The following is a 56636-nucleotide window of genomic DNA, read 5'->3' on the forward strand; positions in this document are numbered from 1 at the left end:
AAGTTAGTTTGTCTAGCATCTAAAATAAAAATTGACGTTTCACGTTGTTTGTTTCGTTCAGTTTTCAAAGAACTACTTGGTCGCTCATTTGCGACTTCCTTATGTTAACATCTTCGTTTTTCAATGTCAACTAAGTTTTTCAATTTCTTTTTTGTCGTTTTTTGCGTTTCCGCATCAGCGACGGTTATTAATTTATCATATAATATCTACCAACGTCAACACTTTTTAATAAAAAGTTCTTTTTCTTACATAACGAATACATTCCTCTGCATTAGCGACTCTTCGAAACAAACAAAAAATGATTTTATATCTTTCTTCCATTGCCTTTTTTACAACGTCATGAATACGTTCATCTTCAAAATCAAATAAAAGTTCTTCTAACTCTCTCTTCAATATGTATTCCATTTCTTTTTTCTCTTCTTTCGTTAACATAAACCCAAGCAAATCATCACCTCAATCATTTCTTCCAGAGCAATAAACATTAAGCCCATTTTCATTTAACAAAATCCTACCATCCATTATATCCACTACTTACGATATTAATCCCTTGTTCTCTTTTTTATATTTACAGCATATATGTAACTGAAAAGGATTGGACAAAGGGGCGTAATATTATGTTTTTCTTTTTTATTACGAGTAAAAGAAACTTTAAACACATTAGCTTAATAGTGATACTTTCCTTATTTACAGCATGGCTACTCTTTTTGAAAACATATTCACACGAGTCTGCTTTTTCAACCGCTACAGGACCTAAAGTTATTTACAAAGGCGACACCTCTAAAAAACAAGTTGCATTCACGTTTGATATTAGTTGGGGAGACAAAAAAGCAATTCCAATCCTTGATACACTTAAAGAAAGAGATATTAAGAATGCAACCTTCTTCCTTTCTGCTGCATGGGCAGAAAGACACCCTGATGTTGTTGAACGCATCATAAAAGATGGACATGAAATCGGTAGTATGGGTTATAATTACACGTCCTACACTTCTCTAGAGGCAAATGAAATACGAAGAGATCTTCTGCGAGCACAAGATGTTTTTACAAAACTCGGCGTGAAACAAATTAAACTATTGCGTCCACCTAGTGGAGACTTTAACAAGGCAACACTTAAAATAGCAGAATCACTCGGATACACTGTCGTTCATTGGAGTAATAACTCAAACGATTGGAAAAACCCTGGCGTAAACAATATCGTTTCCACCGTCTCTAATAATCTAAAAGGTGGAGATATCGTCTTATTACATGCATCCGATTCTGCTCTTCAAACAAATAAAGCTTTACCACTGCTTCTACAGAAATTAAAGAGTGACGGCTATGAACAAATATCCGTATCACAACTTATTTCCAACACAAGTACGAAAAGTAAAGATGTCCAATAATTTTTCACACATAAAAAGCTCTACTACCTTTCGTTCAGGTAATAGAGCTTTTTTTATCCCGATATTTTCATTCGTACAACTACCCTGCGTAAAAACTCTCTTAATTAGGCCGACTTACTCGCCTTTCCAATTAAACGATGTAATATAAGTAACTGATATGCATTACATAATAAAAGTGGTATCACCATTAAATATAACCAATCTGTATCATTAATTCGAAGTGCTGGTACCCACTCAAGAATTGTTACAACGACCATAAAGAACAAAGCTGGCACAAATGCCTTTTTATTCGTTTCCTTACTTTTTATATAAGCAACGATGGCACCAAACATAAATAACACACCAGCAACAAGTATGTTATTCCCTAATGAAACTTCCCCATTTGCAATCAATACCGATCTTAAATACACAAAATCAAATAAAACGAATGCAATAAAGAAGAGCTGGACTATATTCCATAAAGAAGACGATCGAAACATTCCCAGTCCAAAACGGTGGATTGTTAAATAAGCAAAGAACCCCATTTGACTTATCACACTAAAAATAAATCCTACACCCATCAACCAGAAGGAGACTGCCAAAATTTCCTTTCCGTCGAAATTTTGAAAAAATTTAGCGTACTTGTCCCACTCTAAAACAAATCCAATAATGACTGTACTAACCCCACCAAGAAACAACGTCGTAAAAAATAGTCGTACCCACTTGCGGCTATTCACAACACATCCCCCATTATCCTTATATTTCTAATTAAATTGTATCAATGACAATTTCAAAAAGCTAGCCATGTTCATGTATAAATTCCTTAAAGATATTTATATTAAAAAGAGAGAACTGTGCTGAAAGGAGTTCCAACTTATGAAACGGATGCTGCTCGTTTTGACTTCTTCTTTTCTATTTCTTGTACTTGTAGCATGTGCACAAGAAAAAGAAGCAAAGTCCGAACTTGATTATGATCAAACGAAGAAAATGATTGTTGATATTTTAAAAACCGATCAAGGTAAGAAAGCCATTCAAGATGTGTTAACTGATGAAAAAATGAAACAAGCACTCATACTAGATGAAACAGTAGTAAAGAAAACGATTGAAGATGCAATGGTATCCGATAAAGGGCAACAATTCTGGGAAAAGCTCTTTAAAGACCCTGAGTTCTCATCGAAATTCGCTAAAAGTATGGGAAAAGAACAAACAGCCTTAATGAAAACATTACTAAAAGACCCTGAATACCAAGCAGGCGTCATGGAAATTATGAAAAACCCTGAAGTAGAAAAAATGATGTTACAAACGATGAAGAGCAAAGAATACCGTCAATATTTACAACAAGTACTAACAGAAACTGCTGAAAGCCCACTCTTCCAAGCTAAGATGATTGATATTATTAGTAAAGGTGTCCAAAAAGCCGAAAAAAGTGGTTCTGATAAAAAGGAAGCCGGCGGTGAAGGTGGTTCCCAAGAAGGTAAAAAGGAACAGCAGTAAAAATAATAACGATAATAATGAGTGGACAATATATGTATCATCCACTCATTATTATTTTATTTTTGCGCAACAGTTGTTTTATCAATTACCGTTTCAGCTATTGTGCGATAAATAAGACCTGTCGTATGCGTATCTTCATATACTGACGGCGCAAAATCTTCTTTATTCCAATCAGGTTGTTGAAGCGGGATTCGGCCAAGTACTTCTGTTTGAAGTTCTGTAGCTAGTTTATCTCCTCCACCTCTTCCAAACACATATTCTTTTTCGCCAGTTGTTTTACTTTCAAAATAAGCCATATTCTCAACAACACCAAGAATACTATGTTCTGTACGTAAAGCCATTGCTCCAGCACGTGCTGCTACAAATGCCGCTGTTGGATGCGGCGTTGTGACAATAATCTCTTTACAAGCTGGTAGCATCGAATGTAAGTCTAGCGCAACATCACCTGTACCTGGTGGTAAATCTAAAACTAAATAATCTAAATCGCCCCATTCTACTTCTGTAAAGAAATGATTTAACATTTTCCCAAGCATAGGTCCTCTCCAAATAACCGGTGCATTATCTTCTACAAAGAACCCCATTGAGATTACCTTTACACCTAGACGCTCCACTGGAATGATTTTATCTCCTCTTACTACAGGGCGTTTTTCTATCCCCATCATATCAGGTACGCTAAAACCATAAATATCGGCATCAATGATACCAACTTTTTTCCCTAGACGAGCTAGAGCAATAGCAAGATTAACAGAAACTGTTGATTTCCCTACTCCACCTTTTCCACTCGCCACTGCTAAAAATGTCGTTTTCGAATTTGGTGACAATAAAGATTCAGTTTGCTCTTCTTCTTGTTCTGGTGCAAACTGAGCTAATTCCTCTTCTGTAAATTCTGCAAAGCGAAGCCCTACTGTTGCTGCTCCTAGTTCTTTCACTAACTTTACAATTCCAGATTGCAATTGCATTTGTTCCGCTGTACCGGTTTTTACGATTGCAATTTTAACACTTACATGTTCCTTCTCAGGCTTGACTGTCACCTCTTTAATTGCCCCTGTTTCTTTTAACGTTTTATGTAAAAACGGATCTACAATCCCTTCTAACGCTTCCACTACTTGCTCTTTCGTTACCATAATTAGCCCAGCCCCCTGTATGAAAAATAACATAATGTTAATTAAATATATCTCTCTTTACTTTTGAAATAAATGCGTTTACATTTCCAGTATAACATATTTTCGGAAAACTTCGTTAACGAGAGAAACGCAAAAAAATCCTCCTTATTCTGGAGGATTTCCTTTTTCCGTGAAATAACGTAATATACCACGATATACTGCAGCTGCTACCTTTTGCTGATATTTCTCCGAATTTAACATATACCTTTCATTTACATTCGATAAAAAGCCAGCTTCAATTAAAGCGCCTGGTGTTTTCGCATACTTTAATAAATACACATGAGAAATTGTTTTAGCAGAACGATTTGTATTCTCTAAACTCGTTCTCAACTCAGCTTGTATAAATTTCGCAGCACGTTCATTTTCAATTGAAGAACGGTAATAGAACGTTTGTGCGCCCTTCGATCCACTACTAGTTAAAGCATTTAAATGGATACTTGCAAAAAAGTCTACATCGGGTTTATTAATAATCTCTACACGTTTTTTTAAATCTTCTGCTTTACGTCTACTATATGACTTTGTATCTTTCTGGGCTAAATCATAATCTCCCTCACGCGTTAAAATAACTAGTGCACCTTGCTCTTGTAAATAATCTTGCACCTTCTTTGTGATCTCAAGCGTAATATCTTTTTCTACAATATCCTTGCCACCAACAGCCCCTCCGTCTGGTCCACCATGCCCAGCATCTAATACGATTACTTTCCCTGATAAGGGTAAATTCCAAGCTCGCCACGATTTTGTAATTTGAAATTCTTGTTTGACTAAAAAAAACAAAATAACCGCAGCGAGTGCAAAAGAGATAATTCGAATTCTCTTCATACCTTTCCTCCTCCAGCTAGTCCCTCTAATTACTTATATGGGACAAGAGGAAAGTTTATGCTTGTCTTAATGAAGCTTTAATCGATATCTTCTTTCACCTTTTTCATATCCTTCCTGCCACCATAAGCCGATAAACTGCTGGCAAGATTCAAAAAGTAATTCCTCATCTTGTAATTTAATTTCCCGCATAGTCATGCTCGTTAAAAATTGAAATAGTGTTTCCGTTAATTGTTGCTCTTCTTCTAAGGCCCTATATTTCACATCAAAGAACGATTCGCCATAATAGCCAAATTTACTATATCTCGCTCCTAATAAATACGATTCTATCCCTAATTCAATGCAGTAATCTTCATACTGACGATGAAGTTCCTGCATCTGAAAGGCATCTCTAATATTTGAACGTAATGTTTTTAATGATAATTCCCGCAGCATCTTCCGCTCATATTTCAACTGCTTTTCTTTTTGTTTTTCTTGTAAGCTGACAATGACATTCATAGTACTTATAAACCTCCCTAATACGTATTAGTCTAAACTTCTAAAGAAGAAGCATACGCGAGAGGATAGCACTAAAATATTCCAAACTACAAAAATTACAAAAGAGGAATGAAACATAAAAAAACCCCAACCAAAATGGTTGGGGTTTGTAGTTCGCAAAAATTAACGTTTTGAGAACTGAGGTGCACGACGTGCGCCTTTAAGACCGTATTTTTTACGCTCTTTCATACGTGCGTCACGAGTTAATAGACCTGCACGTTTTAGTGTTAGACGGTATTCTGGATCAGCTTTTAATAAAGCGCGAGAAATACCGTGACGAATAGCACCAGCTTGACCAGTGTATCCACCACCATTTACGTTTACAAGTACATCGTAGTTACCTAAAGTTTCTGTTGCAACTAGAGGTTGTTTCACTACTTCACGTAATGCAGCAAATGGGATATAGTTTTCAAAATCACGACCGTTAATGATAACGCGTCCTTCGCCTGGAACTAGGCGTACGCGCGCTACTGAACTCTTACGACGTCCAGTGCCATAGTATTGAACCTGTGCCAAAGTAAGCCCTCCTTTAATTGATTATCCGCGAAGTTCGTAAACTTCTGGTTTTTGTGCTTGGTGTGGATGCTCTGCTCCAGCATACACGTTTAGTTTCTTAGAAACTTGACGGCCTAAGCGTCCTTTTGGAAGCATGCCTTTAATTGCAAGCTCTAACATTTGTACAGGGTAGTTTGTACGCATTTCAAGAGCTGTTCTTTGTTTAAGTCCACCTGGGTGGTTAGTGTGACGGTAGTAAATTTTATCGTTTAATTTATTACCTGTTAAATGAATTTTCTCAGCGTTAATAATAATTACATGATCACCCGTGTCAACGTGTGGTGTAAATGTAGGTTTGTTTTTACCACGTAAAATGGATGCTACTTCACTAGCAAGGCGACCTAAAGTTTGACCTTCAGCATCAACCACATACCATTTACGCTCAACTTCGTTAGCTTTTGCCATAAAAGTCGTACGCATGTGTTTCCCTCCTCGTTATCTTTTCCATAGAAAAAATCTATTGTTTATCTTAAACACGATTTCCTTCCGGGGCTAATCGTGGTTTTAGAAACAATACCATATGTTATGATATACTTTTGAGTTTCTAATGTCAAGCAAATGTTACACCAGGATTAGTTGTTATAGTTTACCTGCCATAAATAAAGCCCATGACCAGGAGCCATCTTTCCAGCAAACTGACGATTTTGTTTCGCTAAAATCTCTGGAATGCTATCCGGATCAAGCTTTCCTTGCCCTACGCTCAGTAACGTACCAACAATAATCCTGACCATATTATATAAAAATCCATTACCTACAAAACGAAAAATTAATTCGTCGTCCTGCTCAATTAGCTCGATTTCATAAATTGTTCTCACTTTATCTTTTTTGTCAGTTTTTGCCGAACAAAAAGAAGTGAAATCATGCGTTCCAATAAAATAAGGGATCGCTTTTCTTATAGCGTTTATTTCGAGCGGATATGGATATTGATATACGTAATTTCTACGGAATACATCCGCAGTCTTTGATAATAATACACGATAACGATATTCTTTTCTCTCGACACCGTAACGTGCGTGAAATTCTTCTGTTTTTTTCTCTACCTGTGTGATAACAATATCATCTGGTAACATTGTGTTTAATGCATTGTTCCATTGCCACTCTTCAAGAGACAACGGTGTATCAAAGTGTATCACTTGTCCTTTAGCATGAACAGTAGAATCTGTTCTGCCCGATGCCTGAACACGGACAAGTTCCCCTTTATGCAATTTCTGTAAAGCTTTCTCTATTTCTTGTTGAACAGTACGATGCTGCGGTTGAATTTGATAACCACAAAAATGCATGCCATCATATGCAACCGTACATTTTATTCTATCCATTTCTTTATTCTCCATTACGATCGCACCCATGCCAAAATACAAGCTAAACAAAGTAAGCTTATAATTGTTACTGTATCGCTTGTTTTCCAGCGTAGTTGCCTGAATTTAGTACGTCCTTCGCCACTTTGATATCCACGGGCTTCCATAGCAATTGCTAAGTCCTCTGCACGCTTAAAAGCACTGATGAATAGAGGAACGAGTAGTGAAATGATAGCTTTCATCCTATCTTTTATCGGTCCCCCTGCAAAATCAATACCACGTGACGATTGTGCCTTCATTATTTTACTCGTTTCATCCATTAATGTCGGGATAAAACGAAGAGAAATTGACATCATTAATGCGATTTCATGAACAGGAACTTTTATACGCTTCAACGGCTTTAATAACGTCTCCAAACCATCTGTAATCTCAATAGGTGTCGTCGTTAACGTTAATAATGTCGTCATTAAAATAATAACGAAGAATCGTATAGAAATGTATATTCCTTGCTCTAATCCTTTTTCATGTATCGAAAACCAACCAAGCTGGAATAGTACTTCCCCTTCTTTATTTGTTAAAATATGCAGGAAAAATGTAAAAAGAAAAATCCATAGAATTGGTTTTAAGCCCGAAAGTACATAACGAATCGGCACTTTTGCAAAAAATAAAGCAATGAGTGCATATAAAAATAAAAATCCATATGAAATCGCATTATTTGCTAAGAAAACAACAAATACATATAAAAAGACAATCAGCAGCTTCGTACGTGGATCAAGTTGATGAATAAGAGAATTCCCTGGAATATATCTTCCAATAATCAACTGCTGCATGATTCATGACCACCTTTTCGTAACACCTGCACAACTTCATGAGTAAGATCCTCTAAAGATAAGGTAGCCTTTGGGATTGAAATGCCAAACTTCTCTTCAATTGCACGTTTATACTTTAAAGACATAGGAAGATCCACGCCAATTTTCTCTAGTTCATCAGCATGTGAAAATACTTCCTCTGCACTTCCTTGCAAAAAGACCGTTCCTTTATGCATGACTACAATCTGCTCGGCATATTTAGCAGCATCCTCCATATTATGCGTTACAAGGATAACTGTAAGGCCTTTCTCCTTATGTAGCTTATAAAACATCTCCATAAGTTCATTTTGCCCTTTTGGATCTAGTCCTGCTGTAGGTTCATCTAATACAAGCACTTCGGGTTCCATCGCTAATACGCCTGCTATCGCAACACGCCTCATTTGCCCACCACTTAACTCAAATGGTGAACGTGCTAACAGTTCTGGTTCTAACCCTACAAGTTCAATTGCCTCTCTTGCCTTTTGCTTCGCTTCTTTTACAGATACACCAAAATTAGTAGGTCCGAAGCAAATATCTTTCTCTACAGTCTCTTCAAACAACTGATGTTCTGGGAATTGAAAGACAACCCCTACCTTTTTACGTAGTGGCTTTAGCTTTTTTTCTTTCTTTCCTGCCGAAATGAAATGTTCACCAATTTGAACTGTGCCATTTGTCGGCTGCAATAAACCATTTAAATGTTGAATCATCGTCGACTTACCTGAACCAGTATGACCGATAATGGCATAATAGCCCCCACTTGGAAACGACACGTCTACATCATAAAGTGCGCGTCTTTCAAATGGAGTTTTATGTTGATAACGATGTTCTACTTTTTGGAATGTAATCTCCAAAGTTCGTTCACCAAGCTTTCCATTGTAAGATGCGTATTTTGCAAGAGAATTTCATTTCTTTTTAATAATTCTGCTATTTTCACTGAAAATGGTACATCTAATCCAATTTCTTGGAGCATATGAGAGGACTTGAAAATTTGTTCTGGAGTCCCTTCCTCTAATATCTCTCCCTTATTTAAAATAATGACACGGTCTGACTGTGCCGCTTCTTCTAAATCATGCGTAATTGATAACACGGTAATACCTTTTTCATTAACAAGTTGTCTAACCGTTTCTACCACTTCACGTCTCCCTTGAGGGTCTAGCATTGACGTTGCTTCATCTAATATCAAAATAGATGGCTGAAGTGCTAAAACGCCTGCTATTGCTACTCGCTGCTTTTGCCCACCAGATAACGAATGTGGCTCATCATTAAGAAAATCTTCCATACGGACTAGTCGTAAGGCCTGATCTAATCTTTCTACCATTTGCTCTCTTGGCATTCCGATATTCTCTAAACCAAAGACAACGTCATCTTGCACTGTTGTTCCAACAAATTGATTATCTGGATTTTGAAATACCATCCCAATTTGTTTTCGAACATCCCATACCGTTTCCTCTGACAAAACCATTGTATCATTTACTGTAATTGTCCCTGCTTCTGGCAAAAACAAACCATTCAATAATTTTGCAAGTGTAGACTTCCCAGAACCGTTTTGTCCAATAACAGATACCCATTCACCTTCATATAAGGAGAATGAAACATCTTTTAATGCATAAGTGGCTGCACCAGGATATTGAAATGATATATTTTCTGTCCGAAGTTTCTCTTTTTTCAATACAAGGCACCCTTTCCTTCGCCAAGTAAGCCTATTTTTATATTTAAAAAAAAGGGCCATGACCAGTTTCTTGAAAAGAACTGTCCTGCCCTTTTAATTATCATTATACTAACTCGATAATTACCATTGGTGCTGCGTCTCCGCGACGTGGACCAATTTTTGCAATACGAGTGTATCCGCCTTGGCGCTCAGCATAGCGTGGAGCTACATCAGCGAATAGTTTTTGAAGTGCATCTTGACCAGTCTCAGCGTTAGCTACTTCATTGCGAATGAAAGCTGCTGCTTGACGACGAGCATGAAGATCTCCGCGTTTACCTAAAGTGATCATTTTTTCCACTACAGAACGAAGTTCTTTTGCACGAGTTTCTGTCGTTTGGATGCGCTCGTTGATAATTAAATCAGTAGCTAAGTCACGTAACATAGCTTTACGTTGCGCACTTGTACGGCCTAATTTTCTGTATGCCATTCGTAGTTCCCTCCTTTGTTGATGGGTTTAAATCCTCAGTCGTCTTTACGTAAACCTAAACCTAATTCCTCAAGTTTATGTTTAACTTCTTCTAAGGATTTACGTCCTAAGTTACGAACTTTCATCATATCTTCTTCTGTTTTGTTCGCAAGCTCTTGTACAGTATTAATTCCTGCACGTTTTAGGCAATTATAAGAACGAACAGAAAGGTCTAGTTCTTCGATAGTCATCTCAAGAACTTTCTCTTTTTGATCTTCTTCCTTCTCGACCATAATCTCAGCATTTTGTGCTTCATCAGTTAAACCAACAAAGATATTTAAATGCTCAGTTAAGATTTTGGCACCTAAAGAGATAGCTTCTTTTGGCCCGATGCTTCCATCCGTCCATACATCAAGCGTAAGCTTATCATAATTAGCCACTTGTCCGACACGTGTCTTTTCCACTTGGTAAGTCACACGTGATACTGGAGTATAAATAGAATCAATAGGAATTACTCCTATTGGTTGATCTTCGCTTTTATTTGCATCAGCTGGCGTATACCCACGGCCACGCTTTGCAGTTAAACGCACGCGGAAATGCGCATCTTTTGCTAACGTTGCAATGTGTAAATCTGGATTTAAGATTTCTACATCACTATCGTGAGTAATATCAGCAGCTGTGACAATACCTTCGCCCTGCACATCAATTTCCAACGTCTTCTCTTCTTCAGAGTAGATTTTAAGAGCTAACTTTTTCAAGTTTAAGATGATCGTTGTAACGTCTTCTACTACGCCCTCAACTGTTGAAAATTCATGTAATACGCCATCGATTTGGATAGCAGTAACAGCGGCACCAGGGAGTGAAGATAAAAGAATACGACGTAAGGAGTTACCCAACGTAGTACCATATCCACGCTCAAGCGGTTCAATTACGAATTTACCATATTTAGCATCTTCGTTAAGTTCAACCGTTTCGATTTTCGGCTTTTCGATTTCAATCATTAACTAAACCCTCCTTCAAAACGTCGAAACCCCGGTTAAACAAAGGTATAACCCCTGTCTAACCGAAAGTCCCCCTTAGGCAGTTCCCGATTGTGCACAACAAGCGATGTTTCTGTACGAAATTTCTCGATAATGCATCATATCCATTATAGACAAAAGGGAAAATTCTATACAGAAAAATTACACACGACGACGTTTTGGTGGACGACATCCATTATGAGGAACTGGAGTAACATCTCTAATTGCTGTTACTTCTAGACCTGCAGCTTGAAGAGCACGAATTGCAGCTTCACGACCAGCACCAGGACCTTTAACAGTAACCTCTAAAGTTTTTAAACCGTGCTCCATTGCAGCTTTAGCAGCAGTTTCAGCAGCCATTTGCGCAGCGAATGGAGTAGATTTACGAGATCCACGGAAACCAAGTGCACCAGCACTAGACCAAGAAAGCGCGTTACCGTGAGTATCTGTAAGTGTTACGATTGTGTTGTTGAAAGTAGAACGAATATGAGCTACACCAGCTTCAATATTCTTTTTCACACGTTTTTTACGAGTGTTTGTTTTACGTGCCATTGTTAGTTCAACCTCCTTTACTTATTATTTCTTTTTATTTGCTACTGTACGACGTGGACCTTTACGTGTACGAGCATTGTTTTTAGAGTTTTGACCACGAACTGGTAAACCACGACGGTGACGAAGACCACGGTAAGAACCGATCTCCATTAGACGTTTGATGTTAAGAGATACTTCACGACGAAGGTCTCCCTCAACTTTAATACGATCGATGATATCACGGATACGTCCTAATTCGTCTTCCGTTAAATCACGAACTCGTGTTTCTTCAGAAACACCAGCTTCAGCAAGAATTTTTTCAGCAGTTGTGCGACCAATGCCGAATACGTAAGTTAAAGAAATAACAACGCGTTTGTCACGAGGAATATCTACACCTGCGATACGTGCCATTCCGAATGCACCTCCTTCTGATTAACCTTGTTTTTGTTTATGTTTAGGGTTTTCACAAATAACCATTACTTTTCCACGTCTACGAATAACTTTACATTTTTCGCAGATTGGTTTAACTGACGGTCTTACTTTCATGTCTCGAACCTCCTTAAAGATTACGGAGTGCTATATTATTTAAAACGGTACGTAATACGACCACGATTTAAATCGTACGGAGATAATTCTACCGTAACTTTGTCTCCTGGTAAAATACGAATGAAGTTCATACGGATTTTACCAGAAACGTGAGCCAATACGACATGCCCATTCTCTAATTCTACTTTGAACATAGCATTTGGCAACGTTTCAAGAACGGTACCTTCGACTTCAATTACATCATCTTTAGCCATTCAATAGTTCTCCCTTCTTCAAATCAGTAACATTTTACACTGCTCTGAAATCCCGGAGAGCCAGCTACTTATAAAGTGGTAAGGATTTCGTATCCTGCTTCTGTAAGAGCAATCGTGTGCTCAAAATGGGCACACCATTTACCATCTACCGTTACCACTGTCCAGTCATCAGATAGTGTTTTTACATATCGTCTTCCTTGATTCACCATCGGCTCAACACAGATGACCATTCCCGGCTTTAATCTAGGGCCTCTATTTGGTGGACCATAGTGCGGGATTTGAGGGTCCTCATGTAAGTCTTGCCCGATTCCGTGACCAACATACTCCCTAACGATCGAGAATCCATTCTCTTCAGCATGGGTTTGAACCGCATGTGAGATATTTGATAATCTCTCGCCTGGTTTTACTTGTTCTAGACCAAGATACAACGATTTTTCTGTGACATCAAGTAGCTTTTGAACAGATTCAGAAATGTTTCCAACTGGATACGTCCATGCAGAATCTCCATGGTACCCATTGTATTTCGCACCAATATCGATACTGATGATATCGCCCTCTTTGAGCTTGCGCTTCCCTGGAATTCCGTGTACAAGCTCTTCATTTACAGAAGCACATATGCTCCCCGGAAATCCGTTGTATCCTTTAAAAGATGGCGTAGCACCATATTTTTGAATCGTCTTTTCCGCTATTTGATCGAGCTCTTTCGTTGTAATTCCTGGAGTAATGTGCTGTTTTAACTCTTGATGAGTTAAAGCAACGATCCTGCCAGCTTCTCGCATGATTTCTATCTCGCGAGGAGTTTTGCAGATTATCATTACGCTAAGCCTCCGATGAGAACATCGATATCAGCAAATACTTTATTGATATCTTGCTCACCATTAATGCTTTGTAAGTAACCAAGCTCCTCGTAGAAATCAAGCAAAGGTTTAGTTTGCTTAATATTTACATCTAAGCGATTTGCTACAGTTTCTTCATTGTCATCAGAGCGTTGATATAATTCGCCACCACATTTATCGCACACGTCAGCTTTTGCTGGCGGATTGAATTCTAAGTGGTAAGTCGCACCGCACTCTTTACAAATGCGACGGCCTGTAAGGCGCTTTAATAACAACCCTGAATCCACATTAATGTTTAAAACATAGTCGATTTTTTTGCCAAGATCTTTCATAATCTCTTCAAGAGCTGATGCTTGTGCAACAGTTCGTGGGAAACCATCTAATAAGAAGCCTCTTACGCAGTCTTCTTGGCTTAAACGTTCACGAACGATTCCGATTGTAACTTCATCTGGAACAAGTGCACCTTTATCAATAAAAGATTTTGCTTGTAAACCCATTTCAGTTTCAGCCTTCATAGCTGCACGGAACATATCTCCTGTTGAGATGTGAGGGATGTTATACTTGGCAACAATCTGTTCGGCTTGTGTACCTTTACCAGCACCAGGAAGCCCCATTAAAATTAAGTTCATCCTTGTTCCCCCTCAGAGTACATGAGCATGTAGGGAAGACAATACTTCCCACTTACTCACTGCTTGATAAACCCTTTGTAATGGCGTTTTACCAGTTGGCTTTCTAGTTGCTTCATTGTTTCTAAAGCAACGCCGACAACGATTAACATACTCGTTCCACCGATCTGTGCAGATGGAGGAAGATTTCCCAGCTTCGTAAAGATAACTGGTAAGATTGCAATCGCTGCTAGGAAAATTGATCCTACAAAGGTCAAACGATACAAGATTTTTGTTAGATATTGTTCTGTATTCTTACCCGGACGAATACCTGGAACATATCCACCTTGTTTGTTTAGATTCTCTGACATTTGCTCTGGATTAACCTGAACAAACGCATAGAAATATGTGAAGGCTACAATGAGCGCAACATATATGATCATTCCCACTGGGTGAGAATAGTTAAAGTTTGCAATAATCCACTGCGATACATCATGTTTCGGGAAGAACTGTGCAATAGTCGGAGGCGTAATTAAGAATGAAACAGCAAAAATTACTGGAATAACACCAGCACTATTTACCTTAAGCGGTAAATGTGTGTTTTGTGCTCCAGCATAACCACCATTTCCTCCTGTTACACGCTTCGCATATTGAATTGGGATCTTTCTAACAGCCTGTTGAATGAAAATAACACCCACAATAACTGCTAACACAGCTAGTAAGATCAATGCAACTTTAACGATACTCATGAACAATTGATCTCCGATATTTTGAAACTGTTGCTGATACACTTGAGATATAACACTTGGGATCGCTGCGGCAATACCACCAAAGATTAGGATGGAAATACCATTACCTACACCTTTAGCTGTAATCTGTTCACCTAACCACATTAAAAATGCAGTACCAGCAGTCAGTACCGTAGCAATGTATAAATAAGTGCTCCAACCAGGATTCAAAATTAATTGTCCACCTACCATACCGTTAAAACCGATTGACATACCAAACCCCTGAATAAACGCAAGAACAATTGTAAAATAACGCGTGAATTGCGTTAATTTACGACGGCCCATTTCACCTTGTTTCGCCCATTCCGAAAATTTAGGAACAACATCCATCTGCAATAATTGCACGATGATGGATGCTGTAATATACGGCATGATTCCCATCGCAAAGATGGAGAAGTTTTTCAAGGCTCCACCGCCAAATGTATTTAGAATACCTAAAGCATTTAATTGATCTTGTGCCTTCAGTACGTCTCCATTTGTAAATGGCACGGGGATAAACGTGCCAATCCTGAATACGATTAACATCGCTAAAGTGAATAATATTTTACGTCTTATCTCAGCAACGCGCATAAAGTTGGAGATTGTACGAAACATTAGATCACCTCAACTGATCCGCCAGCTGCTTCAATTGCTTCTTTAGCACTTGAAGAGAACTTGTGCGCTTTAACAGTTAGTTTTTTCTCTACTGCGCCGCTTGCAAGAATTTTAACACCGTCGTTTAATTTGCTGATAACGCCAGTTTCCAGCAATAATTCAGGTGTTACTTCTGTACCATCTTCAAAACGATTTAACGTTGATAAGTTTACAATAGCAAACTCTTTACGGTTAATGTTTGTGAAGCCGCGTTTTGGTAAACGACGGAATAATGGAGTTTGACCACCTTCGAAGCCAAGACGAACACCGCCGCCAGAACGTGCGTTTTGTCCTTTATGACCTTTACCAGCAGTTTTACCGTTACCAGAACCGATACCACGACCGACACGGTTACGTACTTTACGAGAACCTTCTGCAGGTTTTAATTCATGAAGTTTCATTCCCAGGCACCTCCTTATATTAATGAGTTATCCTTAAGCTTCTTTTACAGTTACAAGGTGAGAAACTTTGTTGATCATACCAAGAATAGCAGGAGTTTCTTCCTTAACTACAGTTGAATTCAACTTTTTAAGACCTAAAGCTTCTACCGTCGCACGTTGATCTTGTGGACGACCAATTACACTACGAGTGAGGGTAATTTCTAACTTTTTCGCCATTTGTTTTCCCTCCTTAACCTAGTAGCTCTTCTACAGATTTACCGCGTAATTTTGCAACATCTTCAGCGCGCTTAAGTTCGCTTAATCCGTTCACAGTAGCGCGAATCATGTTGATTGGTGTGTTAGAACCAAGAGATTTCGAAAGAATATCTTGTACACCTGCTAATTCAAGGACCGCACGAACAGGTCCACCAGCAATAACACCAGTACCCTCAGCAGCAGGCTTTAAGAATACTTCACCAGCTCCAAAATGACCGTTGATTGTGTGTGGAATTGTTGTACCAACTAATGGTACAGCGATTAAGTTTTTCTTAGCGTCTTCGATAGCTTTGCGGATTGCGTCTGGTACCTCTTGTGCTTTACCAGTACCGAATCCAACATGACCGTTTTTATCGCCAACTACAACTAGTGCAGCAAAGCGGAAACGACGACCACCCTTAACAACTTTCGCGACACGATTTATCGTAACTACACGTTCTTCAAGTTCTAATTTACTTGGGTCAATGCGATGCATCAATTTTCCCTCCTTTGACCATTAAAATTGTAATCCAGCCTCACGAGCAGCTTCAGCTAGAGCTTTAACACGGCCATGGTATAAGTAACCACCGCGATCAAATACTACTTCTTTAACGCCTTTCTCTACAGCACGCTTAGCAACTGATTCTCCAACTTTCGTAGCAGCTTCAATATTGCTAGTACCGTTAAGAGCAAGGTCTTTATCAAGAGTAGATGCACTTACTAACGTTACACCATTTACATCATCAATAACTTGAGCGTAAATATGTTGGTTAGAACGGAACACGTTTAAACGTGGACGTTCTGCAGTACCAGTAAGTTTAGCACGTACACGCGCATGTCTTTTCTTACGAGTCGCATTTTTATCAGCTTTAGTGATCATTCTTGTCACTCCTTTCTCTCACCTAACGGGTTTACTTAGCAGTTTTACCTTCTTTACGACGAACAACTTCGCCTTCGTAACGAATACCTTTACCTTTGTAAGGCTCAGGAGCACGTACAGCACGGATGTTAGCAGCGAATTCGCCAACACGTTGCTTGTCGATACCTTTGATTACGATCTTAGTTGGTGCAGGTACTTCAACTTCAAGACCTGCTTCCGGAGTCATTTCTACTGGATGAGAATAACCTACGCTTAATACAAGTTTATCACCTTGTTTTTGAGCACGGTAACCAACACCGACTAATTCAAGTCCGCGTGCGAAACCTTCAGTTACACCTTCAACCATGTTTCCGATTAAAGCACGAGTTGTACCGTGTAATGCACGGTGTTCCTTCTGTTCAGATGGACGCTCAACTGTTAATGTATTCTCTTCAATTTTGATAAGCATATCAGCATTGAAAGTACGAGTTAATTCACCTTTAGGGCCTTTTACTGTTACAGTATTGTCTTCTGCAACTGTAATAGTAACACCTGCAGGGATTTCAAGAATCTTTTTACCAATACGAGACATGTGGTCACACCTCCGTTCGTTTTAAATATATATTACCAAACGTATGCTACTACTTCTCCACCAGTTTGTAATTGACGAGCGTCTTTGTCTGTCATTACTCCCTTAGATGTAGAAACAAGAGCGATACCTAATCCGTTAAGTACACGTGGTACTTCGTCAGCTTTAGCGTAAACGCGTAAGCCAGGTTTACTGATACGTTTTAATCCAGTGATTACACGTTCGTTGTTTGCACCATATTTCAGGAAAATACGAAGGATACCTTGTTTGTTATCCTCGATGTATTCTACATCACGAATGAAACCTTCACGTTTTAAAAGTTCAGCGATCTCTTTTTTGATTTTAGAAGCAGGAACCTCTAATTTCTCATGACGTACCATGTTCGCATTACGGATGCGAGTAAGCATGTCTGCAATTGGATCTGTCATCACCATGTGTTTTACCTCCTTCCCATTTGTGGGTTTTACCAACTAGCTTTTTTAACACCAGGAATTTGACCTTTATATGCAAGTTCACGGAAACAAATACGGCAAAGTTTAAATTTGCGGTATACAGAATGCGGACGACCGCAGCGTTCGCAACGTGTATACTCTTGTACTTTAAACTTAGGAGTACGCTTTTGTTTCGCAATCATAGATTTTTTAGCCACGTTTTCGCCTCCTCTACTTAGCGTTGGCTTCCATTATTTTTGGAATGGCATACCGAATTGTGTTAAAAGTTCACGAGCTTCTTCATCAGTGTTCGCTGTAGTAACGATTACGATGTCCATACCGCGGACTTTGCTTACTTTATCATAATCAATCTCAGGGAAAATAAGTTGCTCTTTAACACCTAATGTATAGTTTCCACGACCATCGAATGATTTCTTAGAAACACCACGGAAATCACGTACACGTGGTAAAGAAACTGATACTAATTTATCGAAGAACTCATACATTTGCTCGCCGCGTAAAGTTACTTTCGCACCGATTGGCATACCTTCACGAAGACGGAAACCAGCGATTGATTTTTTAGCACGAGTTACAACAGGTTTTTGACCTGCGATTTGTGTTAATTCTTCTACTGCGTTGTCTAAAGCTTTTGAGTTAGATACCGCGTCACCAACACCAGTGTTGATTACGATCTTTTCGATTTTTGGTACCTGCATTACAGATTTATAGTTAAACTTGCTCATTAGAGCAGGAGTAATTTCCTTTTGGAACTTCTCTTTAAGGCGATTCAATGAAGTGACCTCCTTTCTTAAGAAAATTATTTATCTAATAATTCACCAGATTTTTTTGCAATACGAACTTTTTTACCATCTTCTACCTTGAAGCCTACGCGAGTAGGTTCACCTGTTTTCGGATCTAAAATCATAACGTTAGAAACGTGAATAGGTGCCTCTTTAGTAATAATTCCACCTTGTGGATTTAATTGAGATGGCTTAGAGTGCTTCTTAACGATGTTAACACCCTCAACGATAACACGGTTTTGCTTTGGGAAAGCCACAAGGATAACGCCTTGTTTTCCTTTGTCTTTACCAGTGATTACCTGTACTTTATCACCTTTTTTTACATGCATCTTAATTCTGCACCTCCTTAGCAAGGCAATACCTTAAATTATAGAACTTCTGGAGCTAAAGAAACGATCTTCATGAAGTTGCTATCACGTAATTCACGAGCTACTGGTCCGAAGATACGAGTACCACGTGGGCTCTTATCGTCTTTAATGATAACCGCTGCGTTTTCATCAAATTTGATGTAAGAACCATCCGGACGACGAGCACCGCTCTTCGTACGTACTACTACTGCTTTAACAACGTCACCTTTTTTAACAACGCCACCTGGTGTTGCTTGTTTTACCGTAGCAACGATAATGTCACCAATGTTAGCATATTTACGACCAGAGCCGCCTAATACTTTAATTGTTAAAAGTTCACGTGCACCAGAGTTGTCAGCAACTTTCAAACGAGATTCTTGTTGGATCATGTTATGAAACCTCCCTTCGGACTAAAAATTCCGATTCGTCTATTTAGATAATAACCGCTTCTTCAACGATTTCAACTAAACGGAAACGCTTAGTAGCAGAAAGCGGGCGAGTTTCCATGATTTTTACGATATCGCCAAGTTTCGCTTGGTTTTGCTCATCATGGGCTTTGTACTTCTTAGAATACTTAACACGTTTTCCGTACAAGGAATGAGTTTTGTAAGTTTCAACTAAAACTGTAATCGTTTTGTCCATTTTGTCAGACACTACACGACCAGTATAAACTTTGCGTTGGTTACGTTCGCTCACTATGCAAACCTCCCCTCAATTTATCGATTAATTCCGATCTCTCTTTCACGAACTACAGTTTTCATACGAGCAATTGCCTTACGCACTTCACGAATGCGAGTTGGATTCTCTAATTGTCCTGTAGCAAGTTGGAAGCGAAGATTAAACAACTCTTCCTTTAAAGCTTTAACTTTTGTTTCGATTTCGGCAGTGGTTAATTCACGAATATCATTAGTTTTCATTAGATTCACCACCATTTTCTTCACGTTTTACGAATTTACATTTCACAGGTAACTTGTGAGCTGCAAGACGTAATGCTTCGCGTGCTACCTCTTCAGATACACCCGCGATTTCGAACATAATTTTCCCAGGTTTTACTACTGCTACCCAGCCTTCTGGTGCCCCTTTACCGGAACCCATACGTACTTCTAGAGGTTTTGCAGTGTAAGGTTTAGAAGGGAAAATTTTAATCCATACTTTACCGCCACGTTTCATGTAACGAGTCATTGCACGACGAGCAGCTTCGATTTGACGGTTTGTAATCCATGAAGCAGCTTGTGCTTGTAAACCGAATTCACCGAAAGCTACTTCAGTTCCACCTTTAGCACGACCACGCATTTTACCACGATGCTCTCTACGATATTTTACGCGTTTTGGCATTAACATATTATTTTCCTCCTTCCTCAGAAGCTTTCTTTTTTGTAGGAAGGACTTCTCCACGGTAGATCCATACTTTTACGCCTAATTTACCGTATGTTGTATCAGCTTCAACTGCTGCATAGTCAATATCAGCGCGAAGTGTATGAAGTGGAACAGTTCCTTCACTGTAAGATTCTGCACGAGCGATATCAGCTCCGCCAAGACGACCAGAAACCTGTGTTTTAATACCTTTAGCACCTGCACGCATAGCACGTTGAATAACTTGCTTTTGTGCACGACGGAATGATACACGGTTTTCTAATTGACGAGCGATGTTTTCGCCTACTAATTTAGCGTTAAGATCAGCTCTCTTAACTTCTAAAATGTTGATGTGTACACGCTTGCCTGTTAATTGGTTAAGAGCTTTACGAAGTGCTTCAACTTCAGTACCACCTTTACCAATTACCATACCAGGTTTTGCAGTGTGAATTGTAACATTTACACGATTTGCTGCACGTTCGATTTCTACTTTAGCAACAGCAGAATCTTTTAAGCGTACATTAATGTACTCACGGATTTTGATGTCTTCATGTAATAATGTAGCGTAATCTTTCTCAGCGAACCAACGAGATTCCCAGTCACGGATAACGCCGACACGAAGACCAATTGGATTAACCTTTTGACCCATCGATTATCCCTCCTTCTTTTCTGATACCACAACTGTGATGTGGCTTGTGCGTTTGTTAATTTGGCTTGCACGACCCATTGCACGTGGACGGAAACGTTTTAACGTTGGACCTTCGTCAACGAAAACTTTCTCAACAACTAGGTTGTTAATGTCCATTTCATAATTGTGCTCTGCATTTGCGATTGCAGATTTTAAAACTTTTTCTACAACTGGAGAAGCAGTTTTTGGTGTGTGGTTAAGGATAGCAATCGCTTCACCCACTTGCTTACCTCGGATTAAGTCTACAACTAAACGAACTTTACGAGGAGCAATACGAACTGTTCTCGCTACTGCTTTAGCTTGCATTGAAGTGCCTCCTCTCATTATCTTCTAGTTTTCTTATCGTCAGCATCATGACCTTTATACGTACGAGTTGGTGCGAATTCACCTAACTTGTGGCCTACCATGTCTTCAGTAACATATACAGGTACATGTTTACGACCGTCATATACAGCGATTGTGTGACCGATGAACTGAGGGAAGATCGTTGAACGACGAGACCAAGTTTTAACAACTTGCTTTTGCTCAGTTTCATTTAGCTTTGCAATTTTACTCATTAAATGATCATCGACAAATGGTCCTTTTTTCAAGCTACGAGCCATTTTGGTGCCTCCCTTCGTGATTGCCGTACGGTTCTTAAAGTGAACCGTACTACAATCCCATTATTTTTTACGACGACGAACGATGAATTTGTCAGACGCTTTGTTTTTCTTACGAGTTTTGAATCCAAGAGTTGGTTTACCCCATGGAGACATTGGAGACTTACGTCCGATTGGTGAACGTCCTTCACCACCACCGTGTGGGTGATCAACTGGGTTCATTACAGAACCACGAACAGTTGGGCGCTTACCTAACCAGCGAGAGCGACCAGCTTTACCGATCTTGATAAGTTCGTGTGACTCGTTACCAACTTGACCTACAGTTGCACGACAAGCAGATAATACAAGACGCACTTCACCAGAAGTTAAACGTACAAGAACGTATTTACCTTCTTTACCAAGTACTTGTGCAGATGTACCAGCAGAACGAACTAATTGTCCACCACGACCTGGTTTAAGCTCGATGTTATGAACAACAGTACCTACTGGAATGTTGATTAATGGTAATGCGTTACCGATTTTAATGTCAGCTTCAGCGCCAGACATAATTTCCATACCTACTTCTAAGTTCTTAGGAGCAAGAATGTAACGTTTTTCACCGTCAACGTAGTTAATTAATGCGATATTCGCAGAGCGGTTTGGATCGTATTCGATCGTAGCAACGCGTCCTGGAATTCCATCTTTGTTACGTTTGAAGTCGATGATACGGTATTGACGCTTATGTCCGCCACCTTGATGACGTACAGTGATTTTACCTTGGTTATTACGACCAGCCTTTTTGCTTAAAGGAGCAAGTAAAGACTTTTCGGGTCTGTCAGTCGTGATTTCAGCGAAATCATTCGTAGTCATGTTACGACGACCGTTAGTAGTTGGATTATACTTTTTAATTCCCATCTCAATTTCCCTCCTTCTTTAGTAAGAATTAAACGCCTTGGAAGATTTCGATTTCTTTGCTGTCAGCAGTTAGCTTAACGATTGCTTTACGACGACGGCTAGTAAAACCAGCGTGACGACCAACGCGTTTTGCTTTCGGCTTGTAGTTCATGATGTTCACTTTTTCTACTTTAACACCAAAGATCGCTTCTAGAGCATCTTTAACTTCTGTTTTATTAGATTTAACGTCCACATCGAACGTGTATTTTTTTTCAGCCATCATTTCCATAGAACGTTCAGTGATAACTGGGCGCTTAATGATATCACGAGGATCTCTCATTATGCAAGCACCTCCTCTACTTTTTCCACTGCCGCTTTTGTCATGATTAGCTTATCATGATGAAGCACGTCTAAAACGTTTACGCCATCAGCAGTGATTACTGTTACTCCAGGGATATTGCGAGCAGATAACTCTACAGATTCGTTTGCATCAGCAGTTACGATAAGAGCTTTCTTCTCAACAGTTAATCCTTTAAGTACTGCTAGCATATCTTTTGTTTTTGGTGCATTTAACACTAGGTCTTCAAGAACTACAATGTTGTTCTCAACTACTTTAGTAGCTAATGCAGATTTGATTGCTAAACGACGAACTTTCTTAGGAAGTTTGTACGCATAGCTTCTTGGTGTAGGTCCGAATACCGTACCACCACCACGCCATTGAGGAGAGCGGATAGACCCTTGACGAGCACGTCCAGTTCCTTTTTGACGCCATGGTTTACGACCACCACCGCGAACTTCAGAGCGAGTTTTTACTTTGTGTGTACCTTGACGTAAAGATGCACGTTGCATCATTACAGCTTCGAAAAGTACAGCTTCATTTGGTTCGATACCGAAAATAGCTTCAGCTAATTCGATTTCACCAACCTGTGAACCAGTTTGGTTATATACAGTAACTTTTGGCATTGGAATTCCTCCTTCCTATTGTGAATTATTTGCTAACCTTCACAGCGCCTTGAACAACTACAAGAGATTTCTTAGCACCTGGAACGTTACCTTTTACTAGTAATAAGTTGCGCTCAGTGTCAACTTGAACGATTTCTAAGTTTTGGATAGTAACTTGGTCTCCACCCATACGTCCAGCAAGTTTTTTGCCTTTGAATACACGGTTCGGAGCAACTGGGCCCATTGAACCTGGACGACGGTGATAGCGAGAACCATGAGACATAGGTCCGCGAGATTGTCCGTGGCGTTTGATAACACCTTGGAAACCTTTACCTTTAGAAATTCCTGTTACATCAACGATTTCACCTGTAGCGAATACGTCAACTTTTACCTCTTGACCAACCTCTAATCCGTCCACGTCTGCATCGCGGATTTCGCGAATGAAGCGCTTAGGAGTTGTAGATGCTTTAGCAGTGTGGCCTTGTTCAGGTTTGTTAGTTAACTTTTCACGCTTATCTTCAAATCCTAACTGAATTGCGTTGTAGCCATCAGTTTCAGTTGTTTTCTTTTGAAGAACAACGTTTGGATTAGCAGCGATAACTGTTACTGGGATTAACTCACCGTTCTCAGCAAATACTTGAGTCATACCGATCTTTCTTCCTAAGATTCCTTTGGTCATGAGTTACACCTCCTACATTTTTAAGTTATATAAATTATAGTTTGATTTCGATATCTACACCAGATGGTAAGTCTAAACGCATTAATGAATCTACTGTTTGTGGAGTAGGGCTCACGATGTCGATTAGACGTTTGTGCGTGCGCATTTCGAATTGCTCACGAGAATCTTTGTACTTATGAACAGCACGAAGAATTGTGTAAACAGTTTTTTCAGTTGGTAATGGGATCGGACCAGAAACTGTTGCCCCAGAACGCTTAGCTGTTTCTACAATTTTCTCAGCTGACTGATCAAGAATACGGTGATCGTAAGCTTTTAAACGGATACGAATTTTTTCTTTTGCCATTATTTTCCCTCCTTCGTTCGCCTATTTCTAAAATAGACCTTCTCCATGGAAATTTCCTCACACCATGCCATGGCAAAGCGGCCGGGTGTGTCAGCAACCTTCCACTTCATCGCAGTCAAAGACCAACATTGTCTATTATACAATGTTATTCGTCTAGATGCAAGCATCTTTTTGTTTGCATCTGCTTTTCTCTACTTTTGCTATTATACATGGCACTTTAAAGAATTTCAAGTTTTCATCTAGCAGAATTCATTTTACAGTTTCTGGATTTCAGTTTTGATGATTTTACATTACTATAGAAGAAACTCGTCAAAATATGAAACAATCATTTTGTTCATTATATAAATGCAAACAAAAACCCCAAGGGAAAATCCCTCGGGGTTTTTTATATCAGTTAAGATTACTCAACGATAGTAGCAACTACGCCGTAACCTACTGTACGTCCACCTTCACGAATAGAGAATTTAGTTCCCTCTTCGATAGCGATTGGAGCGATAAGTTCGATAGTCATTTCTACGTTGTCACCAGGCATTACCATTTCAGTACCTTCTGGTAATTGGATGATACCAGTTACGTCAGTTGTACGGAAGTAGAACTGTGGACGGTAGTTAGCGAAGAATGGAGTGTGACGTCCACCTTCTTCTTTAGATAATACGAAAACTTCAGCTTTGAATTTAGCGTGAGCTTTTACAGAACCGCTTTTTGCAAGTACTTGTCCACGTTGGATGTCTTCACGAGCAACCCCACGAAGTAAAGCACCGATGTTGTCACCAGCTTGAGCTTGGTCAAGAAGTTTACGGAACATTTCTACACCAGTTACAGTTGTAGAAGCATTTTCTTCAGCAAGACCGATGATTTCTACAACGTCACCAACTTTAACGATACCGCGCTCAACACGACCAGTAGCAACTGTACCACGACCTGTGATAGAGAATACATCCTCTACAGGCATTAAGAATGGTTTGTCAGTTTCACGTTCTGGAGTTGGGATGTAAGCATCAACTTCAGCCATTAATTCAATGATTTTTGCTTCCCAATCAGCTTCTCCTTGAAGAGCTTTAAGAGCAGAACCTTTGATTACAGGAATGTCGTCGCCTGGGAATCCGTATTCAGATAATAGGTCGCGAACTTCCATTTCTACTAATTCTAATAATTCTTCGTCGTCTACCATGTCGCATTTGTTTAAGAATACAACGATGTAAGGTACACCTACTTGACGAGAAAGAAGGATGTGCTCACGAGTTTGAGGCATTGGGCCATCAGCAGCAGATACTACTAAGATACCGCCGTCCATTTGAGCAGCACCAGTGATCATGTTTTTAACATAGTCAGCGTGACCTGGGCAGTCAACGTGTGCATAGTGACGAGTTTCAGTTTCGTACTCAACGTGTGCAGTTGAGATTGTGATACCGCGCTCTCTTTCTTCTGGAGCAGCATCGATTTGATCGTATCCGCGTGCTTCAGCACCACCAGCTTTTGCAAGAACTGTAGTGATCGCAGCAGTTAATGTAGTTTTACCATGGTCAACGTGGCCGATTGTACCGATGTTAACATGGGGTTTAGAACGTTCGAATTTAGCTTTAGCCATTCTAAATTCCTCCTTAGTTTATATAGGTTATTTTATATTTAGTCTAGAAAGCGAAACTTGCGTCCCACTTTCTAAGCTTACATAAGTAGTTATACTTGAACAATCGATAAAAATCAATTATTCACCTTTATTTTTTTTGATAATTTCTTCAGAAACAGACTTTGGTACTTCTTCATAGTGGTCAAACACCATAGAGAATGTTCCGCGTCCTTGAGTGTTAGAACGTAATGACGTTGCATAACCGAACATTTCAGAAAGTGGAACCATAGCGCGAACAACTTGAGCGTTACCGCGAGCTTCCATACCTTCTACACGTCCACGACGAGATGTTACGTCACCCATAATGTCACCCATGTACTCTTCAGGAATTACAACTTCAACTTTCATCATTGGCTCAAGGATTACTGGGTTACATTTAGAAACCGCAGCTTTAAGTGCCATAGATGCAGCGATTTTGAACGCCATCTCAGATGAATCGACATCATGGTAAGATCCGTCAACTAATGCAGCTTTAATGTCTACTACTGGATATCCAGCAAGTACACCATTTTTAAGTGCATCTTCAAGACCTGCGCCTACAGCTGGGATGTATTCACGTGGAACAACACCACCGACGATCTTGTTTTCGAATTCGAATCCTTTACCTTCTTCGTTAGGTTCAAACTCAATCCAAACGTGTCCGAATTGTCCACGTCCACCAGATTGACGAGCGAACTTACCTTCAACTTTCGCAGCAGAGCGGAAAGTCTCACGGTATGCTACCTGAGGAGCACCAACGTTTGCTTCAACTTTGAACTCACGGCGCATACGGTCAACGATGATATCAAGGTGAAGTTCACCCATACCAGCGATGATTGTTTGGCCAGTTTCTTGGTCAGTGTGAGCGCGGAATGTTGGATCTTCTTCAGAAAGCTTAGCTAATGCTGTACCCATTTTATCTTGGTCAGCTTTAGATTTTGGTTCGATAGCTACAGAGATAACTGGCTCTGGGAATTCCATAGACTCAAGGATAACAAGGCTCTTCTCGTCACAAAGAGTATCACCAGTAGTAGTATCTTTTAAACCTACAGCAGCAGCGATGTCACCAGCGTAAACTGTTGAGATCTCTTCACGGCTGTTAGCGTGCATTTGTAGGATACGACCTACACGCTCACGCTTACCTTTAGTTGAGTTTTTCACGTATGATCCAGAGTTTAACACACCAGAGTACACACGGAAGAACGTTAACTTACCAACATAAGGGTCAGTCATGATTTTGAATGCTAATGCTGAGAAAGGCTCTTCATCGCTAGACTTACGTTCTACTTCTTCATCTGTATCAGGAACGATACCTTTAATAGCAGGTACGTCTAATGGAGATGGTAGGTAGTCGATAACTGCGTCTAACAGAATTTGAACACCTTTGTTTTTGAATGCAGAACCACAGATTACTGGGAAGAATTCTACAGAAGTTGTAGCCTTACGGATACCAGCTTTAAGCTCTTCTACAGTGATTTCTTCACCTTCTAGGTACTTCATCATCATTTCTTCATCTAGCTCAGCTACCGCTTCGATAAGTTTTCCACGGTATTCTTCAGCTAGTTCTTTGTGCTCTTCAGGAATCTCAACACGTTGAATGTCTGTTCCTAAATCGTTACCGTACATGTAAGCACATTCTTCAACAAGGTCAATGATACCATTGAACTCATCTTCAGCACCGATTGGTAACTGAATTGGATGTGCGTTTGCTTGTAAACGATCGTGGATTGTTCCTACAGAGTATAAGAAGTCCGCACCAATCTTATCCATTTTGTTAACGAATACGATACGAGGTACGCCATAAGTAGTAGCCTGACGCCAAACAGTTTCTGTTTGTGGTTCAACACCAGATTGTGCATCAAGTACTGCTACCGCGCCATCAAGTACGCGTAAAGAACGTTCTACTTCTACTGTGAAGTCTACGTGACCTGGAGTGTCAATGATGTTTACACGGTGACCTTTCCATTGTGCTGTAGTTGCAGCAGAAGTAATTGTGATACCACGCTCTTGCTCTTGCTCCATCCAGTCCATCTGAGATGCACCTTCGTGAGTTTCACCGATTTTATGAATACGTCCTGTGTAGTACAGAATACGCTCAGTAGCTGTTGTTTTACCAGCATCGATGTGAGCCATGATACCAATATTACGAGTGTTTTCTAAAGAGAACTCTCTTCCCATTTGGTGTCTTGCTCCTTCCATATATGGATTGGATTTTTTATTTTAAGTAGCAAAAAAGCCACTTTATATTGTTACATATGTCAGTATGTCCAGTACTCTCATTATGTAAAACGAGCGCCATTGAAAGGGAGAGGCATTCTCCCTCTCCACACTTCCATAAGCGACAAATAAAGCGGTCTATGCTTACATTTATTTTACGTTGTATCCTACCAACGGTAATGAGCAAATGCTTTGTTAGCTTCTGCCATTTTATGAGTGTCTTCACGTTTCTTAACAGATGCACCAGCGTTGTTAGCTGCATCTAAGATTTCGTTAGCAAGACGCTCTTCCATAGTTTTTTCACCACGAAGACGAGCGTAGTTTACTAACCAACGAAGACCTAAAGTTGTACGGCGTTCTGGACGAACCTCAACTGGAACTTGGTAGTTAGCACCACCAACACGACGAGCGCGTACTTCAAGAACAGGCATAATGTTCTTAAGAGCTTGCTCGAATACTTCCATTGGCTCTTTACCAGTACGTTCGCTTACGATATCGAACGCATTATAAAGAATTGTTTGAGATTTACCTTTTTTACCGTCAACCATCATTTTGTTGATAAGGCGTGTTACTAGCTTTGAATTGTACATTGGATCTGGTAACACGTCACGTTTTGCAACAGGTCCTTTACGAGGCATATTGAGTTCCTCCTTTCATTAAAAAGTTATTATTTCTTAGCCGCTTTTGGCTTTTTAGTACCGTATTTAGAACGGCCTTGCATACGCTTGTCAACACCAGCTGTATCAAGCGCACCACGAACGATGTGGTAACGTACCCCTGGTAAGTCTTTTACACGACCACCGCGAATTAATACTACGCTGTGCTCTTGTAAGTTGTGACCGATACCTGGGATGTATGCTGTTACCTCAATACCATTTGTTAAACGAACACGAGCATATTTACGTAACGCTGAGTTTGGTTTCTTTGGAGTCATTGTACCAACACGAGTACATACACCACGTTTTTGAGGTGCAGAGATATCAGTTGATTTTTTCTTTAAAGAGTTAAAACCTTTGTTTAACGCAGGTGATTTAGATTTCCATACTTTATCAGTACGACCATTTCTCACTAATTGGTTAATAGTAGGCATTTGATTATCCTCCCTTCGCATGTTTGTATGACCACATATCCAGGTGGTTCATTATTAGTTGAAAACAAAGTTTTTGCAAGGGAGAGCAAATGCTCTCTCCTCACAAAAACAGTTTTAACTTATTATTCCTATTGCTGAAGCTCCCACTTGAATCCCCGCAACTTTTCCAAGTTTACGAACTGATTCAACTTTTGTTATGGGTATGTTATGTTGCAATGCAGTACGAATGATAACATGGGTTAACCGCATATCAGCATCTTCTGCAATGACAACTTCTTTAACTATACCATTTTTGATTGCTTCCAATGTGCGTTTATGACCAACGACCACATTTTCAGCATTTGACACTTTTTGATAAGACATATAAATATCCTCCAAAGCATCGTTCAGGAGCAACCTTGCTTATAGTAACATTTTGACTCATACAATGTCAACTAGGATTAACTGTTTTTATACAAAATTTACGACGGAAAATTTTACTGTTCCACATAAACTTCATCGTTTTCTACATTCATGTCATCTTGTGTTGTTTTAACAAGATCCACTTTGCGATAACGATTCATACCTGTTCCAGCAGGAACAAGTTTACCGATAATAACATTTTCTTTCAATCCTAGAAGCTCATCACGTTTACCCTTAATTGCTGCATCAGTTAAGACACGAGTTGTTTCTTGGAACGATGCTGCAGATAAGAATGAATCTGTTTCAAGTGAAGCTTTTGTAATACCAAGTAGAACAGGTCTAGCTGTTGCTGGTTGTTTACCTTGTAGTAACACCTTCGCATTAGCATCAGTAAACTGATGGATATCTAGTAATGTTCCTGGTAATACATCTGTTTCACCTGCATCACTTACACGAACTTTACGTAACATTTGGCGTACCATTACTTCTACGTGTTTGTCACCAATTTCTACCCCTTGCATACGGTATACTTTTTGAACTTCACGTAATAAGTATTCTTGAACTGCCGTAATGTCCGTTACTTTTAGTAATTCTTTCGGATCAATAGAACCTTCTGTTAACTCTTTACCGTGGCTAATTTGCTGTCCTGGAATTACTTTCAGACGAGCACCGTAAGGAATAGCATACGTACGAGTTTCAACTTCACCCTGTACAACTACTTCTTGACGATCTTTAACATCGTTGATCGCTGCGATAACACCGTCGATTTCACTGATAACTGCCTGACCTTTCGGATTACGAGCTTCGAAGATCTCTTGGATACGAGGTAAACCTTGAGTGATATCATCTCCGGCAACCCCACCTGTATGGAACGTACGCATCGTTAACTGTGTACCTGGCTCACCGATAGATTGAGCTGCGATAATACCTACCGCTTCCCCTACCTCTACGTCTGTTCCAGTTGCTAAGTTACGACCGTAACACTTCTTACATACACCGTGGCGAGTGTTACACGTGAACGCTGAACGAATGTTTACAGTTTCAACACCCGAATTTTCAACGATATGAGCGATATCTTCAGTAATTAATTGATTTTCAGCAACTAATACTTCACCTGTTTCAGGATGTTTTACAGTTTTTCTTGCAAAACGTCCAACAAGACGATCATATAATGACTCGATAACTTCATTACCCTCTTTAATCGCACCAATTAATAAACCGCGATCTGTTCCACAATCATCTTCACGAACGATTACATCTTGTGCAACGTCAACAAGACGACGTGTTAAGTAACCAGAATCGGCAGTTTTCAGTGCTGTATCGGCAAGACCTTTACGCGCACCATGCGTAGAGATGAAGTACTCAAGTACTGTTAAACCTTCACGGAAACTTGATTTGATTGGAAGTTCGATGATACGACCAGATGGATTGGCCATCAGACCACGCATACCAGCAAGCTGAGTAAAGTTCGATGCGTTACCACGGGCACCGGAATCACTCATCATGAAGATTGGGTTGCGTTTATTCAAGGATTTCATCAGTTTTCCTTGGATAACATCTTTTGCATTACTCCAAATAGAGATAACGCGATCGTAACGTTCTTCTTCCGTGATTAAACCGCGACGGAATTGTTTAATTACATTATCTACTTTTGCTTGTGCTTCGTGGAGAATTTCATCTTTTTCACCTAATACAAGAATGTCAGATACCCCAACTGTAATACCAGCTTTTGTAGAGTACTTGAATCCTAAGTTTTTCATACGGTCAAGCATGCGAGACGTTTCTGTAATTTTGAAACGTTTAAACACTTCCGCAATGATGTTACCAAGGATTTTCTTGCTGAATGGCGCCACTTCTTCGCGACTAGCAATAATCTCTTTAATGTTCGCACCTTTTTCAACGAAATATTTCGCTGGTGTTTCTTTTTCAAGGTTTGAATTTGTTGGTTCATTAATATAAGGGAACGACTCTGGTAAGATTTCGTTAAATATTAATTTACCAACTGTTGTTAATAGAAGCATACTCTTTTGTTCTTCAGTAAATGTTGCGTTGTTTACTGCGCTTGCAGCTACTGCAACACGTGTATGAAGATGTACATATCCATTTTGGTATGCAAGTAATGCCTCGTTCGCATCTTTGAAGACCATACCTTCACCGATTGCACCTTCACGCTCAAGTGTTAAGTAGTAGTTACCTAATACCATATCCTGAGATGGAGTAACAACTGGTTTACCGTCTTTCGGGTTCAAGATGTTTTGTGCCGCTAACATAAGAAGACGAGCTTCTGCTTGTGCTTCTGATGATAAAGGTACGTGAACGGCCATTTGGTCACCGTCAAAGTCCGCGTTGTATGCAGTACATACAAGTGGGTGAAGACGGATTGCGCGACCTTCTACTAATGTAGGTTCAAACGCCTGAATACCAAGACGGTGAAGTGTTGGTGCGCGGTTTAGAAGTACTGGATGTTCTTTAATCACAGATTCTAAAACGTCCCAAACTTCAGGTTGTACACGCTCGATTTTACGTTTCGCACTCTTAATGTTGTGTGCTAATCCTTTTTCAACTAACTCTTTCATTACGAAAGGTTTGAACAGTTCAAGCGCCATCTCTTTTGGTAATCCACATTGGTACATCTTTAAGTTCGGTCCTACAACGATTACAGAACGACCAGAGTAGTCAACACGTTTACCTAATAAGTTTTGACGGAAGCGTCCTTGTTTACCTTTAAGCATGTGAGATAGTGATTTTAATGGACGGTTACCTGGTCCAGTAACTGGACGGCCACGACGACCATTATCGATTAATGCGTCTACAGCTTCTTGTAACATACGTTTTTCGTTCTGAACGATAATGCTTGGTGCACCTAAGTCCAATAGACGTTTTAAACGGTTGTTACGGTTAATTACACGACGGTATAAGTCGTTTAAGTCAGAAGTAGCAAAACGTCCACCATCTAACTGTACCATTGGGCGTAGTTCTGGTGGGATTACTGGTAGAACATCTAAGATCATCCAAGATGGCTCATTTCCAGAGTTACGGAATGCTTCTAATACTTCTAGACGTTTAATAGCACGAGTACGGCGTTGTCCTTGTGCTGTTTTTAATTCTTCTTTTAAGAAGTCTACTTCTTTATCTAAATCGATGTCTTGTAATAGCTTTTTAATCGCTTCTGCACCCATAGCAGCTTGGAATGTGCTACCATATCGATCACGATATGCACGGTATTCTTTTTCAGAAAGTAATTGCTTCTTATCAAGTGGTGTATCTCCACTTTCTGTTACAACATAAGAAGCGAAATAAATTACTTCTTCAAGCGCGCGAGGGGACATGTCTAAGACAAGTCCCATGCGGCTCGGGATACCTTTGAAATACCAAATATGAGATACAGGAGCAGCTAATTCGATATGACCCATACGTTCACGACGCACTTTCGCACGCGTTACTTCAACGCCACATCGATCACAAACTACACCTTTATAACGTACACGTTTGTATTTTCCGCAATGACATTCCCAGTCCTTTTGTGGTCCGAAAATACGCTCACAGAACAAGCCATCTTTTTCAGGCTTTAACGTACGATAGTTAATTGTTTCTGGTTTCTTAACTTCACCGTATGACCAAGAACGAATCTTGTCAGGTGAAGCAAGTCCAATCTTCATATATTCAAAGTTATTTACATCTATCAAGGGGCCTACCTCCCTTTTAGTCTACAGGTTATCCCAATTATTCCTTAGTTGTCTCAACTTCGACATTCAATTTGTCTGCTGATTGATGATCATCGTCATCTTCCGTATCACGCATTTCAATTTCTGTATCGTCGCTAGACATCATTTTAACGTCCATACCTAAACTTTGCAGCTCTTTAATCAATACTTTGAATGATTCAGGAACGCCTGGTTCTGGAACATTTTCGCCTTTAACAATTGCTTCATACGTCTTAACACGTCCAACAACATCATCAGACTTCACTGTTAAGATTTCTTGAAGAGTATAAGCAGCACCATAAGCTTCAAGTGCCCAAACCTCCATCTCACCGAAACGCTGTCCACCGAACTGAGCTTTACCTCCAAGAGGCTGCTGCGTTACAAGTGAGTATGGTCCAGTAGAACGAGCATGAAGTTTATCGTCAACCATGTGCGCAAGTTTGATCATATACATGACACCAACAGATACACGGTTATCGAATGGTTCACCAGTACGTCCGTCATACAGGATTGTTTTCGCGTCATTTGCCATACCAGCTTCTTCAATTGTGCCCCAAACATCTTCCTCACGAGCACCATCGAATACTGGTGTTGCAATGTGAATGCCAAGGTATCTTGCTGCCATACCAAGATGAAGCTCTAATACCTGACCGATATTCATACGAGATGGTACCCCTAATGGGTTTAACATGATATCGATTGGCGTACCGTCTGGTAAGTAAGGCATATCTTCTTCTGGTAAAATACGAGAGATAACACCTTTGTTACCGTGACGTCCGGCCATCTTGTCACCTTCAGAAATTTTACGTTTTTGAACGATATATGCACGCACAAGTTGATTCACGCCTGGTGGCAATTCGTCGCCATCTTCACGGTTGAATACTTTTACGTCTAAGATAATACCGCCACCACCGTGTGGTACACGTAGTGATGTATCACGTACTTCACGCGCTTTTTCTCCAAAGATAGCATGTAATAGACGTTCTTCAGCTGTTAATTCTGTTACACCTTTAGGTGTTACTTTACCAACAAGTAAATCTCCATCTTTTACTTCCGCACCAACGCGAATGATACCGCGCTCGTCAAGGTTGCGTAATGCATCTTCCCCAACGTTTGGAATGTCACGTGTAATTTCTTCTGGTCCAAGCTTCGTATCACGAGCTTCTGACTCATATTCTTCAATATGAATAGAAGTGTACACATCATCTTTTACAAGGCGCTCACTCATAATGATCGCATCCTCGTAGTTATAACCGTCCCAAGTCATGAAGCCAACAAGCACGTTACGTCCAAGTGCTAGTTCACCTAATTCCATAGAAGGACCATCCGCAAGGATTTCACCTTTTACAACTTCATTTCCAACACTTACGATTGGACGTTGGTTGTAGCAAGTTCCTTGGTTAGAACGAATGAATTTTTGCATTTTGTAGCGATCTAAGTCGCCTTTTATTGTTTGACCGTCAACTTCTACATAGCGACGTACCCAAACTTCACGTGCTTCTACTCGTTCAACAACACCAGGGTGTTTACAGATTACTGCAGCACCTGAGTCTTTTGCTGATACGTACTCCATACCTGTACCTACAATCGGAGATTCCGGATTCATTAACGGAACCGCCTGACGTTGCATGTTCGCTCCCATAAGTGCGCGGTTAGAGTCATCGTTTTCTAAGAACGGAATACAAGCTGTCGCTGCCGACACTACTTGTTTTGGTGATACATCCATGTAGTCGATGCGTTCTTTATTTGTGACAATGTTTTCACCACGGAAACGAGCTACGATATCTTCATCAAGGAATTCTCCTTCTTCAGATAATTTCATATTCGCTTGGGCTACAACATAATTATCTTCTTCATCTGCTGTTAAATAATCAACATGCCCTGTTACAAGACCAGTTTCTGGGTCAACACGACGGTATGGTGTTTCAATGAAACCAAACTCATTTACTTTCGCGAACGAAGATAATGAGTTAATCAAACCGATGTTTGGTCCCTCTGGTGTTTCAATCGGACACATACGACCATAGTGAGAGTAGTGAACGTCACGTACTTCAAAGCCTGCGCGCTCACGCGTTAAACCACCAGGTCCTAATGCAGATAATCTTCGTTTGTGAGTTAACTCTGCTAACGGATTTGTTTGGTCCATGAACTGAGATAACTGAGAACTTCCGAAGAACTCTTTAATAGATGCAATAACAGGACGAATATTAATTAATGCCTGTGGTGTAATTGCATTTGTATCTTGGATCGACATTCTCTCACGAACAACACGTTCCATACGAGAAAGACCGATACGGAATTGATTTTGTAATAGTTCTCCAACAGAACGCAGACGACGGTTTCCTAAGTGGTCGATATCATCTGTATCCCCTACTTTATATAGTAGGTTGAAGAAGTAACTGATAGAAGCAAGGATATCACCTGGTGTGATGTGTTTTACATCGCGAGTAATATTTGCATTACCAATTACGTTAATTACGCGCTCGCCTTCTGACTCAGGAGCATAAATCTTAATAGATTGCAGCTCAACATCGCCTTCTACCACTCCACCCATTGGTTTCGCTGTTTTGAATCCAATGTTTTTCTCTAAGTAAGGTAAAATGCGATCAAGTGTACGACGATCTAAGATTGTTCCTTCTGCCGCTAAAATTTCACCAGTTTCTGGATCCACTAATGTTTCAGCTAAACGTTGATTAAACAATCTGTTTTTAATGTGTAACTTTTTGTTGATCTTGTAGCGACCTACATTTGCTAAATCGTAGCGCTTTGGATCAAAGAAACGAGACACAAGTAAGCTCTTAGCATTTTCTACTGTTGGTGGTTCACCAGGACGTAGGCGCTCATAAATTTCAAGCAATGCTTTTTCTGTGCTATCTGTGTTGTCTTTTTCTAATGTGTTGCTTAAGTATTCGTTATCACCTAAAAGCTCGGTGATTTCTTGATCAGAGCCAAACCCTAATGCGCGTAACAAAACAGTTACAGGAAGTTTACGCGTACGGTCAATACGCACATATACAACATCCTTAGCATCTGTCTCATACTCTAACCAAGCTCCGCGGTTTGGAATTACAGTAGCAGTAAAACCACGTTTTCCGTTTTTATCCACTTTGCCACTATAGTATACGCTTGGAGAGCGAACTAACTGGGAAACGATAACACGTTCTGCACCGTTAATTACGAATGTTCCAGTCTCTGTCATGAGTGGGAAATCTCCCATGAACACATCTTGTTCTTTTACTTCACCAGTTTCCTTGTTGATTAGACGCACTTTTACACGAAGTGGTGCTGCATACGTCACATCACGCTCTTTGCATTCGTCTACAGAGTATTTAGGTTCACCTAAGCTGTAGTCGATAAATTCAAGCGATAGATTTCCCGTAAAGTCTTCAATCGGAGAAATGTCTTGGAACATTTCTCGCAAACCCTCATCAAGAAACCACTGATAAGAAGAGGTTTGAATTTCGATAAGATTTGGTAACTCTAATACTTCACTAATACGGGCATAACTTCTTCGTTGGCGGTGGCGTCCGTATTGAACTAGTTGACCTGTCAACTGCTTCACCCCTCAAATCATGAGTATTATAAATGCACAAAAAAATTTGTGCAAAATCACAAATAAATACAACTACTGCTATTTAGCGTAGTCTTTTTTCTCTTAAAGATAAATACGTTGAGTCTTTCTACCTGTTCAAAAAAGAAAAATGGCTTCTATAAGAAAACCATCATTCTGTTTCATAATCTGCTGATTTTACTATCTTTTCCAAGAGAAACAAAAATATACATCTTTCTCAACGCAGAAAATCATATATTGGCATTGTATAATGTTAACATAGCCAAAAATAACCGTCAACGTTTTTTTGATTTTATGATATAATATCCTTTTTTCTTTTCTACAACTTCGACTTCAGAAAACACTTCTTCTAGTTTCTTCAGCGCAGATGGTGCACCTTGTTTCTTTTGAATAACAATCCACAACTCTCCACCTGGAACTAAATGTTCTACAGCTTTTTCTAAAATCTCATGCACGATATCTTTACCTGCACGAATTGGAGGATTAGATAGAATAGCAGCATACATACCATCTACATTTTCATAGACGCTACTTTGAAAAATGTGCACATTTCCAATTCTATTGTTAGCGGCATTTTCTTTTGCAAGCTCAAGTGCCCTTTCATTCACATCCACCATGTGAACTTTACGGTCTTGAAACTCTTTCGCCAACGATAAACCAATTGGTCCATATCCACAACCTACGTCTAATATGTCACCTTTAATATCTGGCACTTGAAACGCTTCAATTAAAAGACGAGAACCAAAGTCCACTTCGTTTTTCGAGAACACCCCACGGTCAGATAAGAAAGTAAATTGAGATCCACGAAGCGTAAATTCCCATCGCTTACGATCACTTTTACTAGAAGGGTCGTTAGAAAAATAATGGTCTGCCATATGGCCACCTCTTTTCTTTACAGTTAAAAAAAAAGCTCGCATGAGAGCGAGCTTTTTTTAAAGCATCAAAAGTTAATTACTTAACTTCTACAGCAGCGCCAACTTCTTCAAGTTTAGCTTTGATTTCTTCAGCTTCTTCTTTAGCAGCAGCTTCTTTGATTACTTTTGGAGTGTTGTCAACTAATTCTTTAGCTTCTTTTAAGCCAAGACCAGTGATTTCACGAACAACTTTGATAACTTTGATTTTTTGTGCACCAGCGCTAGTTAGTTCCACATCAAATTCAGTTTTCTCAGCAGCAGCTTCTCCAGCGCCACCAGCAACAGCTACAGGAGCAGCAGCAGTTACGCCGAATTCTTCCTCGATAGCTTTTACTAAGTCGTTAAGTTCTAATACAGTCATAGATTTAACTGCTTCAATGATTTGTTCTTTAGTCATTGTAAATATCCTCCCTTAAATAGGTTTGTATTGTTTTATCGATAATACGTAATTATCTTTTAAAAAATTAAGCGCCTTGCTCTTCCTTTTGGTCTGCAACTGCTTTAGTAGCAAGTGCAAGGTTACGGATTGGAGCTTGAAGAACGCTAAGAAGCATAGAAAGTAAGCCTTCACGTGATGGAAGAGTAGCGATAGCTTTAACCTCATCAAGTGTTACAAGTTTACCTTCGATTACGCCCGCTTTAATTTCTAAAGCTTCATGATCTTTAGCGAAGTCGTTTAATACTTTCGCAGGAGCAACTACATCCTCGTTACTGAACGCGATTGCGTTTGGTCCTGTTAAGAATTCATTTAACTCAGCCATTTCAGCAGATTCTGCAGCACGACGAGTTAGAGAGTTTTTGTAAACTTTGAACTCAACGCCAGCTTCACGTAATTGCTTACGTAATTCTGTTGCTTCAGAAACTGTTAAACCACGGTAGTCAACAACGATTGTAGATTTACTAGCGCGAAGTTTGTCCGCGATTTCAGTTACAACTTGTTGTTTAGTTTCGATTACTTTGCTCATGTTATTACACCTCCTGTAGATTATATAGAAGATGTACCGAAAGTGCACTAAAAACCTCCATGCCCAACTTGTAGACATGGAGGCATATAGTCACAGAAAAAAATTCCGCTTCGTATATTAACACCTAGGTAGGAAATTAAGTCTATTGACACCTACTGTCTACGGTACACTAATTAAATTCACAACATAAATGATTATATTAAAACTTCTTTATGAAGTCAACTTCCAAAATTTACGCTAATGTAGAAACGTCTACACGTACGCCAGGTCCCATTGTAGAAGCAACTGTTACGTTCTTCATGTAAGTACCTTTTGCAGCAGCTGGCTTAACTTTTTGTAAAGTGTCAGCGATTGTTCTGAAGTTTTCTACTAATTTAGCATCTTCGAAAGATACTTTACCGATTGGAACGTGGATGTTACCAGCTTTATCAACGCGGTATTCAACTTTACCAGCTTTGATTTCGTTAACAGCTTTAGTTACATCGAAAGTAACTGTTCCAGTTTTAGGGTTTGGCATTAAACCTTTAGGTCCTAATACGCGACCAAGTTTACCAACTTCACCCATCATATCAGGAGTTGCTACTACTACATCGAAATCGAACCAACCTTGTTGGATTTTACCGATGTAATCAGCATCGCCTACGAAGTCAGCTCCAGCAGCTTCAGCTTCTTTAGCTTTTTCACCTTTAGCGAATACTAATACACGTTGCACTTTACCAGTACCGTGTGGAAGAACAACTGCACCACGGATTTGTTGGTCAGCTTTCTTAGGGTCAACACCTAAACGGAATGCAGCTTCTACAGTTGCATCAAATTTAGCTGTGTTTGTTTTCTTTACTAATTCTACTGCTTCTGTTGCAGAGTAAGCAGCTGCACGATCAACAAGCTTTGCAGCTTCTACGTACTTTTTACCTCTTTTAGCCATTTTTATTTCCTCCTCGAATGTGGTTTTAGCGGAATAACCTCCCACGTTTACGCTTATTTTCAGGTATAACCTGAGGATGCGCGCCACCCATTTATTTAAAAACGATAATCATTTACGATAATAAAGGTTGCGAATTGGAATTCCAGACCCGCAACCTTTTTTAAAAAACAAATCGAATTAGTCTTCGATAACGATGCCCATACTGCGTGCAGTACCTTCAACCATACGCATTGCAGCTTCTACGCTAGCAGCGTTTAGGTCAGGCATTTTAGTTTCAGCGATTTCGCGTACTTTATCACGCTTAACAGTTGCCACTTTATTACGGTTTGGTTCACCAGAACCAGACTCAATACCAGCTACTTTCTTAAGAAGAACAGCAGCAGGAGGAGTTTTAGTAATGAAAGTGAATGAACGGTCCTCAAATACCGTAATTTCAACAGGGATGATAAGACCAGCTTGATCTGCTGTACGAGCGTTAAACTCTTTACAGAAGCCCATGATGTTAACACCTGCTTGTCCTAATGCTGGACCAACTGGTGGAGCTGGGTTAGCTTTACCTGCAGGAATTTGAAGCTTTACCATTTTAATTACCTTTTTAGCCACGAGACACACCTCCTTAAGTCCGTGATGTGGTCAATTGGACAGTGATTTGCCCTCCCACGTCATATTTTATCTCTAAGGATAAAATCTTTCAAAAAACGTCTCCGATAACGAAGACGTACTGACTTAAAAGATATTATCACTTTTTACAATTCATTTCAAGTTTCATTTTATAATTTTTCAATTTGATGGAAGTCAAGTTCAACTGGAGTCTCGCGACCAAACATGTCCACAAGCACGCTAACCTTCTTCTTCTCCACATCAATTTCTTCGATAGCACCTGTATAATCTGCGAATGGCCCCTCATTTACACGTACTGTCTCATGAAGTTCAAAGTCGAAATCAACCACCTCGTTGTCCATTCCCATATGTTTCATAATGGTAACAACTTCCTCTTCTAATAGAGGTGATGGTTTAGATCCAGAACCAGAAGAACCAACGAACCCAGTTACACCTGGTGTGTTACGTACAACATACCAAGAGTCATCAGTCATGATTAATTCTACTAATACATAACCTGGGAACACTTTTCTTTTCATTAATTTTTCTTTACCATTTTTCATTTCTACTTCTACTTCTTCCGGGACAACAACACGGAAAATTTTATCTTGCATACCCATTGATTCTACACGTTTCTCTAGGTTTGCTTTTACTTTATTTTCATATCCAGAATAAGTATGGACAACATACCAACTTTTTTCCATTCATTTAGGACGAGCGTCCTTCCCTCCCTGACGTACATTTTTTTGCGCAAATGAAAAAACCCGTTCACCGGGCTTTTACACAGTTCTTATAAATAACATTATATCATGGATAAGTGCTTCTTATTCAAGAATTAACCAAGAATTAACCGAATTAAAGAAGAAATGCCCATATCAACAACTGCGAAGAAAATCGCAAAGAAGACAACTGTAGCGATAACAGTCGCTGTTGAACGGAGTAATTCATCTTTTTTAGGCCAACTTACTTTTTTCATTTCGCGACCTACATCGCCGAAAAAGTTCGTTAAACGCATCTACGGGACCTCCAGTGTATTATTTCAATTATTTATTTTGTTTCCTTGTGAACTGTATGCTGATTGCATGTTTTACAAAATTTCTTTATTTCAAGTCGCTCTACTGAGCTCGTATCTTTCATCGTAGAGTAGTTTCGATTTTTACACTCTTCACATGAGAGTACAACTTTTTTCCTCATTAGTTACACCAACCTTGTAACATTATGTCCCTAAAAATGTATCATACAATAAAAGACAATGTCAATGTCATGCCTTTTGTACTCCCTACAAAAAGAAAACAGGTGATTTTTACACCTGTAGTACTTGTTATGAATTTAAAGTGGTACTCTCTCGCATTTCCATATATCGTTCCAATTTCCGCTTCACCCTCTGTAAAGCGTTATCAATAGATTTCACATGTCTATTTAACTGTTCCGAAATCTCTTGATAAGAACGGCCGTCTAGATATAAAGAAAGCACTTTTCTTTCTAAATCGCTTAATAATTCAGATATTTTAGATTCTATGTCTGTATATTCTTCCTGACTTATAATCATTTCTTCAGGATCAGTTACCTTCGCTTCCGAAATAACATCTAATAATGTCCGATCAGATTCCTCGTCATAAATCGGTTTATCTAAAGACACATATGAATTTAACGGAATATGCTTTTGCCTGGTTGCTGTTTTAATAGCGGTAATAATTTGTCGAGTGATACACAGTTCAGCAAATGCTTTGAATGAAGACAGCTTGTCCTCCTTATAATCACGAATCGCTTTAAACAATCCAATCATACCTTCTTGAACAATATCTTCTCGATCGGCACCCACTAAGAAATAAGATCTCGATTTCGCGCGAACAAAGTTCTTATATTTGTGAATCAAATATTCTAGAGCGTCAGTATTACCTTTTCGAACTAACTCAACGATTGCCTCATCTTCTAAATCACGAAATGTAACGTCGCCTACACTTACGAAGCCTGCTTCCACCTTGATCCCTCCGACCGCTATTTATTTAGCAATATTATACAGTAAAAAGACAAAGAGCGTCAATGCTTCAACGCTCTCCTCTTCTTAATTTTTCTAACTTTTCTGTAATATCTTTACTAAATATCTTTCGCATGGCGGGTTGCTTTTCTTTTGTGTCTTGTGTACGCCTTCTTACTTGTTGCTCCATCGCTTGTACTTCCAACTCTAATTCCCGCGCAGATTTCCGGAGCGCACCTTGAGCAAATATAACCCATTGTTCCGTATAATCAGAAGTCGCAACATATATTTGCGTATTTATATTTCTAAGTTCAATCGCAAGTTGCTCTATCTTTTCATCTGCCGTTTGATTCTTCCTCGTGAATATAACTTCCACACGCGATTGTTTCATCTTTTTTTCAATACCGTGGACTGTATACGCATCAAAAACTATCATTACCTTTGTCCCTGTATAACCTTGGTAATCCGCCATCTTATCAATCAGTGCATCTCTTGATGACTGCAAATCTACATCCCGTAGTTTCTTCAAGTCTCCCCAAGCTCCAATAATGTTGTAACCGTCAACGATTAAAATATCGTTCATTTTTTATTTACCAATTTCGTTACGTTTACGATATACCTCATACATTAACAAACTTGCGGCCACTGAAGCATTTAAGGATGTAACTTTACCAACCATCGGTAAAGTAATTAAGAAATCACATTTTTCACCAATAATACGACTCATACCTTTTCCTTCACTTCCAATTACTAATCCAATTGGCATTTTACCATCTAAATTACGATAATCCGTTTTCCCTTTTGCATCTGTACCAGCAATCCAAAGTCCACGTTCTTTTAATTCATCGATTGTACGAGATAAATTCGTTACGCGTGCAACAGGAATATATTCAATTGCCCCAGTAGATGCTTTCGCAACTGATGCAGTAAGTCCCACAGCTCTTCTTTTCGGAATTATAATTCCATGAGCCCCTGTTGCGTCCGCAGTACGCATAATAGAACCTAGGTTATGCGGGTCTTCAATTTCATCTAGAATTAAGAAGAACGGATCTTCGTTACGCTTCTCTGCTACTTTAAATAGATCTTCTAGCTCCGCATATTGATATGCGGCCACTTGAGCAATTACACCTTGATGGTTCCCCTCAACTAATTGATCTAACTTCTTTTTTGGTGCATGTTGCAAAATAATTTTATTTTCTTTCGCTAGTGCTAGTACAATTTGTACTTGTCCTTTGGCAGCACCTTCTGCGATCCAAATTTTATTAATATCTCTCCCTGATCGTAACGCTTCAATTACAGGGTTACGTCCGATAATATATTCACTACTCATGATGATGTGCCCCCTTCCTTTTCTTCTAGAACAGCAATTGCCTTATATACAATTTCGTCTAATCTTTCACGATTATTTAATAAGTGATGATAGCCAATTAACGCTTCAAAGGCTGTACTATGTCGATATGTTTGTACATCTGTATTTTTCGGAACAGTACCTGAATTTGCATTACGCCCTCTTCTTAGTACTGCCTCTTCTTCCTCAGTTAAAAATGCTGTCTCTAATAAATGATAAACAACTTTCGCCTGTGCTTTTGCCGAAACAAAGCTTGTCCCTAATCGATGCAACTGATTAGGACGAACCTTCCCTTTTTGAAGTAGGTGATAGCGGATATATTGTTCATATACCGCATCACCCATATATGCTAACGCTAAGCTGTTTAATTGCTTTGCATCAATCATTCTTATCCTCTTTTCCATCTTGTACCTTGAGCGGTATCTTCTAAAATAATATTACGATCTTTTAAATCATCGCGAATTTGATCTGATAATGCAAAATCACGATTTTTACGAGCTTCAATACGTTTTTGAATAAGCGCCTCAATTTCTTCATCTAGTAACTCTTCTTGTGCTAATTCTAACCCTAAAATATCAAATAATGTTTCAAGTTGTTTTACGTATGCTTGAATTACCACTGTAGACGTATGTTCTTCCAGTAAATATTGATTTGCATGATTTGCTACATTATATAACTCAGTGATTGCATTAGCAGTATTGAAATCATCATTCATCGCTTCTTCAAATGCAGTTTGGAATTTTTCCAGATCAGCTAACCATTTCTCATTATGATCTGTTAAATCCGTACTACTTTCCATACGGTGTTTCAAATTACCGTAAGCTGTTTTAATTCTTTCCAGTCCGTTATTTGTGCTTTGTAATAACTCTTCACTGAAATTAATTGGGTGACGATAATGTACTGATAGCATAAAGAATCTAATTAACTGCGGATCATATTGCTTAATGATATCGTGAACTAAAATGAAGTTCCCAAGTGACTTAGACATTTTCTCATTATTAATATTAATATATCCATTGTGCATCCAATAACGTGCAAATGTTTTTCCTGTTAGCGCCTCAGACTGCGCAATTTCATTCTCATGATGAGGAAATGCCAAGTCTTGACCACCGGCGTGAATATCAATTGTGTCCCCTAAGTATTTACGCGCCATTGCCGAGCATTCGATATGCCAGCCTGGACGACCTTGACCCCAAGGGCTTTCCCAGAAGATTTCTCCTTCTTTCGCAGCTTTCCATAGTGCAAAATCAAGAGGGTCTTGTTTCTTTTCTCCTACTTCAATACGCGCACCGTGACGTAAGTCCGCGATCGGTTGATGTGATAACTTACCGTACCCTTCGAATTCCTTCGTTCTAAAGTACACATCCCCTTCTGATTCATATGCATATCCTTTATTCACAAGTTCTTGAATAAATTCAATAATAATATCCATATTTTCTGTTACACGCGGATGAACTGTTGCATGTTTGCAACCTAATGCCGTTACATCTTCAAAGTACGCTTCTACGAAACGGTCCGCAATTGTCGGCACATCTTCGCCTAACTCATTTGCTGCTTTAATTAATTTATCATCTACGTCAGTAAAGTTAGATACATACTGCACATCGTACCCTTTATATTCTAAATAACGGCGCACTGTATCAAATACCATAGGTGGTCTTGCGTTCCCGATGTGAATATAGTTATAAACTGTAGGTCCGCATACATACATCTTCACCTTATTTTCTTCTAATGGAATAAACTCTTCCTTTTGACGTGTTAACGTATTATAAATGTGAATAGTCATTTTTATCCTTCCTTTCTACCTTTACTTCAAGTTGTTTTTTCAATTTATCAAGTTCTACTTCCATGACCTTTAATTTATCAAAAATTGGGTCTGGAAGGTCGGAATGATTTAATTCCTGACCGATCTTTACTCCATTTTGAATAACGACTCGGCCAGGTATACCTACAACTGTAGAATGTGCAGGGACTTCTTTTAATACGACAGAACCTGCTCCAATTTTAGAATTCTCTCCAACTGTAATAGAACCTAGTACTTTAGCACCCGTTGCAATTAATACATTATCCTGGATTGTAGGGTGCCTCTTTCCCTTTTCTTTACCCGTACCACCTAATGTAACCCCTTGATAGATCGTTACATTGTCACCAATTTCGCACGTTTCTCCAATTACAACCCCCATTCCATGGTCAATGAAAAAACGACGACCAATTGTTGCTCCTGGATGAATCTCAATGCCAGTAAAGAAACGACTAACTTGTGAGATCCAACGTGCAATAAAGAAGAAATTCTTTTTATAAAAAGCATGTGCAATTCGATGGGCCCAAACTGCATGTAATCCAGAGTAAGTCAAAATGACTTCGAAATAACTTCTTGCCGCTGGATCCTGTTCAAAAACGACTTCAATATCTTCCCGAAGCCTCTTAAACATCGACGTTCCCTCCCCTTTATGGGCTGCTTTTTCGAGTGAACTAACTCCCTACTTATCCCCCTAAATCTTTATACACGTGGATAAAGATTATACTCACACCCAGTTTTACGGTATAAAAAAAGACGTCTCTGTCATATTGACAGAGACGCCTTATAAGCGCGGTTCCACTCTGTTTAGGCTAAAAAAGCCTCAAACTCATCTCTGATAACGGTGTACACCGCTTCTGCTTACTTTACGTCCTAGACGTTTCGCAAAACCATTTGCTGTTCAGCAGAAGACTCGAAGGGGCATTTCAAAAACCCGCTTATAAACCACTTCCAGCCTAAGGTGGTTCTCTCTGTAAAAAGCCTGATTTTCTACTTCTCCTTCTCGTCGCTTTTCCTTATTAGGTTTTAAGTATACTTATTATATTTCTAAACCTAGAAAATGTTAACCAATTACTTTTTGAAGACGATTTAAAACTTTTTCTTTTCCAAGAAGTGCAATAGCATTAGGAAGCTCTGGGCCGTGTGTTTGACCAGTAGTTGCAACACGGATTGGCATAAATAAGTTTTTACCTTTATGACCTGTTTCCTTTTGAACTGCCTTAATAGCCGCCTTAATTGCTGCCGGTTCCATAGCTTCTAGTGCTTCTACTTGACCAGCAAATGCACGAAGTACTTCTGGTACTTGTTCACCTTTTAATACTTCTTGTCCTTCTTCTTCATAATCAACATGATCTTTGAAGAACATTTCAGAAAGCTCTACAATTTCAGCTCCAAAGCTCATTTGTTCATGATATAACGCAATTACATCACGAATCCACGCTTGTTCTTGTTCACTTAAAGTTTCACCTATACGTCCAGCCTTTACTAAATGCGGTAAGCTTAATTCTACTACCGTATCTAAATCTTGCTTTTTCATATATTGGTTGTTCATCCATTTTAGTTTTTGAGAATCAAATAATGCAGGTGATTTTGATAAACGAGCTGCATCGAACATTTTGATAAACTCTTCTTGAGAGAAGATTTCTTCTTCTCCTACTGGCGACCAACCTAGTAATGCAATAAAGTTAAAGATTGCTTCTGGAAGATATCCAAGCTCTTTATATTGCTCAATAAATTGAATAATAGATTCATCACGCTTACTTAATTTTTTACGGCTTTCATTTACAATTAAAGTCATATGACCGAATTGTGGAATATCCCAACCGAAAGCTTCATAAATCATCATTTGTTTTGGAGTGTTTGAAATATGGTCATCACCACGAAGCACGTGTGTAATTTCCATTAAGTGATCATCTACTGCTACTGCAAAGTTATAAGTTGGAATCCCATCTTTTTTCACAATAACGAAATCACCGAAATCATTTGAATGGAATGCAACTTCATCTTTTACAATATCTTTAAATGTGTAATCACGGTCAGCTGGTACACGGAAACGAATACTTGGAATACGTCCCTCAGCTTCAAATTCTTTCACTTGCGCTTCAGTTAAATCACGGTGGTTACCTGCGTAACGAGGTGTTTCACCACGAGCAATTTGCCCTTCGCGTTCTGCTTCTAGTTCTTCTTCTGTCATATAACATTTGTAAGCTAAACCACGCTCTAATAAATCTTCATATAACTTTTTATAAATATCTAAACGCTCTGTTTGACGATATGGTCCAAATTCACCACCAACATCAACACCTTCATCCCAGTCCATACCGAGCCATTTCAAGTATTTTAATTGGCTTTCTTCTCCACCAGCAACATTACGTTTTACATCAGTATCTTCAATACGAATAATAAACTTACCATCTTGATGACGAGCAAATAAATAATTAAATAATGCCGTACGCGCATTTCCGATATGTAAGTGTCCTGTTGGACTTGGCGCATAGCGCACTCTCACTTGCTTTTCCATAATTGGTACACCTTCCATTCTTAATGTCAACACATTCTATAATTGTACACCAAAAAAATGTGATTATCCATCTTACGAATTAAAAACCATTATTTTTTCTGTAATAAAACAACTGCTTGAGAAGCAATTCCTTCTTCTCTACCTGTAAATCCTAATTTTTCTGTTGTTGTTGCCTTTACATTGATATTATCAATAGACGTTTCTAATAGTTCACTAATGCGTTTACGCATACTTTCAATATGTGGTGCCATTTTTGGCTTTTGAGCAATAATTGTACAATCTAAATTTCCTAATTCATAACCTTGTTCACGCACAAATTCCCAAACCTTTTGCAACAATACAGCTGAATCAGCATCTTTAAAGGCAGGGTCTGTATCAGGGAAATGTTTTCCGATATCTCCTGCTGCAATTGCACCTAAACAAGCGTCCGCGATTGTATGTAACAATACATCTGCATCGGAGTGACCGATTAATCCTTTCTCATGAGGAATTGTAACCCCACCAATAATTAACGGTCTACCCTCTGCGAATTCATGTACATCAAAACCTTGTCCAATTCGAAACATTTTTTACATCCTCCTCGAGCTAAACTACTGAGCTTTATGATTCTATATTATATCGCTATCTTTATAAAGAAAAGCCCGGCTGTTGCCGAGCTTTTCTTCGCTATAATCATTGCTATCATTTCTTTTGAACGTGAAGAAAACTTTCAGCAATTAGTAAATCCTCTGGAGTCGTCACCTTAATATTATAGTAACTCCCCTCTACTACACCTACTTGCTTCCCGATACGTTCTACCAGACTTGCATCATCTGTACCAAGAAAACAACTCTGTTTCGCACTTCTATGAGCTTCTAACAAAAGAGAAACAGAGAACCCTTGCGGTGTTTGTACAGCTTTCAGCTGAGATCTTTCTACTGTTTCTACAACAACACCCTGCTCTACTTTCTTAACAGTATCTTTCACTGGCACCGCACAAATGGAAGCTCCATATTTTTCTGCTGCAGTTAATACATCTTGAATCACTTTATTCGTTACAAATGGGCGCGCACCGTCATGTACAAGAACATACTCAACATCACTCGTATGCTGAATCGCGTTATATACACTATCTTGTCTTTCAGCTCCACCTTGAATAAATTGCACTGGCTTTTTAACCGGATACTTCTGCATTAACTCTTCAAAATACGGGCGCTCTTCTTCATTAATTGCCATAATAATATTTTTACATGCTTTATCCTTTTCAAAAGCACGTAACGTATGCACAATAATCGGTACTTCATTAATAAGTAAGAACAACTTATTTTTGCCAGCACCCATCCGCTTTCCTTGACCCGCTGCTGGAATAATTAATGTATACATATTAATAATCCTCTACTTATAATGCTTTTTCTAATAATTTACGTTTGGCAAAAATCATACGCCCCGCCGATGTTTGTAACACACTCGTAACGAGTACATCGAGTTGTGAGCCCACATATTCTCTACCATCTTCTACTACAATCATTGTGCCATCATCTAAATATGCCACACCTTGATTTTGTTCTTTTCCATCTTTTACAACATAAACACTTAGTTCTTCACCTGGGAGTACAACAGGTTTAATTGCATTAGCTAAATCGTTAATGTTTAGCACCGTTACCCCTTGTAATTCAGAGACCTTGTTTAAGTTGAAGTCATTCGTTACTACCGTTCCACCAGTGATTTTCGCTAACTTTACAAGTTTGCTATCCACTTCTTGAATATCGTCGAAATCGCCTTCATAAATTTCTACCGGAATCGGCATCTCTTTTTGAATACGATTTAAAATATCTAATCCTCTGCGACCACGATTACGTTTTAAAGCATCAGAAGAATCGGCAATGTGCTGAAGTTCTTCTAACACGAATTGTGGAATGACAATTGTTCCTTCTAAAAACTTTGTTTGGCAAATATCAGCAATACGTCCATCGATAATTACACTTGTATCAAGAATTTTCCAATGCGCTAAAGATTCTTCTACCTCATTTTCTGGTTCTTCATTCTCACTATTATTATTTTTCTTTTTCCCACGTTGTGGTAATGTAAATAATCCTAGCAATTCATTCCTCTTTTTAAACCCTACTTGGAATCCTAAATATCCTAGTAAAAGAGTAAAGAACACTTGCAACACTGTACTAATAACTGGAATTGTAAATTCACGAATTGGTATTAAAATTAAATACGCAACAATAAGCCCAGAGATTAACCCTAATGTACCAAATAAAACATCTGCTACAGGCGCCTTTACAAGAGCCTCTTCAATATGCTTAATAAGTTGAACAATATAATCTACAAGCCAAAATGTTGTTAAAAATAAAATAATTGCACCAATAATTGCACGAACATACGATCCTTCCAATAAAGGAACGGCACCGATGTCTAATACATTAATAACTTTTGGGATTAAGTAAATCCCTAACGCTCCCCCGATTACTAAAAAGAAGAGCTGTACAATCCGTTTTAACATCCAACCACCTCCTACTCATTATTAACCATTGTTTCGCTAATCAAAACGCCGAATGCAAAAGCGGACGTGTTTTTTTATAAATAGTTTTATTTACCAATATATCATATCATATACCAAAAATGTTCTAGTGTCGTTATATTATGGAATCAATGTAATATTCTTAATTGTGTCTACTCATATAGAGATGCTCTTGAATTCTTTTTAGGCCTTCTCGTATTTTCTTCGCCCTGACTTCTCCAATTCCTTCCACATCATCTAATTCATTAATAGTTGCACGACAAACACCCTGCAAGGTTTTAAATCGATTAATTAAATTTTCAATGATAAGTGGTGGAACACGCGAAATTTTGCTTGTGATTCGGTATCCTCTCGGCGTCACACTTTCTTCTAAGCTCGTTTGTCCCGGGTATCCGAGCAATTTAACTAAATCACTATCCTCTAGAAGTTGTGTATTCGCAAGCTCTTGTAACTTTTTCAAAATTTGATGATGGTCTTGTGTTTTTTCTTGATAGTAATCTTTAATTAATAGCGCTGCCTCTGCTTCTAAGTCGGCTAGTAGTTCCGTAAGTTGTAAACGAATTAACCTACCTTCTGTTCCCAATTCATGAATATAGCTCAATATTTCATTTTTAATACGTAGTACCATTTCAACACTATGTAAAACATGAACCACCTCGGACATTGTAACAACCTCTTCAAATTCTAGAATGCCCAAATTCGTAATCCCATCATTCCATACAGCCTTATATTTTTCTAACGTTTGAATAGCTTGGTTTGCCTTTGTTAAAATAACACCTATATCTTTTAGTGTATAACGTAAATTCCCTTGGTATAGCGTAATTACGTTACGTCTCTGTGAAATAGCCACAACAAGGCTACCAGTCTGCTTTGCTACACGCTCCGCTGTTCGGTGGCGCATACCTGTCTCAATAGAGTCGATAGATGACTCTGGAACTAACTGTGCGTTCGCAATCAAAATTTTACTTCCAGTTTCATTTAAAATAAGTGCCCCATCCATTTTTGCTAATTCGTATAAACTAGCCGGAGAAAATGCACAATTAATATGAAAACCTCCATCAACAATACTTTTAATCTGCTCATTATATCCAAGAACAATTAATCCCCCTGTTTGTGCGCGAAGTACATTATCTATCCCTTCGCGCAGTGGTGTTCCCGGGGCCACAAGTTGTAAAATATTAATCATACTTTTGACACGTTGCTTGTTTTCTTCCATAGCCTAGCCTCCTAATGTCAAACGAAGCGCTTCTCCTAAATTAGATACACCAACTACCTCAATCCCATCTGGAATTGTCCATCCTCCCAAATTTTTTCTAGGAATAATAGCGCGTTGAAATCCTAATTTAGCTGCTTCTTGTACACGTTGTTCAATTCTTGATACTCTTCTTATTTCTCCAGTTAATCCTACTTCTCCTATTACTGCATCGGTTGGTGCCGTAGATTTATCTCTAAAACTTGAAGCTATACTTAAAGCGACAGCTAAATCAATTGCTGGTTCATCTAACTTCAAACCACCTGCTACTTTTAAATATGCATCCTGATTTTGCAATAATAAGCCTGTTCTTTTTTCTAGCACTGCCATAATAAGCGATACACGGTTATGATCAATTCCCGTTGCCATTCTTCGAGGGTTTCCAAAACTAGTAGGGGAGATTAATGCTTGTATTTCTACTAAAACTGGTCTTGTTCCTTCCATTGAGGCAACCACTGTTGATCCTGCAACCCCAACTGGTCTTTCCTCAAGAAAAATTTCAGAAGGGTTTAATACTTCTGCAAGGCCAAGCTCTTTCATTTCAAAAATACCCATTTCATTCGTAGAACCAAAACGATTCTTTACTGCTCGCAAAATGCGGTATGTATGATGACGGTCTCCTTCAAAGTAAAGAACTGCATCGACCATATGTTCTAACATACGAGGTCCTGCAATCGCTCCCTCTTTTGTCACATGTCCAACGATAAAAATAGGGATCCCTTTCGTTTTTGCAAGTTTCATTAATTCCGCTGTACATTCACGAACTTGTGCCACACTTCCCGGCGCTGATGTTACTTCAGGTAGATGTATTGTTTGAATAGAATCAATAACAACAAAGGCTGGGTTCACCTCTTCAATATGTGTTGCAATTCGCTGTAAATCCGTCTCTGATACAACAAATAGATTACTACCATTTACATGTAAACGATCCGCACGCAGTTTAATCTGTTTTGCTGATTCTTCACCCGATATATATAGGACATCATATGAAGAATCTGCTAATTGCGATGATATTTGTAACAGTAACGTTGATTTTCCAATCCCGGGGTCTCCACCAATCAGTACTAAGGATCCATCTACAATCCCGCCACCAAGTACACGGTTAAATTCTTGAAATTTTGTTTCAATACGCGCCTCAGACTTTGTTTCCACTTCTGTTAGACGTCTTGGTTTTGTTACTTCTGTTTGAATTGCATTGGCATAATTAAGGCGCCTTGATGATACAACTGGTTCCATCTCTTCAACAAGCGTATTCCATTGACCACATCCAGGGCATTTCCCCATATATTTTGGTGACTGATACCCACACTCTTGACATGTGAATTTTGTTTTCTTTTTAGCCATATCGTTTTATATCTCACTTCACTTTCATCTATAAACAATTTATCTTTGTCGTACAAGAAAGAGGGCTATCTCGTAGCCCTCTTAGTTTGTCTATACTTATTTTACCTTTTCAGCACTATGAATGACAAATGATTCTCCTTCAACATCAAAGATAACTTTTTGTCCTTTCTCAATAGCACCTTTTAAAAGTTCTTCCGATAGTCTATCTTCTACATGTTTCTGAATTGCTCTACGAAGCGGACGAGCACCGTACTCTCGGTCAAACCCTTTATCAGCAATAGCTGAAATCGCTCCTTCTGTTAAATGCAATTCAATTTCTTGCTCTTTTAAGCGATTTACTAACTGATTTACCATAAGTGTTACAATCTCTTGAATATGTTTTTTCTCAAGCATATGGAACACGATAATTTCATCAATACGGTTTAAGAATTCTGGACGGAATGCCTTTTTCAGTTCATCCATTACTTTACCTTTCATATCTGAATAATCGCGGCTCTCATCTTGTACGTTAAATCCAAGATGTTTATTACGTTTTAACGCTTCTGCACCAACGTTAGATGTCATAATAACAATTGTATTACGGAAATCAACTGTACGCCCTTTAGAATCTGTTAAGCGACCATCTTCTAATACTTGTAGTAAAATGTTAAACACATCAGGATGAGCTTTCTCTACTTCATCTAATAAGACAACTGAATATGGCTTACGGCGAACCTTTTCTGTTAATTGTCCACCTTCTTCATATCCAACATATCCTGGAGGAGATCCAACTAAACGAGAAGTAGAATGCTTCTCCATGTACTCAGACATATCGATGCGAATCATTGCATCCTCATCACCGAACATAGATTCTGCCAACGCTCTTGCTAGCTCCGTTTTACCTACACCTGTTGGTCCTAAGAAAATAAATGAACCAATCGGACGTTTCGGATCTTTCAAGCCTGCTCTAGCACGACGAACAGCTTTCGCTACAGCTACTACCGCTTCATCTTGACCAATAACACGATCGTGAAGAATCGATTCTAAGTTTAATAATTTATCAGTCTCTGTTTGTGCAAGTTTAGAAACCGGGATACGAGTCCACGTAGAAACGACATTTGCAATATCTTCTACTGTCACTTCTGAGTTTTCTTTTCCTTGTTGCTCTTTCCATTGACGCTTCGTATCTTCTAACTTCTCACGTAAGCGTTGTTCCATATCACGTAACGAAGCAGCTTTTTCAAATTCTTGACTTTGTACAGCTGCATCTTTCTCTTTTCTAATTTCCTCAAGCTTCACTTCAAGCTCTTTTAGATTTGGTGGTGTTGTATAAGAGCGTAAGCGAACCTTTGAAGCAGCTTCATCAATTAAATCAATTGCTTTATCTGGTAAGAAACGATCTGTAATATAACGATCTGAAAGCTTTACAGCTGCATCAATTGCATCATCCGTAATAGATACGCGGTGATGTGCCTCATAACGATCGCGTAAACCTTTCAAAATTTGAGTTGATTCATCTAAACTTGGCTCATCAACGTGAATTGGTTGGAAACGTCTCTCTAAAGCTGCGTCTTTTTCAATATATTTGCGGTATTCATCTAACGTTGTCGCCCCAATACATTGTAATTCACCACGAGCTAAAGATGGTTTTAAAATATTCGATGCGTCAATAGCACCTTCTGCGCCACCTGCACCAATTAATGTATGAAGTTCATCAATAAATAGAATGATATTTCCTGCTTGGCGGATTTCATCCATTACTTTCTTCAAACGGTCTTCAAATTCACCACGGTATTTCGTTCCGGCTACCACCGTACCCATATCTAGTGTCATAACACGCTTATCTCTTAAAGTTTCAGGAACTTCATTATTTACAATTTGTTGTGCTAATCCTTCTGCAATTGCCGTTTTACCTACACCAGGCTCCCCAATTAATACAGGGTTGTTTTTTGTTCTACGACTTAAAACTTCAATTACACGTTGAATTTCTTTACCACGTCCAATAACAGGATCTAAACGATTTTCACGTGCAACAACTGTTAAATCACGTGCTAAGCTATCAAGTGTTGGTGTATTTGCATTTGTTGAAGAACCACCTTGATGACCTGAACTTGCTTCATTACTTCCAAGAAGTTGCAATACTTGTTGTCTTGCCTTATTTAAGCTAACACCTAAATTATTTAAAACACGTGCTGCTACCCCTTCACCTTCGCGGATTAAACCAAGTAAGATATGTTCTGTTCCAACATAAGAATGGCCTAATTTGCGAGCTTCATCCATAGACAACTCAATAACCTTTTTAGCACGCGGTGTATAATGCACAGTTTGAGAAGCTTCTGTTCCGCGCCCAATTAACGCTTCTACCTCTTTTTGAACTTTCTCCGGGCTTAATCCAAGAGCAATCAACGCTTTTGCTGCAATTCCTTCACCTTCGCGTACAAGCCCAAGTAAAATATGTTCTGTTCCAATATTGTTATGCCCAATACGAATCGCTTCCTCTTGAGATAAAGCTAATACTTTCTGTGCTCTTTCTGTAAATCTTCCAAACATCATAGAAATCGCCTCCTACTTGCGCTTAGTTTTTTTCAATACGTAATCGCTCACGGATTAAGGTTGCTCTTCGATAATCTCTTTCTTCTGGTCCTAAAGGTCCTCCTGCATATTGTTGTAAAATGCCTGGTTGTGTAAGGACCATTAGCTCAGTCAAAATATTTCTCGATATACCTTTTATATATCCTAAATCAATACCAAGTCGTAAATCTGATAAGCAATTGGCTGCTTCCGCAGATTGAATTAAACGACTGTTGGCTAGTATGCCATAAGAGCGATAAACTTTATCTTCAAGCTCAATACTTGAATTTTGTACAATTAATTCTCTAGCCATCTTTTCTTGCTGTATGATTTGTTGAATGACACTCTTTAAATCTGCAATAATATCTTCTTCAGATTTTCCTAGCGTCATTTGGTTTGACACTTGAAATATATTACCTAACGCTTCGCTACCTTCACCGTATATTCCTCTTACTACTAACCCTAATTTTTGAATTACTTGTATAATACGGCTAATTCTTTTCGTTAAAACGAGTCCCGGTAAATGAATCATTACGGAAGCCCTCAATCCTGTACCAACATTAGTAGGGCAGCTTGTAATATATCCAAGTGATTCATCAAAAGCATATTCAACCTCTTTCTCAATCCAATTATCTATTTGATTGGCACTTTGAAGAGCCTCTGATAACTGCAATCCTGAAAATAAGCACTGAATCCGAATATGGTCTTCTTCATTCAGCATAACACTAATATGTTCGCTTTCTGACAATAGACATGCTCCATATTCTGTTCCTGCAAGGTTGGGACTAATTAAATGCTTTTCAACTAATACTCTC

The 56636-nt window shown here is 39.1% G+C and carries 72 protein-coding genes and 2 other annotated features (1 of these 74 running past the window's edge); of the genes, 2 read left to right on the plus strand and 70 right to left on the minus strand.

Features of this window, described 5'->3' with window-relative positions:
• Window positions 1–225: 225 nt before the first annotated feature.
• On the minus strand, window positions 226–444 hold the full coding sequence (locus MR083_RS11570; RefSeq protein WP_000900296.1) for a hypothetical protein: 219 nt from the start codon (window positions 442–444) through the stop codon (window positions 226–228).
• A gap of 170 nt (window positions 445–614) precedes the next feature.
• On the opposite strand from MR083_RS11570, the gene pdaB reads away from it, so the two are divergent.
• On the plus strand, window positions 615–1379 hold the full coding sequence (pdaB, locus tag MR083_RS11575; protein WP_000464707.1) for a polysaccharide deacetylase family sporulation protein PdaB: 765 nt from the start codon (window positions 615–617) through the stop codon (window positions 1377–1379).
• Window positions 1380–1483: 104 nt separating this feature from the next.
• On the opposite strand, the gene kbaA is transcribed toward pdaB, so the two are convergent.
• Entirely contained in the window at window positions 1484–2095 is a 612-nt protein-coding gene (gene kbaA / locus MR083_RS11580) for a KinB signaling pathway activation protein KbaA (protein ID WP_016716249.1), read from the minus strand.
• Window positions 2096–2234: 139 nt separating this feature from the next.
• On the opposite strand from kbaA, the gene gerD reads away from it, so the two are divergent.
• The gene (gene gerD, locus MR083_RS11585) at window positions 2235–2852 is read left to right on the plus strand and encodes a spore germination protein GerD (protein ID WP_000827521.1); all 618 of its coding nucleotides are present in this window, start codon (window positions 2235–2237) and stop codon (window positions 2850–2852) included.
• A 56-nt stretch (window positions 2853–2908) separates the two neighbouring features.
• Here gerD and MR083_RS11590 read toward each other — a convergent pair whose 3' ends face one another.
• The 68 genes from MR083_RS11590 to MR083_RS11925 form a co-directional block, all read right to left on the minus strand.
• Window positions 2909–3976, minus strand: a complete 1068-nt coding sequence (locus tag MR083_RS11590; RefSeq protein WP_000256608.1) for an Mrp/NBP35 family ATP-binding protein — start codon at window positions 3974–3976, stop codon at window positions 2909–2911.
• 144 nt (window positions 3977–4120) lie between these two features.
• Window positions 4121–4834: an N-acetylmuramoyl-L-alanine amidase CwlD gene (gene cwlD / locus MR083_RS11595; RefSeq protein WP_000822436.1), complete on the minus strand. Its 714-nt coding sequence runs from the start codon at window positions 4832–4834 to the stop codon at window positions 4121–4123.
• Between the two features lie 66 nt (window positions 4835–4900).
• The gene (locus MR083_RS11600) at window positions 4901–5329 is read right to left on the minus strand and encodes a YbaK family protein (protein ID WP_001101006.1); all 429 of its coding nucleotides are present in this window, start codon (window positions 5327–5329) and stop codon (window positions 4901–4903) included.
• 162 nt (window positions 5330–5491) lie between these two features.
• A complete protein-coding gene (gene rpsI / locus MR083_RS11605) occupies window positions 5492–5884 on the minus strand; it encodes a 30S ribosomal protein S9 (RefSeq protein WP_000079986.1) in 393 nt (130 codons plus the stop codon).
• 21 nt (window positions 5885–5905) lie between these two features.
• Window positions 5906–6343, minus strand: coding sequence for a 50S ribosomal protein L13 (gene rplM / locus MR083_RS11610; RefSeq protein ID WP_001260793.1), 438 nt, complete (start codon window positions 6341–6343; stop codon window positions 5906–5908).
• Between the two features lie 152 nt (window positions 6344–6495).
• Complete coding sequence (gene truA, locus MR083_RS11615) at window positions 6496–7239, minus strand: tRNA pseudouridine(38-40) synthase TruA (protein ID WP_011039908.1); 744 nt, start codon at window positions 7237–7239, stop codon at window positions 6496–6498.
• A gap of 14 nt (window positions 7240–7253) precedes the next feature.
• Window positions 7254–8048, minus strand: a complete 795-nt coding sequence (locus MR083_RS11620) for an energy-coupling factor transporter transmembrane component T family protein (RefSeq protein ID WP_001186536.1) — start codon at window positions 8046–8048, stop codon at window positions 7254–7256.
• Window positions 8036–8917: an energy-coupling factor ABC transporter ATP-binding protein gene (locus tag MR083_RS11625; protein WP_242269346.1), complete on the minus strand. Its 882-nt coding sequence runs from the start codon at window positions 8915–8917 to the stop codon at window positions 8036–8038. The genes MR083_RS11620 and MR083_RS11625 overlap by 13 nt, the downstream gene beginning before the upstream one ends.
• A complete protein-coding gene (locus MR083_RS11630; RefSeq protein ID WP_000711783.1) occupies window positions 8893–9735 on the minus strand; it encodes an energy-coupling factor ABC transporter ATP-binding protein in 843 nt (280 codons plus the stop codon). The genes MR083_RS11625 and MR083_RS11630 overlap by 25 nt, the downstream gene beginning before the upstream one ends.
• A 103-nt stretch (window positions 9736–9838) precedes the next feature.
• Window positions 9839–10201 (minus strand): 50S ribosomal protein L17, encoded by a 363-nt coding sequence (gene rplQ, locus MR083_RS11635; RefSeq protein WP_000331490.1) that lies wholly within the window; start codon window positions 10199–10201, stop codon window positions 9839–9841.
• 35 nt (window positions 10202–10236) lie between these two features.
• The gene (locus tag MR083_RS11640) at window positions 10237–11181 is read right to left on the minus strand and encodes a DNA-directed RNA polymerase subunit alpha (protein WP_000569643.1); all 945 of its coding nucleotides are present in this window, start codon (window positions 11179–11181) and stop codon (window positions 10237–10239) included.
• Window positions 11182–11361: 180 nt separating this feature from the next.
• Window positions 11362–11751 (minus strand): 30S ribosomal protein S11, encoded by a 390-nt coding sequence (gene rpsK, locus MR083_RS11645; RefSeq protein ID WP_000101799.1) that lies wholly within the window; start codon window positions 11749–11751, stop codon window positions 11362–11364.
• Between the two features lie 24 nt (window positions 11752–11775).
• Complete coding sequence (gene rpsM / locus MR083_RS11650; protein ID WP_000090789.1) at window positions 11776–12141, minus strand: 30S ribosomal protein S13; 366 nt, start codon at window positions 12139–12141, stop codon at window positions 11776–11778.
• A 21-nt stretch (window positions 12142–12162) separates the two neighbouring features.
• On the minus strand, window positions 12163–12276 hold the full coding sequence (rpmJ, locus tag MR083_RS11655; RefSeq protein ID WP_000868344.1) for a 50S ribosomal protein L36: 114 nt from the start codon (window positions 12274–12276) through the stop codon (window positions 12163–12165).
• Window positions 12277–12311: 35 nt separating this feature from the next.
• Window positions 12312–12530 carry a translation initiation factor IF-1 gene (infA, locus tag MR083_RS11660; protein WP_001029884.1) on the minus strand — a complete coding sequence of 73 codons (219 nt, stop codon included), beginning with the start codon at window positions 12528–12530 and terminating at the stop codon, window positions 12312–12314.
• Window positions 12531–12598: 68 nt separating this feature from the next.
• Window positions 12599–13345: a type I methionyl aminopeptidase gene (gene map, locus MR083_RS11665; protein WP_000582539.1), complete on the minus strand. Its 747-nt coding sequence runs from the start codon at window positions 13343–13345 to the stop codon at window positions 12599–12601.
• Window positions 13345–13995: an adenylate kinase gene (locus MR083_RS11670; protein WP_001048996.1), complete on the minus strand. Its 651-nt coding sequence runs from the start codon at window positions 13993–13995 to the stop codon at window positions 13345–13347. The genes map and MR083_RS11670 overlap by 1 nt, the downstream gene beginning before the upstream one ends.
• A gap of 56 nt (window positions 13996–14051) precedes the next feature.
• Entirely contained in the window at window positions 14052–15353 is a 1302-nt protein-coding gene (gene secY, locus MR083_RS11675) for a preprotein translocase subunit SecY (protein WP_000490114.1), read from the minus strand.
• The gene (gene rplO, locus MR083_RS11680; protein WP_000766080.1) at window positions 15353–15793 is read right to left on the minus strand and encodes a 50S ribosomal protein L15; all 441 of its coding nucleotides are present in this window, start codon (window positions 15791–15793) and stop codon (window positions 15353–15355) included. Before rplO ends, secY begins: the two co-directional genes overlap by 1 nt.
• A gap of 33 nt (window positions 15794–15826) precedes the next feature.
• Entirely contained in the window at window positions 15827–16009 is a 183-nt protein-coding gene (gene rpmD / locus MR083_RS11685; protein WP_001085234.1) for a 50S ribosomal protein L30, read from the minus strand.
• A 13-nt stretch (window positions 16010–16022) separates the two neighbouring features.
• The gene (gene rpsE, locus MR083_RS11690; RefSeq protein WP_000554646.1) at window positions 16023–16523 is read right to left on the minus strand and encodes a 30S ribosomal protein S5; all 501 of its coding nucleotides are present in this window, start codon (window positions 16521–16523) and stop codon (window positions 16023–16025) included.
• A 21-nt stretch (window positions 16524–16544) separates the two neighbouring features.
• Window positions 16545–16907, minus strand: a complete 363-nt coding sequence (gene rplR, locus MR083_RS11695; protein ID WP_000628816.1) for a 50S ribosomal protein L18 — start codon at window positions 16905–16907, stop codon at window positions 16545–16547.
• 31 nt (window positions 16908–16938) lie between these two features.
• The gene (gene rplF, locus MR083_RS11700) at window positions 16939–17478 is read right to left on the minus strand and encodes a 50S ribosomal protein L6 (protein ID WP_000086558.1); all 540 of its coding nucleotides are present in this window, start codon (window positions 17476–17478) and stop codon (window positions 16939–16941) included.
• A gap of 32 nt (window positions 17479–17510) precedes the next feature.
• Window positions 17511–17909 carry a 30S ribosomal protein S8 gene (gene rpsH, locus MR083_RS11705; protein ID WP_000245511.1) on the minus strand — a complete coding sequence of 133 codons (399 nt, stop codon included), beginning with the start codon at window positions 17907–17909 and terminating at the stop codon, window positions 17511–17513.
• Between the two features lie 29 nt (window positions 17910–17938).
• Window positions 17939–18124, minus strand: coding sequence for a 30S ribosomal protein S14 (gene rpsN, locus MR083_RS11710; protein ID WP_001085700.1), 186 nt, complete (start codon window positions 18122–18124; stop codon window positions 17939–17941).
• A gap of 33 nt (window positions 18125–18157) precedes the next feature.
• The gene (gene rplE, locus MR083_RS11715) at window positions 18158–18697 is read right to left on the minus strand and encodes a 50S ribosomal protein L5 (protein WP_001080827.1); all 540 of its coding nucleotides are present in this window, start codon (window positions 18695–18697) and stop codon (window positions 18158–18160) included.
• A 26-nt stretch (window positions 18698–18723) separates the two neighbouring features.
• The gene (gene rplX / locus MR083_RS11720; RefSeq protein WP_000558200.1) at window positions 18724–19035 is read right to left on the minus strand and encodes a 50S ribosomal protein L24; all 312 of its coding nucleotides are present in this window, start codon (window positions 19033–19035) and stop codon (window positions 18724–18726) included.
• Window positions 19036–19073: 38 nt separating this feature from the next.
• Complete coding sequence (rplN, locus tag MR083_RS11725; RefSeq protein ID WP_000615912.1) at window positions 19074–19442, minus strand: 50S ribosomal protein L14; 369 nt, start codon at window positions 19440–19442, stop codon at window positions 19074–19076.
• Between the two features lie 43 nt (window positions 19443–19485).
• Window positions 19486–19749, minus strand: coding sequence for a 30S ribosomal protein S17 (gene rpsQ, locus MR083_RS11730; protein WP_000004106.1), 264 nt, complete (start codon window positions 19747–19749; stop codon window positions 19486–19488).
• Window positions 19750–19769: 20 nt separating this feature from the next.
• Window positions 19770–19970, minus strand: a complete 201-nt coding sequence (gene rpmC, locus MR083_RS11735) for a 50S ribosomal protein L29 (protein ID WP_000855718.1) — start codon at window positions 19968–19970, stop codon at window positions 19770–19772.
• Complete coding sequence (gene rplP, locus MR083_RS11740) at window positions 19960–20394, minus strand: 50S ribosomal protein L16 (protein ID WP_000928971.1); 435 nt, start codon at window positions 20392–20394, stop codon at window positions 19960–19962. Before rplP ends, rpmC begins: the two co-directional genes overlap by 11 nt.
• A 1-nt stretch (window position 20395) precedes the next feature.
• Window positions 20396–21055, minus strand: a complete 660-nt coding sequence (gene rpsC, locus MR083_RS11745) for a 30S ribosomal protein S3 (RefSeq protein ID WP_000529956.1) — start codon at window positions 21053–21055, stop codon at window positions 20396–20398.
• A 3-nt stretch (window positions 21056–21058) separates the two neighbouring features.
• Window positions 21059–21400 (minus strand): 50S ribosomal protein L22, encoded by a 342-nt coding sequence (gene rplV, locus MR083_RS11750; RefSeq protein WP_001148024.1) that lies wholly within the window; start codon window positions 21398–21400, stop codon window positions 21059–21061.
• A 17-nt stretch (window positions 21401–21417) separates the two neighbouring features.
• Window positions 21418–21696, minus strand: coding sequence for a 30S ribosomal protein S19 (gene rpsS, locus MR083_RS11755; protein ID WP_000124453.1), 279 nt, complete (start codon window positions 21694–21696; stop codon window positions 21418–21420).
• Window positions 21697–21756: 60 nt separating this feature from the next.
• A complete protein-coding gene (gene rplB, locus MR083_RS11760) occupies window positions 21757–22587 on the minus strand; it encodes a 50S ribosomal protein L2 (RefSeq protein ID WP_000511580.1) in 831 nt (276 codons plus the stop codon).
• A gap of 28 nt (window positions 22588–22615) precedes the next feature.
• Window positions 22616–22906, minus strand: coding sequence for a 50S ribosomal protein L23 (rplW, locus tag MR083_RS11765; protein WP_001205558.1), 291 nt, complete (start codon window positions 22904–22906; stop codon window positions 22616–22618).
• Entirely contained in the window at window positions 22906–23529 is a 624-nt protein-coding gene (gene rplD / locus MR083_RS11770; protein WP_001127258.1) for a 50S ribosomal protein L4, read from the minus strand. The genes rplW and rplD overlap by 1 nt, the downstream gene beginning before the upstream one ends.
• Before the next feature lie 25 nt (window positions 23530–23554).
• Window positions 23555–24187, minus strand: a complete 633-nt coding sequence (rplC, locus tag MR083_RS11775) for a 50S ribosomal protein L3 (RefSeq protein ID WP_000160207.1) — start codon at window positions 24185–24187, stop codon at window positions 23555–23557.
• Between the two features lie 34 nt (window positions 24188–24221).
• The gene (gene rpsJ, locus MR083_RS11780) at window positions 24222–24530 is read right to left on the minus strand and encodes a 30S ribosomal protein S10 (protein ID WP_001040596.1); all 309 of its coding nucleotides are present in this window, start codon (window positions 24528–24530) and stop codon (window positions 24222–24224) included.
• Between the two features lie 400 nt (window positions 24531–24930).
• Window positions 24931–26118, minus strand: coding sequence for an elongation factor Tu (gene tuf, locus MR083_RS11785; RefSeq protein WP_001029615.1), 1188 nt, complete (start codon window positions 26116–26118; stop codon window positions 24931–24933).
• 117 nt (window positions 26119–26235) lie between these two features.
• Window positions 26236–28314, minus strand: coding sequence for an elongation factor G (gene fusA / locus MR083_RS11790; protein ID WP_000532231.1), 2079 nt, complete (start codon window positions 28312–28314; stop codon window positions 26236–26238).
• 206 nt (window positions 28315–28520) lie between these two features.
• Window positions 28521–28991: a 30S ribosomal protein S7 gene (gene rpsG, locus MR083_RS11795; RefSeq protein ID WP_001137493.1), complete on the minus strand. Its 471-nt coding sequence runs from the start codon at window positions 28989–28991 to the stop codon at window positions 28521–28523.
• Between the two features lie 29 nt (window positions 28992–29020).
• A complete protein-coding gene (gene rpsL, locus MR083_RS11800; RefSeq protein ID WP_001142340.1) occupies window positions 29021–29443 on the minus strand; it encodes a 30S ribosomal protein S12 in 423 nt (140 codons plus the stop codon).
• Window positions 29444–29557: 114 nt separating this feature from the next.
• Window positions 29558–29806: a 50S ribosomal protein L7ae-like protein gene (locus MR083_RS11805; RefSeq protein ID WP_000121830.1), complete on the minus strand. Its 249-nt coding sequence runs from the start codon at window positions 29804–29806 to the stop codon at window positions 29558–29560.
• A gap of 113 nt (window positions 29807–29919) precedes the next feature.
• Complete coding sequence (rpoC, locus tag MR083_RS11810; RefSeq protein ID WP_000567938.1) at window positions 29920–33531, minus strand: DNA-directed RNA polymerase subunit beta'; 3612 nt, start codon at window positions 33529–33531, stop codon at window positions 29920–29922.
• Window positions 33532–33568: 37 nt separating this feature from the next.
• Complete coding sequence (rpoB, locus tag MR083_RS11815) at window positions 33569–37102, minus strand: DNA-directed RNA polymerase subunit beta (protein WP_242269350.1); 3534 nt, start codon at window positions 37100–37102, stop codon at window positions 33569–33571.
• 293 nt (window positions 37103–37395) lie between these two features.
• Window positions 37396–37995, minus strand: coding sequence for a class I SAM-dependent methyltransferase (locus MR083_RS11820; RefSeq protein ID WP_000763282.1), 600 nt, complete (start codon window positions 37993–37995; stop codon window positions 37396–37398).
• A gap of 76 nt (window positions 37996–38071) precedes the next feature.
• Window positions 38072–38431 carry a 50S ribosomal protein L7/L12 gene (gene rplL / locus MR083_RS11825; protein WP_000159736.1) on the minus strand — a complete coding sequence of 120 codons (360 nt, stop codon included), beginning with the start codon at window positions 38429–38431 and terminating at the stop codon, window positions 38072–38074.
• 67 nt (window positions 38432–38498) lie between these two features.
• Window positions 38499–38999 carry a 50S ribosomal protein L10 gene (gene rplJ / locus MR083_RS11830; RefSeq protein ID WP_000048716.1) on the minus strand — a complete coding sequence of 167 codons (501 nt, stop codon included), beginning with the start codon at window positions 38997–38999 and terminating at the stop codon, window positions 38499–38501.
• Between the two features lie 39 nt (window positions 39000–39038).
• Window positions 39039–39182 (minus strand) — a sequence feature (ribosomal protein L10 leader region).
• A 49-nt stretch (window positions 39183–39231) separates the two neighbouring features.
• Window positions 39232–39924, minus strand: coding sequence for a 50S ribosomal protein L1 (gene rplA / locus MR083_RS11835; protein WP_002020168.1), 693 nt, complete (start codon window positions 39922–39924; stop codon window positions 39232–39234).
• A 177-nt stretch (window positions 39925–40101) separates the two neighbouring features.
• The gene (gene rplK / locus MR083_RS11840) at window positions 40102–40527 is read right to left on the minus strand and encodes a 50S ribosomal protein L11 (RefSeq protein WP_001085872.1); all 426 of its coding nucleotides are present in this window, start codon (window positions 40525–40527) and stop codon (window positions 40102–40104) included.
• A gap of 167 nt (window positions 40528–40694) precedes the next feature.
• On the minus strand, window positions 40695–41228 hold the full coding sequence (nusG, locus tag MR083_RS11845) for a transcription termination/antitermination protein NusG (protein WP_000415794.1): 534 nt from the start codon (window positions 41226–41228) through the stop codon (window positions 40695–40697).
• A 131-nt stretch (window positions 41229–41359) separates the two neighbouring features.
• Window positions 41360–41539: a preprotein translocase subunit SecE gene (gene secE, locus MR083_RS11850; RefSeq protein WP_001241321.1), complete on the minus strand. Its 180-nt coding sequence runs from the start codon at window positions 41537–41539 to the stop codon at window positions 41360–41362.
• A 32-nt stretch (window positions 41540–41571) separates the two neighbouring features.
• Window positions 41572–41718 carry a 50S ribosomal protein L33 gene (gene rpmG, locus MR083_RS11855; RefSeq protein WP_002070160.1) on the minus strand — a complete coding sequence of 49 codons (147 nt, stop codon included), beginning with the start codon at window positions 41716–41718 and terminating at the stop codon, window positions 41572–41574.
• A gap of 127 nt (window positions 41719–41845) precedes the next feature.
• The gene (locus MR083_RS11860; RefSeq protein WP_000387198.1) at window positions 41846–42505 is read right to left on the minus strand and encodes an RNA polymerase factor sigma-70; all 660 of its coding nucleotides are present in this window, start codon (window positions 42503–42505) and stop codon (window positions 41846–41848) included.
• 67 nt (window positions 42506–42572) lie between these two features.
• Window positions 42573–43085: an NYN domain-containing protein gene (locus MR083_RS11865; RefSeq protein WP_000997883.1), complete on the minus strand. Its 513-nt coding sequence runs from the start codon at window positions 43083–43085 to the stop codon at window positions 42573–42575.
• Between the two features lie 3 nt (window positions 43086–43088).
• A complete protein-coding gene (gene rlmB / locus MR083_RS11870) occupies window positions 43089–43832 on the minus strand; it encodes a 23S rRNA (guanosine(2251)-2'-O)-methyltransferase RlmB (RefSeq protein WP_000093759.1) in 744 nt (247 codons plus the stop codon).
• Window positions 43829–44236 carry a Mini-ribonuclease 3 gene (locus tag MR083_RS11875; protein ID WP_000564261.1) on the minus strand — a complete coding sequence of 136 codons (408 nt, stop codon included), beginning with the start codon at window positions 44234–44236 and terminating at the stop codon, window positions 43829–43831. The genes rlmB and MR083_RS11875 overlap by 4 nt, the downstream gene beginning before the upstream one ends.
• A 2-nt stretch (window positions 44237–44238) precedes the next feature.
• Window positions 44239–45636: a cysteine--tRNA ligase gene (gene cysS, locus MR083_RS11880; RefSeq protein ID WP_000152256.1), complete on the minus strand. Its 1398-nt coding sequence runs from the start codon at window positions 45634–45636 to the stop codon at window positions 44239–44241.
• Window positions 45617–46282 (minus strand): serine O-acetyltransferase, encoded by a 666-nt coding sequence (gene cysE / locus MR083_RS11885; protein WP_000476500.1) that lies wholly within the window; start codon window positions 46280–46282, stop codon window positions 45617–45619. Before cysE ends, cysS begins: the two co-directional genes overlap by 20 nt.
• A 138-nt stretch (window positions 46283–46420) precedes the next feature.
• Window positions 46421–46664, minus strand: a binding site (T-box leader).
• Between the two features lie 47 nt (window positions 46665–46711).
• Window positions 46712–48169: a glutamate--tRNA ligase gene (gltX, locus tag MR083_RS11890; protein WP_000415154.1), complete on the minus strand. Its 1458-nt coding sequence runs from the start codon at window positions 48167–48169 to the stop codon at window positions 46712–46714.
• An 89-nt stretch (window positions 48170–48258) separates the two neighbouring features.
• Window positions 48259–48735: a 2-C-methyl-D-erythritol 2,4-cyclodiphosphate synthase gene (gene ispF / locus MR083_RS11895; RefSeq protein ID WP_000488396.1), complete on the minus strand. Its 477-nt coding sequence runs from the start codon at window positions 48733–48735 to the stop codon at window positions 48259–48261.
• 115 nt (window positions 48736–48850) lie between these two features.
• Window positions 48851–49531 carry a 2-C-methyl-D-erythritol 4-phosphate cytidylyltransferase gene (gene ispD / locus MR083_RS11900; RefSeq protein WP_000288294.1) on the minus strand — a complete coding sequence of 227 codons (681 nt, stop codon included), beginning with the start codon at window positions 49529–49531 and terminating at the stop codon, window positions 48851–48853.
• Window positions 49532–49547: 16 nt separating this feature from the next.
• Entirely contained in the window at window positions 49548–50657 is a 1110-nt protein-coding gene (locus MR083_RS11905; protein ID WP_000919684.1) for a PIN/TRAM domain-containing protein, read from the minus strand.
• 160 nt (window positions 50658–50817) lie between these two features.
• Complete coding sequence (disA, locus tag MR083_RS11910) at window positions 50818–51891, minus strand: DNA integrity scanning diadenylate cyclase DisA (protein WP_000392168.1); 1074 nt, start codon at window positions 51889–51891, stop codon at window positions 50818–50820.
• 3 nt (window positions 51892–51894) lie between these two features.
• The gene (gene radA, locus MR083_RS11915; protein ID WP_001085212.1) at window positions 51895–53271 is read right to left on the minus strand and encodes a DNA repair protein RadA; all 1377 of its coding nucleotides are present in this window, start codon (window positions 53269–53271) and stop codon (window positions 51895–51897) included.
• A 96-nt stretch (window positions 53272–53367) separates the two neighbouring features.
• A complete protein-coding gene (gene clpC, locus MR083_RS11920) occupies window positions 53368–55803 on the minus strand; it encodes an ATP-dependent protease ATP-binding subunit ClpC (RefSeq protein ID WP_000971179.1) in 2436 nt (811 codons plus the stop codon).
• Between the two features lie 22 nt (window positions 55804–55825).
• A protein-coding gene (locus MR083_RS11925; RefSeq protein ID WP_000050822.1) for a protein-arginine kinase McsB crosses the window boundary here: on the minus strand, window positions 55826–56636 show its 3' portion. The gene runs 254 nt beyond the window's last position; only the last 811 of its 1065 coding nucleotides appear in the window; the start codon falls outside the window, past its right edge; it ends in the stop codon at window positions 55826–55828.

Origin of the sequence: Bacillus cereus group sp. BfR-BA-01408 (genome assembly GCF_022663305.1) — a bacterium.
GTDB classification, from domain to species: domain Bacteria; phylum Bacillota; class Bacilli; order Bacillales; family Bacillaceae_G; genus Bacillus_A; species Bacillus_A pacificus.

What these genes read in the sequence shown, in the direction of transcription:
- pdaB (WP_000464707.1), top strand. Translation starts at nt 615, where the DNA reads ATGTTTTTCTTTTTTATTACGAGTAAAAGAAACTTTAAACACATTAGC.
- gerD (WP_000827521.1), top strand. Translation starts at nt 2,235, where the DNA reads ATGAAACGGATGCTGCTCGTTTTGACTTCTTCTTTTCTATTTCTTGTA.
- MR083_RS11590 (WP_000256608.1), bottom strand. Translation starts at nt 3,976, where the DNA reads ATGGTAACGAAAGAGCAAGTAGTGGAAGCGTTAGAAGGGATTGTAGAT.
- cwlD (WP_000822436.1), bottom strand. Translation starts at nt 4,834, where the DNA reads ATGAAGAGAATTCGAATTATCTCTTTTGCACTCGCTGCGGTTATTTTG.
- MR083_RS11600 (WP_001101006.1), bottom strand. Translation starts at nt 5,329, where the DNA reads ATGAATGTCATTGTCAGCTTACAAGAAAAACAAAAAGAAAAGCAGTTG.
- rplM (WP_001260793.1), bottom strand. Translation starts at nt 6,343, where the DNA reads ATGCGTACGACTTTTATGGCAAAAGCTAACGAAGTTGAGCGTAAATGG.
- truA (WP_011039908.1), bottom strand. Translation starts at nt 7,239, where the DNA reads ATGGATAGAATAAAATGTACGGTTGCATATGATGGCATGCATTTTTGT.
- MR083_RS11620 (WP_001186536.1), bottom strand. Translation starts at nt 8,048, where the DNA reads ATGCAGCAGTTGATTATTGGAAGATATATTCCAGGGAATTCTCTTATT.
- rplQ (WP_000331490.1), bottom strand. Translation starts at nt 10,201, where the DNA reads ATGGCATACAGAAAATTAGGCCGTACAAGTGCGCAACGTAAAGCTATG.
- MR083_RS11640 (WP_000569643.1), bottom strand. Translation starts at nt 11,181, where the DNA reads ATGATTGAAATCGAAAAGCCGAAAATCGAAACGGTTGAACTTAACGAA.
- rpsK (WP_000101799.1), bottom strand. Translation starts at nt 11,751, where the DNA reads ATGGCACGTAAAACAAACACTCGTAAAAAACGTGTGAAAAAGAATATT.
- rpsM (WP_000090789.1), bottom strand. Translation starts at nt 12,141, where the DNA reads ATGGCACGTATCGCAGGTGTAGATATTCCTCGTGACAAACGCGTTGTT.
- rpmJ (WP_000868344.1), bottom strand. Translation starts at nt 12,276, where the DNA reads ATGAAAGTAAGACCGTCAGTTAAACCAATCTGCGAAAAATGTAAAGTT.
- infA (WP_001029884.1), bottom strand. Translation starts at nt 12,530, where the DNA reads ATGGCTAAAGATGATGTAATTGAAGTCGAAGGTACCGTTCTTGAAACG.
- map (WP_000582539.1), bottom strand. Translation starts at nt 13,345, where the DNA reads ATGATAATCTGCAAAACTCCTCGCGAGATAGAAATCATGCGAGAAGCT.
- MR083_RS11670 (WP_001048996.1), bottom strand. Translation starts at nt 13,995, where the DNA reads ATGAACTTAATTTTAATGGGGCTTCCTGGTGCTGGTAAAGGTACACAA.
- secY (WP_000490114.1), bottom strand. Translation starts at nt 15,353, where the DNA reads ATGTTTCGTACAATCTCCAACTTTATGCGCGTTGCTGAGATAAGACGT.
- rplO (WP_000766080.1), bottom strand. Translation starts at nt 15,793, where the DNA reads ATGAAACTTCATGAATTAAAACCTGCAGAAGGTTCTCGTAAAGTACGT.
- rpmD (WP_001085234.1), bottom strand. Translation starts at nt 16,009, where the DNA reads ATGGCGAAAAAGTTAGAAATTACCCTCACTCGTAGTGTAATTGGTCGT.
- rpsE (WP_000554646.1), bottom strand. Translation starts at nt 16,523, where the DNA reads ATGCATCGCATTGACCCAAGTAAATTAGAACTTGAAGAACGTGTAGTT.
- rplR (WP_000628816.1), bottom strand. Translation starts at nt 16,907, where the DNA reads ATGATCACTAAAGCTGATAAAAATGCGACTCGTAAGAAAAGACATGCG.
- rplF (WP_000086558.1), bottom strand. Translation starts at nt 17,478, where the DNA reads ATGTCTCGTATTGGTAAAAAGATTCTTGAAATCCCTGCAGGTGTTACT.
- rpsH (WP_000245511.1), bottom strand. Translation starts at nt 17,909, where the DNA reads ATGGTGATGACAGATCCAATTGCAGACATGCTTACTCGCATCCGTAAT.
- rplX (WP_000558200.1), bottom strand. Translation starts at nt 19,035, where the DNA reads ATGCATGTAAAAAAAGGTGATAAAGTACAGGTAATCACTGGTAAAGAC.
- rplN (WP_000615912.1), bottom strand. Translation starts at nt 19,442, where the DNA reads ATGATCCAACAAGAATCTCGTTTGAAAGTTGCTGACAACTCTGGTGCA.
- rpmC (WP_000855718.1), bottom strand. Translation starts at nt 19,970, where the DNA reads ATGAAAACTAATGATATTCGTGAATTAACCACTGCCGAAATCGAAACA.
- rplP (WP_000928971.1), bottom strand. Translation starts at nt 20,394, where the DNA reads ATGTTAATGCCAAAACGCGTAAAATATCGTAGAGAGCATCGTGGTAAA.
- rpsC (WP_000529956.1), bottom strand. Translation starts at nt 21,055, where the DNA reads ATGGGTCAAAAGGTTAATCCAATTGGTCTTCGTGTCGGCGTTATCCGT.
- rplV (WP_001148024.1), bottom strand. Translation starts at nt 21,400, where the DNA reads ATGCAAGCTAAAGCAGTAGCGAGAACAGTTCGTATTGCTCCTCGTAAA.
- rpsS (WP_000124453.1), bottom strand. Translation starts at nt 21,696, where the DNA reads ATGGCTCGTAGCTTGAAAAAAGGACCATTTGTCGATGATCATTTAATG.
- rplB (WP_000511580.1), bottom strand. Translation starts at nt 22,587, where the DNA reads ATGGGAATTAAAAAGTATAATCCAACTACTAACGGTCGTCGTAACATG.
- rplW (WP_001205558.1), bottom strand. Translation starts at nt 22,906, where the DNA reads ATGAGAGATCCTCGTGATATCATTAAGCGCCCAGTTATCACTGAACGT.
- rplD (WP_001127258.1), bottom strand. Translation starts at nt 23,529, where the DNA reads ATGCCAAAAGTTACTGTATATAACCAAACTGGTTCACAGGTTGGTGAA.
- rplC (WP_000160207.1), bottom strand. Translation starts at nt 24,187, where the DNA reads ATGACCAAAGGAATCTTAGGAAGAAAGATCGGTATGACTCAAGTATTT.
- rpsJ (WP_001040596.1), bottom strand. Translation starts at nt 24,530, where the DNA reads ATGGCAAAAGAAAAAATTCGTATCCGTTTAAAAGCTTACGATCACCGT.
- tuf (WP_001029615.1), bottom strand. Translation starts at nt 26,118, where the DNA reads ATGGCTAAAGCTAAATTCGAACGTTCTAAACCCCATGTTAACATCGGT.
- fusA (WP_000532231.1), bottom strand. Translation starts at nt 28,314, where the DNA reads ATGGGAAGAGAGTTCTCTTTAGAAAACACTCGTAATATTGGTATCATG.
- rpsG (WP_001137493.1), bottom strand. Translation starts at nt 28,991, where the DNA reads ATGCCTCGTAAAGGACCTGTTGCAAAACGTGACGTGTTACCAGATCCA.
- rpsL (WP_001142340.1), bottom strand. Translation starts at nt 29,443, where the DNA reads ATGCCTACTATTAACCAATTAGTGAGAAATGGTCGTACTGATAAAGTA.
- MR083_RS11805 (WP_000121830.1), bottom strand. Translation starts at nt 29,806, where the DNA reads ATGTCTTATCAAAAAGTGTCAAATGCTGAAAATGTGGTCGTTGGTCAT.
- MR083_RS11820 (WP_000763282.1), bottom strand. Translation starts at nt 37,995, where the DNA reads ATGGCAGACCATTATTTTTCTAACGACCCTTCTAGTAAAAGTGATCGT.
- rplL (WP_000159736.1), bottom strand. Translation starts at nt 38,431, where the DNA reads ATGACTAAAGAACAAATCATTGAAGCAGTTAAATCTATGACTGTATTA.
- rplJ (WP_000048716.1), bottom strand. Translation starts at nt 38,999, where the DNA reads ATGAGCAAAGTAATCGAAACTAAACAACAAGTTGTAACTGAAATCGCG.
- rplA (WP_002020168.1), bottom strand. Translation starts at nt 39,924, where the DNA reads ATGGCTAAAAGAGGTAAAAAGTACGTAGAAGCTGCAAAGCTTGTTGAT.
- nusG (WP_000415794.1), bottom strand. Translation starts at nt 41,228, where the DNA reads ATGGAAAAAAGTTGGTATGTTGTCCATACTTATTCTGGATATGAAAAT.
- secE (WP_001241321.1), bottom strand. Translation starts at nt 41,539, where the DNA reads ATGCGTTTAACGAACTTTTTCGGCGATGTAGGTCGCGAAATGAAAAAA.
- rpmG (WP_002070160.1), bottom strand. Translation starts at nt 41,718, where the DNA reads ATGAGGAAAAAAGTTGTACTCTCATGTGAAGAGTGTAAAAATCGAAAC.
- MR083_RS11865 (WP_000997883.1), bottom strand. Translation starts at nt 43,085, where the DNA reads ATGAACGATATTTTAATCGTTGACGGTTACAACATTATTGGAGCTTGG.
- rlmB (WP_000093759.1), bottom strand. Translation starts at nt 43,832, where the DNA reads ATGAGTAGTGAATATATTATCGGACGTAACCCTGTAATTGAAGCGTTA.
- MR083_RS11875 (WP_000564261.1), bottom strand. Translation starts at nt 44,236, where the DNA reads ATGATTGATGCAAAGCAATTAAACAGCTTAGCGTTAGCATATATGGGT.
- cysS (WP_000152256.1), bottom strand. Translation starts at nt 45,636, where the DNA reads ATGACTATTCACATTTATAATACGTTAACACGTCAAAAGGAAGAGTTT.
- cysE (WP_000476500.1), bottom strand. Translation starts at nt 46,282, where the DNA reads ATGTTTAAGAGGCTTCGGGAAGATATTGAAGTCGTTTTTGAACAGGAT.
- gltX (WP_000415154.1), bottom strand. Translation starts at nt 48,169, where the DNA reads ATGGAAAAGCAAGTGAGAGTGCGCTATGCGCCAAGTCCAACAGGACAC.
- ispF (WP_000488396.1), bottom strand. Translation starts at nt 48,735, where the DNA reads ATGTTTCGAATTGGACAAGGTTTTGATGTACATGAATTCGCAGAGGGT.
- ispD (WP_000288294.1), bottom strand. Translation starts at nt 49,531, where the DNA reads ATGTATACATTAATTATTCCAGCAGCGGGTCAAGGAAAGCGGATGGGT.
- MR083_RS11905 (WP_000919684.1), bottom strand. Translation starts at nt 50,657, where the DNA reads ATGTTAAAACGGATTGTACAGCTCTTCTTTTTAGTAATCGGGGGAGCG.
- disA (WP_000392168.1), bottom strand. Translation starts at nt 51,891, where the DNA reads ATGGAAGAAAACAAGCAACGTGTCAAAAGTATGATTAATATTTTACAA.
- radA (WP_001085212.1), bottom strand. Translation starts at nt 53,271, where the DNA reads ATGGCTAAAAAGAAAACAAAATTCACATGTCAAGAGTGTGGGTATCAG.
- clpC (WP_000971179.1), bottom strand. Translation starts at nt 55,803, where the DNA reads ATGATGTTTGGAAGATTTACAGAAAGAGCACAGAAAGTATTAGCTTTA.